The organism is Oceanobacillus sp. B139/18, assembly GCF_055524595.1.
Map to the genome: position 1 here is coordinate 57,672 of NZ_JBVFXI010000009.1, position 57,197 is coordinate 114,868.

At 39.3% G+C, this 57,197-nt stretch carries 57 protein-coding genes, 1 tRNA gene, 3 pseudogenes and 1 riboswitch (1 of these 62 only partly in view); of the genes and pseudogenes, 25 read left to right on the top strand and 36 right to left on the bottom strand.

The features are described 5' to 3' along the window. Positions 1-117: 117 nt before the first annotated feature. From ACZSMY_RS20455 to hepT, 5 genes are all read right to left on the bottom strand, one after another. Positions 118-1,116, bottom strand: coding sequence for an LLM class flavin-dependent oxidoreductase (locus tag ACZSMY_RS20455; protein WP_212928619.1), 999 nt, complete (start codon positions 1,114-1,116; stop codon positions 118-120). 98 nt (positions 1,117-1,214) lie between these two features. Further along, positions 1,215-2,591 carry a DHA2 family efflux MFS transporter permease subunit gene (locus ACZSMY_RS20460; RefSeq protein ID WP_212928618.1) on the bottom strand — a complete coding sequence of 459 codons (1,377 nt, stop codon included), beginning with the start codon at positions 2,589-2,591 and terminating at the stop codon, positions 1,215-1,217. Between the two features lie 38 nt (positions 2,592-2,629). Then, positions 2,630-3,064, bottom strand: coding sequence for a GNAT family N-acetyltransferase (locus ACZSMY_RS20465; protein WP_212928617.1), 435 nt, complete (start codon positions 3,062-3,064; stop codon positions 2,630-2,632). 161 nt (positions 3,065-3,225) lie between these two features. Further along, positions 3,226-4,413 carry a DUF4317 domain-containing protein gene (locus tag ACZSMY_RS20470; protein WP_042532137.1) on the bottom strand — a complete coding sequence of 396 codons (1,188 nt, stop codon included), beginning with the start codon at positions 4,411-4,413 and terminating at the stop codon, positions 3,226-3,228. A gap of 198 nt (positions 4,414-4,611) precedes the next feature. Beyond that, positions 4,612-5,037, bottom strand: coding sequence for a type VII toxin-antitoxin system HepT family RNase toxin (gene hepT, locus ACZSMY_RS20475; RefSeq protein ID WP_042532135.1), 426 nt, complete (start codon positions 5,035-5,037; stop codon positions 4,612-4,614). A gap of 256 nt (positions 5,038-5,293) precedes the next feature. Here hepT and ACZSMY_RS20480 point away from each other — a divergent pair. After that, a tRNA-Ala gene (locus tag ACZSMY_RS20480) sits at positions 5,294-5,364 on the top strand. Positions 5,365-6,139: 775 nt separating this feature from the next. On the opposite strand, the gene ACZSMY_RS20485 is transcribed toward ACZSMY_RS20480, so the two are convergent. Continuing rightward, on the bottom strand, positions 6,140-6,685 hold the full coding sequence (locus ACZSMY_RS20485) for an HAD-IIIA family hydrolase (RefSeq protein ID WP_465148254.1): 546 nt from the start codon (positions 6,683-6,685) through the stop codon (positions 6,140-6,142). Between the two features lie 357 nt (positions 6,686-7,042). Between ACZSMY_RS20485 and ACZSMY_RS20490 the strand changes: the two genes are divergently transcribed. Together ACZSMY_RS20490 and ACZSMY_RS20495 are read left to right on the top strand one after the other, a co-directional pair. Continuing rightward, positions 7,043-7,798: an SDR family NAD(P)-dependent oxidoreductase gene (locus ACZSMY_RS20490; RefSeq protein WP_193063971.1), complete on the top strand. Its 756-nt coding sequence runs from the start codon at positions 7,043-7,045 to the stop codon at positions 7,796-7,798. 264 nt (positions 7,799-8,062) lie between these two features. Beyond that, positions 8,063-8,398: pseudogene (locus ACZSMY_RS20495) on the top strand (transposase); the annotation flags it as partial. A 494-nt stretch (positions 8,399-8,892) separates the two neighbouring features. Here the strand turns inward: ACZSMY_RS20495 and ACZSMY_RS20500 are convergent. Together ACZSMY_RS20500 and ACZSMY_RS20505 are read right to left on the bottom strand one after the other, a co-directional pair. Further along, the gene (locus ACZSMY_RS20500; RefSeq protein ID WP_175297036.1) at positions 8,893-9,069 is read right to left on the bottom strand and encodes a hypothetical protein; all 177 of its coding nucleotides are present in this window, start codon (positions 9,067-9,069) and stop codon (positions 8,893-8,895) included. Positions 9,070-9,482: 413 nt separating this feature from the next. Further along, positions 9,483-10,154: a hypothetical protein gene (locus ACZSMY_RS20505; RefSeq protein ID WP_042532127.1), complete on the bottom strand. Its 672-nt coding sequence runs from the start codon at positions 10,152-10,154 to the stop codon at positions 9,483-9,485. 437 nt (positions 10,155-10,591) lie between these two features. Here ACZSMY_RS20505 and ACZSMY_RS20510 point away from each other — a divergent pair, with 437 nt between their 5' ends. After that, positions 10,592-11,377, top strand: coding sequence for a sulfite exporter TauE/SafE family protein (locus ACZSMY_RS20510; RefSeq protein WP_193063974.1), 786 nt, complete (start codon positions 10,592-10,594; stop codon positions 11,375-11,377). A gap of 222 nt (positions 11,378-11,599) precedes the next feature. Here ACZSMY_RS20510 and ACZSMY_RS20515 read toward each other — a convergent pair. The 5 genes and pseudogenes from ACZSMY_RS20515 to ACZSMY_RS20535 form a co-directional block, all read right to left on the bottom strand. After that, positions 11,600-11,728 (bottom strand): annotated as a pseudogene (locus ACZSMY_RS20515) (peptide-methionine (S)-S-oxide reductase); the annotation flags it as partial. Positions 11,729-11,731: 3 nt separating this feature from the next. Then, a complete protein-coding gene (locus ACZSMY_RS20520; protein ID WP_175297035.1) occupies positions 11,732-11,908 on the bottom strand; it encodes a DUF6440 family protein in 177 nt (58 codons plus the stop codon). Positions 11,909-11,981: 73 nt separating this feature from the next. Continuing rightward, the gene (locus ACZSMY_RS20525) at positions 11,982-12,620 is read right to left on the bottom strand and encodes an HAD family hydrolase (protein WP_042532123.1); all 639 of its coding nucleotides are present in this window, start codon (positions 12,618-12,620) and stop codon (positions 11,982-11,984) included. A gap of 109 nt (positions 12,621-12,729) precedes the next feature. Beyond that, on the bottom strand, positions 12,730-13,200 hold the full coding sequence (locus ACZSMY_RS20530; protein ID WP_212928613.1) for a peptide-methionine (S)-S-oxide reductase: 471 nt from the start codon (positions 13,198-13,200) through the stop codon (positions 12,730-12,732). A 77-nt stretch (positions 13,201-13,277) separates the two neighbouring features. Continuing rightward, entirely contained in the window at positions 13,278-13,868 is a 591-nt protein-coding gene (locus ACZSMY_RS20535; protein WP_256705731.1) for a GNAT family N-acetyltransferase, read from the bottom strand. Between the two features lie 499 nt (positions 13,869-14,367). Here ACZSMY_RS20535 and ACZSMY_RS20540 point away from each other — a divergent pair, with 499 nt between their 5' ends. The 3 genes from ACZSMY_RS20540 to ACZSMY_RS20550 all read left to right on the top strand — a co-directional run bounded on the left by ACZSMY_RS20540 (position 14,368) and on the right by ACZSMY_RS20550 (position 17,295). Continuing rightward, entirely contained in the window at positions 14,368-14,976 is a 609-nt protein-coding gene (locus tag ACZSMY_RS20540) for an NADPH-dependent FMN reductase (protein WP_042532119.1), read from the top strand. Positions 14,977-14,994: 18 nt separating this feature from the next. Further along, positions 14,995-16,182 carry an NAD(P)H-dependent oxidoreductase gene (locus tag ACZSMY_RS20545; protein ID WP_193063977.1) on the top strand — a complete coding sequence of 396 codons (1,188 nt, stop codon included), beginning with the start codon at positions 14,995-14,997 and terminating at the stop codon, positions 16,180-16,182. A gap of 171 nt (positions 16,183-16,353) precedes the next feature. After that, positions 16,354-17,295 (top strand): FAD:protein FMN transferase, encoded by a 942-nt coding sequence (locus ACZSMY_RS20550; RefSeq protein ID WP_465148255.1) that lies wholly within the window; start codon positions 16,354-16,356, stop codon positions 17,293-17,295. 145 nt (positions 17,296-17,440) lie between these two features. On the opposite strand, the gene ACZSMY_RS20555 is transcribed toward ACZSMY_RS20550, so the two are convergent. Continuing rightward, a complete protein-coding gene (locus ACZSMY_RS20555; protein ID WP_465148256.1) occupies positions 17,441-18,172 on the bottom strand; it encodes a TolB family protein in 732 nt (243 codons plus the stop codon). A 68-nt stretch (positions 18,173-18,240) separates the two neighbouring features. Beyond that, positions 18,241-19,413: pseudogene (tnpB, locus tag ACZSMY_RS20560) on the bottom strand (IS200/IS605 family element RNA-guided endonuclease TnpB). A gap of 341 nt (positions 19,414-19,754) precedes the next feature. On the opposite strand from tnpB, the gene ACZSMY_RS20565 reads away from it, so the two are divergent. Continuing rightward, positions 19,755-20,672, top strand: coding sequence for an AEC family transporter (locus tag ACZSMY_RS20565; protein ID WP_193063980.1), 918 nt, complete (start codon positions 19,755-19,757; stop codon positions 20,670-20,672). Positions 20,673-20,821: 149 nt separating this feature from the next. Here ACZSMY_RS20565 and ACZSMY_RS20570 read toward each other — a convergent pair whose 3' ends face one another. The 3 genes from ACZSMY_RS20570 to ACZSMY_RS20580 all read right to left on the bottom strand — a co-directional run bounded on the left by ACZSMY_RS20570 (position 20,822) and on the right by ACZSMY_RS20580 (position 23,658). Further along, a complete protein-coding gene (locus ACZSMY_RS20570) occupies positions 20,822-21,244 on the bottom strand; it encodes an NUDIX hydrolase (protein ID WP_256705728.1) in 423 nt (140 codons plus the stop codon). 15 nt (positions 21,245-21,259) lie between these two features. Continuing rightward, on the bottom strand, positions 21,260-22,171 hold the full coding sequence (locus ACZSMY_RS20575; RefSeq protein WP_465148257.1) for a phosphotransferase family protein: 912 nt from the start codon (positions 22,169-22,171) through the stop codon (positions 21,260-21,262). A 65-nt stretch (positions 22,172-22,236) separates the two neighbouring features. Next, positions 22,237-23,658 (bottom strand): MDR family MFS transporter, encoded by a 1,422-nt coding sequence (locus ACZSMY_RS20580; RefSeq protein ID WP_042532105.1) that lies wholly within the window; start codon positions 23,656-23,658, stop codon positions 22,237-22,239. Between the two features lie 188 nt (positions 23,659-23,846). On the opposite strand from ACZSMY_RS20580, the gene ACZSMY_RS20585 reads away from it, so the two are divergent. From ACZSMY_RS20585 to ACZSMY_RS20595, 3 genes are all read left to right on the top strand, one after another. Next, positions 23,847-24,143, top strand: a complete 297-nt coding sequence (locus ACZSMY_RS20585) for a TIGR04104 family putative zinc finger protein (protein WP_042532103.1) — start codon at positions 23,847-23,849, stop codon at positions 24,141-24,143. Between the two features lie 214 nt (positions 24,144-24,357). Continuing rightward, a complete protein-coding gene (locus tag ACZSMY_RS20590) occupies positions 24,358-24,555 on the top strand; it encodes a DUF2188 domain-containing protein (RefSeq protein ID WP_042532101.1) in 198 nt (65 codons plus the stop codon). Positions 24,556-24,621: 66 nt separating this feature from the next. Then, positions 24,622-25,107, top strand: coding sequence for a YtxH domain-containing protein (locus ACZSMY_RS20595; protein WP_193063983.1), 486 nt, complete (start codon positions 24,622-24,624; stop codon positions 25,105-25,107). Between the two features lie 154 nt (positions 25,108-25,261). Here the strand turns inward: ACZSMY_RS20595 and ACZSMY_RS20600 are convergent, their stop codons facing one another. After that, a complete protein-coding gene (locus tag ACZSMY_RS20600) occupies positions 25,262-26,398 on the bottom strand; it encodes a 5-methyltetrahydropteroyltriglutamate--homocysteine S-methyltransferase (RefSeq protein WP_289584789.1) in 1,137 nt (378 codons plus the stop codon). 276 nt (positions 26,399-26,674) lie between these two features. Between ACZSMY_RS20600 and ACZSMY_RS20605 the strand changes: the two genes are divergently transcribed. Then, on the top strand, positions 26,675-26,758 hold the full coding sequence (locus ACZSMY_RS20605; RefSeq protein ID WP_226894940.1) for a putative holin-like toxin: 84 nt from the start codon (positions 26,675-26,677) through the stop codon (positions 26,756-26,758). A 242-nt stretch (positions 26,759-27,000) separates the two neighbouring features. On the opposite strand, the gene ACZSMY_RS20610 is transcribed toward ACZSMY_RS20605, so the two are convergent. The 4 genes from ACZSMY_RS20610 to ACZSMY_RS20625 all read right to left on the bottom strand — a co-directional run bounded on the left by ACZSMY_RS20610 (position 27,001) and on the right by ACZSMY_RS20625 (position 30,394). Then, complete coding sequence (locus tag ACZSMY_RS20610) at positions 27,001-28,140, bottom strand: 5-methyltetrahydropteroyltriglutamate--homocysteine S-methyltransferase (protein ID WP_413465451.1); 1,140 nt, start codon at positions 28,138-28,140, stop codon at positions 27,001-27,003. A 109-nt stretch (positions 28,141-28,249) separates the two neighbouring features. Then, a complete protein-coding gene (locus tag ACZSMY_RS20615) occupies positions 28,250-29,170 on the bottom strand; it encodes a LysR family transcriptional regulator (RefSeq protein ID WP_193063986.1) in 921 nt (306 codons plus the stop codon). A gap of 99 nt (positions 29,171-29,269) precedes the next feature. After that, on the bottom strand, positions 29,270-29,698 hold the full coding sequence (locus ACZSMY_RS20620) for a DUF2569 family protein (protein WP_465148258.1): 429 nt from the start codon (positions 29,696-29,698) through the stop codon (positions 29,270-29,272). Positions 29,699-29,869: 171 nt separating this feature from the next. Next, positions 29,870-30,394, bottom strand: coding sequence for a GNAT family N-acetyltransferase (locus ACZSMY_RS20625; protein ID WP_256705724.1), 525 nt, complete (start codon positions 30,392-30,394; stop codon positions 29,870-29,872). A gap of 454 nt (positions 30,395-30,848) precedes the next feature. Here ACZSMY_RS20625 and ACZSMY_RS20630 point away from each other — a divergent pair, with 454 nt between their 5' ends. Next, positions 30,849-32,720: a beta-glucoside-specific PTS transporter subunit IIABC gene (locus tag ACZSMY_RS20630; RefSeq protein WP_042532087.1), complete on the top strand. Its 1,872-nt coding sequence runs from the start codon at positions 30,849-30,851 to the stop codon at positions 32,718-32,720. Positions 32,721-32,882: 162 nt separating this feature from the next. On the opposite strand, the gene ACZSMY_RS20635 is transcribed toward ACZSMY_RS20630, so the two are convergent. The 3 genes from ACZSMY_RS20635 to ACZSMY_RS20645 all read right to left on the bottom strand — a co-directional run bounded on the left by ACZSMY_RS20635 (position 32,883) and on the right by ACZSMY_RS20645 (position 35,599). Then, the gene (locus ACZSMY_RS20635) at positions 32,883-33,590 is read right to left on the bottom strand and encodes an ABC transporter permease (RefSeq protein ID WP_042532085.1); all 708 of its coding nucleotides are present in this window, start codon (positions 33,588-33,590) and stop codon (positions 32,883-32,885) included. Further along, positions 33,587-34,435, bottom strand: coding sequence for an ABC transporter ATP-binding protein (locus tag ACZSMY_RS20640; RefSeq protein ID WP_042532083.1), 849 nt, complete (start codon positions 34,433-34,435; stop codon positions 33,587-33,589). Before ACZSMY_RS20640 ends, ACZSMY_RS20635 begins: the two co-directional genes overlap by 4 nt. A gap of 111 nt (positions 34,436-34,546) precedes the next feature. Further along, positions 34,547-35,599 carry a LytTR family transcriptional regulator DNA-binding domain-containing protein gene (locus ACZSMY_RS20645; RefSeq protein WP_042532081.1) on the bottom strand — a complete coding sequence of 351 codons (1,053 nt, stop codon included), beginning with the start codon at positions 35,597-35,599 and terminating at the stop codon, positions 34,547-34,549. A 113-nt stretch (positions 35,600-35,712) separates the two neighbouring features. Further along, positions 35,713-35,826: riboswitch (TPP riboswitch) on the top strand. 134 nt (positions 35,827-35,960) lie between these two features. Here ACZSMY_RS20645 and thiW point away from each other — a divergent pair. The 5 genes from thiW (at position 35,961) to ACZSMY_RS20670 (ending at position 39,582) form a co-directional block, all read left to right on the top strand. Continuing rightward, the gene (thiW, locus tag ACZSMY_RS20650; RefSeq protein ID WP_276325313.1) at positions 35,961-36,425 is read left to right on the top strand and encodes an energy coupling factor transporter S component ThiW; all 465 of its coding nucleotides are present in this window, start codon (positions 35,961-35,963) and stop codon (positions 36,423-36,425) included. A 33-nt stretch (positions 36,426-36,458) separates the two neighbouring features. Continuing rightward, positions 36,459-37,280, top strand: a complete 822-nt coding sequence (gene thiD / locus ACZSMY_RS20655) for a bifunctional hydroxymethylpyrimidine kinase/phosphomethylpyrimidine kinase (RefSeq protein ID WP_368901512.1) — start codon at positions 36,459-36,461, stop codon at positions 37,278-37,280. Then, entirely contained in the window at positions 37,270-38,055 is a 786-nt protein-coding gene (gene thiM / locus ACZSMY_RS20660; RefSeq protein ID WP_042532076.1) for a hydroxyethylthiazole kinase, read from the top strand. The genes thiD and thiM overlap by 11 nt, the downstream gene beginning before the upstream one ends. Further along, positions 38,045-38,665 carry a thiamine phosphate synthase gene (gene thiE, locus ACZSMY_RS20665; RefSeq protein WP_379542346.1) on the top strand — a complete coding sequence of 207 codons (621 nt, stop codon included), beginning with the start codon at positions 38,045-38,047 and terminating at the stop codon, positions 38,663-38,665. The genes thiM and thiE overlap by 11 nt, the downstream gene beginning before the upstream one ends. A 119-nt stretch (positions 38,666-38,784) precedes the next feature. Then, entirely contained in the window at positions 38,785-39,582 is a 798-nt protein-coding gene (locus tag ACZSMY_RS20670; protein ID WP_341172581.1) for a hypothetical protein, read from the top strand. A 78-nt stretch (positions 39,583-39,660) separates the two neighbouring features. Here the strand turns inward: ACZSMY_RS20670 and ACZSMY_RS20675 are convergent, their stop codons facing one another. Both ACZSMY_RS20675 and ACZSMY_RS20680 read right to left on the bottom strand, forming a co-directional pair. Next, entirely contained in the window at positions 39,661-41,217 is a 1,557-nt protein-coding gene (locus ACZSMY_RS20675; protein ID WP_042532072.1) for a BCCT family transporter, read from the bottom strand. A gap of 322 nt (positions 41,218-41,539) precedes the next feature. After that, positions 41,540-42,361, bottom strand: a complete 822-nt coding sequence (locus tag ACZSMY_RS20680; protein ID WP_042532071.1) for a squalene/phytoene synthase family protein — start codon at positions 42,359-42,361, stop codon at positions 41,540-41,542. A 270-nt stretch (positions 42,362-42,631) separates the two neighbouring features. Between ACZSMY_RS20680 and ACZSMY_RS20685 the strand changes: the two genes are divergently transcribed. Then, entirely contained in the window at positions 42,632-43,801 is a 1,170-nt protein-coding gene (locus tag ACZSMY_RS20685; protein ID WP_212928607.1) for an MFS transporter, read from the top strand. A 122-nt stretch (positions 43,802-43,923) separates the two neighbouring features. On the opposite strand, the gene ACZSMY_RS20690 is transcribed toward ACZSMY_RS20685, so the two are convergent. Then, positions 43,924-44,121 (bottom strand): hypothetical protein, encoded by a 198-nt coding sequence (locus tag ACZSMY_RS20690; protein ID WP_465148259.1) that lies wholly within the window; start codon positions 44,119-44,121, stop codon positions 43,924-43,926. Positions 44,122-44,360: 239 nt separating this feature from the next. Here ACZSMY_RS20690 and ACZSMY_RS20695 point away from each other — a divergent pair, with 239 nt between their 5' ends. From ACZSMY_RS20695 to thrB, 3 genes are read left to right on the top strand one after another with little or no spacing between them, the layout of a single operon-like run. Beyond that, a complete protein-coding gene (locus tag ACZSMY_RS20695; protein ID WP_368901514.1) occupies positions 44,361-45,656 on the top strand; it encodes a homoserine dehydrogenase in 1,296 nt (431 codons plus the stop codon). A 1-nt stretch (position 45,657) separates the two neighbouring features. Next, positions 45,658-46,719, top strand: coding sequence for a threonine synthase (thrC, locus tag ACZSMY_RS20700; RefSeq protein ID WP_042532064.1), 1,062 nt, complete (start codon positions 45,658-45,660; stop codon positions 46,717-46,719). Next, complete coding sequence (gene thrB / locus ACZSMY_RS20705; protein WP_379542416.1) at positions 46,716-47,591, top strand: homoserine kinase; 876 nt, start codon at positions 46,716-46,718, stop codon at positions 47,589-47,591. The genes thrC and thrB overlap by 4 nt, the downstream gene beginning before the upstream one ends. A 46-nt stretch (positions 47,592-47,637) precedes the next feature. Here thrB and ACZSMY_RS20710 read toward each other — a convergent pair whose 3' ends face one another. The 3 genes from ACZSMY_RS20710 to argF form a co-directional block, all read right to left on the bottom strand. Continuing rightward, positions 47,638-48,021 (bottom strand): hypothetical protein, encoded by a 384-nt coding sequence (locus ACZSMY_RS20710; protein WP_052484982.1) that lies wholly within the window; start codon positions 48,019-48,021, stop codon positions 47,638-47,640. A gap of 51 nt (positions 48,022-48,072) precedes the next feature. Then, positions 48,073-49,584, bottom strand: coding sequence for a BCCT family transporter (locus ACZSMY_RS20715; RefSeq protein ID WP_379542418.1), 1,512 nt, complete (start codon positions 49,582-49,584; stop codon positions 48,073-48,075). Between the two features lie 458 nt (positions 49,585-50,042). Beyond that, a complete protein-coding gene (argF, locus tag ACZSMY_RS20720; protein WP_212928606.1) occupies positions 50,043-51,002 on the bottom strand; it encodes an ornithine carbamoyltransferase in 960 nt (319 codons plus the stop codon). Positions 51,003-51,364: 362 nt separating this feature from the next. Here argF and ACZSMY_RS20725 point away from each other — a divergent pair, with 362 nt between their 5' ends. After that, complete coding sequence (locus ACZSMY_RS20725; protein WP_465148260.1) at positions 51,365-52,300, top strand: hypothetical protein; 936 nt, start codon at positions 51,365-51,367, stop codon at positions 52,298-52,300. A 733-nt stretch (positions 52,301-53,033) separates the two neighbouring features. Next, a complete protein-coding gene (locus ACZSMY_RS20730) occupies positions 53,034-53,942 on the top strand; it encodes a glycine betaine ABC transporter substrate-binding protein (protein WP_379542421.1) in 909 nt (302 codons plus the stop codon). Between the two features lie 97 nt (positions 53,943-54,039). Here ACZSMY_RS20730 and ACZSMY_RS20735 read toward each other — a convergent pair whose 3' ends face one another. The 4 genes from ACZSMY_RS20735 to ACZSMY_RS20750 are packed head-to-tail and all read right to left on the bottom strand — an operon-like array spanning position 54,040 to position 56,636. Further along, on the bottom strand, positions 54,040-55,224 hold the full coding sequence (locus ACZSMY_RS20735) for a class I SAM-dependent rRNA methyltransferase (protein ID WP_341172576.1): 1,185 nt from the start codon (positions 55,222-55,224) through the stop codon (positions 54,040-54,042). A gap of 10 nt (positions 55,225-55,234) precedes the next feature. Beyond that, positions 55,235-55,813, bottom strand: coding sequence for a GNAT family N-acetyltransferase (locus ACZSMY_RS20740; protein ID WP_042532052.1), 579 nt, complete (start codon positions 55,811-55,813; stop codon positions 55,235-55,237). 28 nt (positions 55,814-55,841) lie between these two features. Then, positions 55,842-56,114, bottom strand: a complete 273-nt coding sequence (locus ACZSMY_RS20745; protein ID WP_193064000.1) for a DUF3219 family protein — start codon at positions 56,112-56,114, stop codon at positions 55,842-55,844. Positions 56,115-56,126: 12 nt separating this feature from the next. After that, positions 56,127-56,636, bottom strand: coding sequence for a GNAT family N-acetyltransferase (locus ACZSMY_RS20750; RefSeq protein WP_042532047.1), 510 nt, complete (start codon positions 56,634-56,636; stop codon positions 56,127-56,129). Positions 56,637-56,772: 136 nt separating this feature from the next. Between ACZSMY_RS20750 and ACZSMY_RS20755 the strand changes: the two genes are divergently transcribed. Beyond that, positions 56,773-57,197, top strand: the 5' portion of a protein-coding gene (locus ACZSMY_RS20755) for a YaiI/YqxD family protein (RefSeq protein ID WP_042532045.1). 22 nt of this gene lie beyond the right edge of the window; only the first 425 of its 447 coding nucleotides appear in the window; the start codon lies at positions 56,773-56,775; its stop codon lies beyond the right edge, outside the window.

Here is a 57,197-nt window from a genome sequence, read left to right on the forward strand (position 1 = left end):
AGATTATTTTCTTTCTTACTATAATCAAATTCCTATCAACTGTAAACTGGCAGCAATTTCAATTAGATCACAGACATAACAAATCCTTGTTCCACTTCCTATTATTTCATTACTAGTTTAAAGCATTGCTTCTGCCAACAGACGATAGGATTTTTTCTTTGCTTCAAAATCAAATGTATTATTAATGACCATAAACTCGTCCGTCTGGTATTTCTCCTGCAGTTCCAATAACTGTTGTTTCACTGTTTCCGGTGTACCGATAATACATCTTTCCCTGTTCTTTTGGATTATCTCTCTATCTTCTGCACTCAGTTTATCCATATCACGGTGAACAGCCTCGCTAGACGTTACTTTCGTTCCTAATCCTTTACTGACATTTAATAACCATTTATCCTGTGTCAGCGCATGCTCCTCCGCCTCTTCTTCTGTTTCTGCACAGACTATAAAAATACATACGATAGATTGCGGATTTTCCATACTGACAGATGGTGTAAAATTTTCCCGATACGTTTGGAGCGCCTTCACACCTTTTTCCGGATTGATAAAATGGCCAAAAATAAATCCTGTTCCCAGTTCTGCTGCATAGTTTGCACTTCGCGCGGATAACCCGAGTATCCAAAGCGGCGGTACCTGATTCACACGCGGAGTGGCCTTTACTAAACGAAAATCATGGTCCCGCGGGAGGGAATTATGCAAAAACCCCTGTAAATCAGCAGCCTGTCTCGGAAATTCAGCTAAACTCCGATTTTGATTATCTGTCAGCGCAGCCCTGGTCTGTGGAGAACCTCCCGGCGAATTTCCAATGCCAAGATCAATTCTATCAGGAAAAAACGCCGCTAATGTTTTGCCAATCTCAGCGACTTTATACGCACTGTACTGCGGCAGCAAAATACCGCCTGAGCCGACACGAATACGGCTTGTAACAGAAGCGATTCTCGTCATCACAATTTCTGGAGCAGAAATCGACAGCCCATTCGTATTATGATGCTCTGCCACCCAATAGCGGTGATACCCAAGCTCCTCCGTCCATTTTGCCAGCTCCAGCGTATGCTGTAATGCCGCTTCTGACGTTTCCCCCATGGAAATTGGAGATTGATCTAGTACACTTAATTTCATGTTAAACACGTTCCTTTTTCCAGTTTAAAAACTTCTACAAATAATTAAAAAGCAGAAATGTCTTCCATTCAACATTTCTGCTTTTTACCGCTGCTCCGCTATTCTATTTTCTCCTTTATCCGCATGGACAGCAGCACACCAAGCAATGCCGTCACAGCCATCATCATAAATGCATACGTCGTCCCCCAATAGGTTCCTGTCCGCTCCGGTGCATCCATGACAGCAGTCGTTACACTAATAACGGTTGTCAGAATCACCACGCCAAAAGCCATTCCCAATTGACGCACGGTATTAACAATCGCTGAATTATGAGCCATTTCCTTTTCATCCAATACATTGACACTGACAGAAACTAGCGGCATCAGCGACAAACCAAATCCGGTCATAAAAAAGCAGAAATAAATCATAATCAAAAATGGAGAGCTGTCGATGCTTAGCATTGTCATCAGTACTAAGGACACAAGCGTAAAAGCAAAACCGATAACAGCTAAAATCCTTCCGCCATACCGATCATATAAATTTCCCGAAATAACAGAGACAATACAAAGCAGAATCGTGCCTGGCACTAATAAAAATCCAGATAGAAAGGCGCTCGTTTCTAAGACGTTCTGCGCAAACATCGGCAAAATCGTCTCTGCCGATAATAAGAGCATCATATCCATAAATATAAGCACCACAGCCAACAGAAATGTGCGGTTCTGAAACAAACGCACATTCAGCACAGGCACGTCATCTGCTAATTGCCGCTGGATAAAAAGATATAAAAAAACAGCACTGATACAAAATGGCAAAATAACGAGATACAGGTCCATGCCGGCAACACTAATATTACTGATACTAATAATAAACAAAGAAAAAGCCCCTGCCGAAAGAATCACAGAGAGAATATCCAGCCTTGCTGCCTGTTTTTTCAATACATCCTTCATATAGAAAACCGCTAACAGCAAAAGTATCAGCACCAATGGCAGCATAAACCAATGAAGGATGCGCCAATGGAAAACATCAATAATCATCCCGGTCAAAGACGGCGCACTTGCCGGAGCGACATTAATGACGCCGCCCAGCAGTCCAAGTGCGAACCCTCTTCTTTCTTTCGGAAATACGGTAATTAAAATCGTTTGAATCACGGGCAATATGACGCCAGTTCCAACCGCCTGAATCGCTCTGGCAAGAATCAATTGGATAAAGCTTTGCGAAAAAGCGCCAACAATAAGACCGGCAGCCATGCAAAGCAATGCAAATACTAAAAGCGCTTTGGTTGAAAATCGGTTAGATAAATAGCCCGTCAACGGGATAAATACTATGGTTGTTAATAAATAAATCGTCGTCAGCCACTGTACTTCCGTGGCATTAATCTGAAATTCCCGCATAATCGCCGGGTAAGACGTAATCAATAGGAACTGGCAGAATGTTAATAAAAATCCTGTTGCCAGCGTAACAATAATAACCCCTTTGTTTTCTAATTTAGGCTGCATGGCTCCTCCTTATCCGTTGTGACGTTATATGTAATGCTTTAATTAAACTGCTTCACCATCAAATAATGCGGAATACCATCTTCTAAAAATTCATCTGACACCGTTTCATATCCCAATTTGTGATAAAATCCTTCCGCATGCGTCTGACCATGCAGCTTTGCGCGGGTTAATCCTTTTTGTAAAACAATCTCTTCTAAAGACTGCACAATTACCTTGCCAAGCCCATACTTACGATAAGGCTTTAAAATACAAATTCGTTCCAGCTTCCCGACTTCTTCTACCGCTCTCACTCTTCCTGTTCCTACAGGCTTGTTATCGTAATATACTAAAATATGATTGCAGTCCGCATCCAGCGAATCAAATGCATCAAACTCCTCGTCTTCGGACACTTCCTGCTCCTTTACGAAGATTTCTTTTCTAATCTCAAAAACCTTCTGTAAATCCTGTTCTTCTGTTACGATTTTATAAGTCACCTGAGTTTCCCCTCTCTGCCTCTGTTTGCATCCTGTTAAAAAATATGATTGCTACTATTGTAAAATAACTGACTATTGTTGTAAATGCAACAAATATAATAAGCTTGCTAAGTCTCTTAAAAAGCCTCCCAGCCTTATTTCGACTAAGAGACTTTACTATATTATTCCTCGTCTTCCACTCTATTAAAGATAGCTTCCGGAATCATTTCAAACCCTTCAATCACTGTGTTTTCTTCCACTTCAATCATTAAACAAAGCTTACCGTCAAGCGTTGTCTGGCGAAGATAGCGCAGATCCTGCGGACATACTTTAAGGTCAGCCACTTTTGTTTTGATTTTAATGGATTTAGACGTATACTTCGGAACTACACTGGTTGCTTTCAGCTCATACTTTTCATCATCAATAACCTTTTTAAAAGCAGACTCTACTTTATCCGGATCAATATCCTGTACACCGCTGCTTGTCAGCACCTTCTCTACATCCTTATAATCTAACATTGGCGCATCCGGCTCTTCATTTTCTTCCACCACACGCTGAATCTCATCATATACATTCGCCAATGTCGTCGTATTGATCTGCTCTCCTGCTACATCCTTAACAATTTCCTCAAACACGATTTTATCGTCCTCTGCGGTCATTGCTTCCTCCGCGTTCAGCACTTCCTCAATAAAATGATAATCGAGCTCATACGGTTTCGAAGCGGAATAAAGAACATGGTTCACATCCGCAGCCCCGCCGGTAAAAGCAGGGAATAAGAACCCGCCGATAGGCTGTTTTAAATTAATCACTGGATCCACCACAAAATGATATTTAAATTCCTTCTCCACATAATCAAAAAGCAGTTCTTTTTTCGGGTCCATTGTTTTGTTGATGCTGCATAAGATAAATGGACTGGAATACACTCTGTCCCTGCTGCTTTCCTCCGATTCTTCATTACTCCGCTTCGTAGGCTTTGCATACTCTCCATGGATAAACGTAATAACAATATCCATTTCATACTGTTTATCCTTCAGCATTTTTGCTACCAGCTCGAGCATCTGCTCCTTCCATTCCCCAGTATCATTTGAGAGCATTCCCTTATGAAGAATAAGCTGGCTGCTGTCTTCCACATCACGCTGGAATTTCAATTCAAACAATTTTTGATCCAGCTGCCCCGTCAGCACCTTCTTAAAATTCGCCATAAACAAATCTTTCTGTTCATCCTCCAGCATTTCAAACGGCGTACTTTCATAATGATAGATTTCACTCGATTCTTTCATGATATATACATTGAAAATATCCTGTATCTTTAATAAATCATTATTTACTTTGAATTGTTTTTTTATATCGGCAATATCTTTTTTATTCAAATTGGATTCTCCTCTGTTTCTTAATCGGCTTATCACTTTTTGCTGCCAGCTTTCAACAGCGTCTATCTATTTTATCACAAATCAATAGGAGGTTGTTCTTCTATTCATTCAAGATTTTAAGGAGTAAAGATTACAAATAAATAAGCCTTCTGATAACAGAAAGCTTATTCTTCTCGACCACTTTATTTACTTGTATTTTTAATAGTTACTTTTATGTAGATAGTTTAGAATTTCTTTTTTATAAGCAGTAAATTCATCTAAGTGATTCTCTATAACTGATTTCATCCTATCAAGATTCAACGATGATGGATAATGACGAACTGCACTATTTTTAAATTCTATTATTTCTCTTAACCGGATTACAGTCCTTTGACTAATTATATCTTCTTCCAGTAATCTATCAAAAGCATCCTCACTCGATTGCGGCAATCCTAATCTCTCATCAGAAACAATATGCATTGCCAGCTGGAGAGCTGCTTCACATGCCCTTTGGATATTCAGAATAATAGCGTCCTGCTTTGTGAAATCTTTTAAATTCTCTGTATTATCATTATAAACCTCTTTCACGCGGATAAGGCATCTTTCCATAATAGCTATCTTATTAAAAATAACGTCATTCGCCATACATAGAACCTCCTCTTTAAATTCTCCAATACGGATTGGTGTGCTTTATGTTATTTTTTCAGAAACAATGGACAAATTTGTCCCGTTAAAAAACAGGATGCAAATAGAACAAAAAAACTTGATGCAAGTCTGCGAAAAGTATATAATACTATTTGTTGATATATTTTCCACCTATTTTATATTTAACAATGGCAGTATAATTCAGATGTAAATACTTCAATCGTATTTAACCTCTCATACTTCATTAAAATATTTCGGGGCCTTGGTATAATGGGATTACGTTTGACTGGCAGTCAAATAATACGGGTTCGATTCCCGTAGGCTCCATCATTGGTTATACCAAAACACGCTTACTTATTCTAATTCAGAATGAGAAGCGTGTTTTTTACTGCACTACTTTATTCATACGTTTAATTTTATCAGCAATTTGTATGGGAAAATATTAAAAGTTTTATTCTCTAACTTTAAAAGTCAAAAACAAGATAGTACTTCTTTATTCTTACATGGTATCCCATTTGTTTTACAAATCAAATCCGATTCAGTACTATTAATTATCCACTTTAAAATAAACTCTCCAAATAAAGCACAATCTGTGGTAAAAAGTAGATTAAAAAAACAATTAAACCTATTATCGTTATTAAAAAAAGCCATATTTTTCTTACCCTCAACTGCACAAAAGCAGATACTATGACAAGTACATTAAAAATGGCGATAGCTGAAAACCAAATTCCATAGGATTTATCTGGTTCTGGGCTAGCAGGATTATATTTACCGCCTAAACCAATAATATATAAATTGAAATTAATAGCTACTATGTCACCCATAGATTTTGGTGAAGAGCCTTAAAAATTAATAATTTGATTTCATCCATTGCATAGAAATGAATCGTACTTAGATTTATACTATATATAAATACATAAATAAGGTTATAGAAAAATATCAACAGAAGTATAGTCCCGCTGTTGAGAAATGATAACTTTATGTGCAGTAGATACAATTTTAACTTTTAGGAAGCTCTTTTTTGTAGATTCCTTTTTGTGAAAAGGTTGCACATTTACTGCTTATCATTGTTAAACAATCATGCCCTTTTATGAAATAAACTTCATAATCTATTGCTTAAAATAAAATTACGATACAACCAACTTATAGCGTCTTTAAAATCATTAGCTATGTAATCAATGTTTACATCATTTAATTTATCGAAATGCTCATTTAGGGAAGACTTTCCAGCCCCAGTTTTAACAAGGATTTTAATACTTCCCACCTTTGCTGCGGCAACTATATTACTCCATCGGTCTCCTACAACGACACAGTTTTCAAGCGTCAATTCGTGTTTTTGCTGTGCTTCCATTAACATACCTGTATTCGGCTTTCTGCAGGAACACCCTTCGTCATGTCTATGCGGGCATATATATACATCATTGAAACCGAAACCTTTTAATTCCTGTACGAAATCCTGTCTTTTGGCTAAACCATTTGAAATTCCGGGTTGATTGGTAAATGAGAAAATTTTTATATTGTCTTGTTTTAATCTCTTGATTCCCTTCTCTACATATGGAAAAAGTTCAAATTCGCCTGGATAATGAACCGTGTCATCCCCGCCAATTGTTCCATCACGATCTAAAAAGATTGCTTCTATCCGTCTCATGCTCATTTCCCCTAAATTTAATATTTTATAACCAGTTATACTCCCGTTTAAGAATCCTTTACAATTAATTCTGTACATTCAGTTTACACTGAACTACTTATTTATGTAAGCCTAGCATCTGGTGATTAGCGGGTGTTATTTGCTAGTGAATAAGAGAATCAAATAATTTGAAATATAAAGCAATTGGAGAGCAGTTAAGTAATCCTCATTAGTTTGACATCTCAGGAATACAAGGGTTTTATGTTCCATATCAAATTTGTTATAGGCTAGTATTGTATACACAAACATGGAGTTTTTCGATGTTTCTTGATAATCTATAAGTATAAATAATTCTGCATTCTGAAAGGAAGGGATATAATGTTTGATTTAACTCGTAGAATCGCTATGGTTACTGGTGGAGCAAATGGGATTGGTAAAGGAATTGTGAAGACGTTAGCAAAAGCTGGAGCAACCGTTATGATCTGTGACATCGATGAAGAAGCAGGGAAGAAAGTGGCTGCAGAAGTGAGTGGTGAATTTCATAAATTAGACGTGACGGACAAAAATAATGCGGAACGGGTTGTTCAGGATATTTTAAAAAAACATGAAAGAATCGATATTCTGGCTGCAAATACAGGGATCTACCCGGATGTATCCATTGCAGACATGACAGAAGAAGATTGGGATAAAATTCAAAGCATTAACTTGAAAGGAATGTTCTTCACTGCCAAACCGGTATTAGAAGCGATGAAGAAGCAAAATTACGGCCGGGTCATCCTGACATCATCAATCACGGGTGATATTACCGGATATCCGGGCGGTTCGATCTATGGGGCAACCAAAGCAGGGATTCTTGGATTTATGCGTAATGCGGCTTTGGAGTATGCACCATATGGCGTTACGGTTAATGCGGTTCAACCTGGAATGATTGCTACTGAAACCTTGAAAAAGGAACTGGGTGTGTTAAGTGAAAAAGGCGCGGAAGCTGTCCCAATGAAACGATTAGGAGACCCAGAAGACATCGGAACAACAGTTTCTTTCTTTGCATCAGAAGAAGCAAAATATATTACCGGTCAGTCACTTGTTATAGATGGCGGACAGATTTTGCCTGAAACACCAGATGTTATTTTATGATAGAAAGACGTCGCGGGATTCGGAAATGATACAATCTTCCTGCAAAAGATGCTTTCTTCCATACGTCATTTACAGAACATGGCGTTGACAGGATTTTTATGAAGGTTCGAAAACAATCAACGATTCAAAAAAACTAAATAGCTTGTTATCTCATACCTCCCAAGTAATTGTGACAGTTATAAGCTGCATCAAATAAATGAAAAAGAACCCGTTTCTATTAAGGTTAAAAGCGCCAGCAAATAACCAATAGAAAGGGTTCTAATAATGGCTGCTTTACCGCAAATCACACTTGATTTTAATCATAAAATAAAACTATCTCTTGATGGAGGCGAATTATCCTCTGATACTGGTGAAATGATTTTCCGTGAATTGGATGAAAAAATCGGATTCTCTGCGGCCTTGGCAGAATAATATTTACAGCTTACCAATGAACGGCGCTGCTACATGTATGCGAATGAAGATTTACTTCGTCAGAAAATCTATCAAATCATCGTTGGATATGCAGAAGAGGATGCAGCAGATGTCCTGATGCACCATCCGGTATTTACGCAAATCATGGGAAAAGATGCACTTGCTTCTCAGCCAAGCTTGTCTCGTTTTTGAATTGCTTTGACTTGCATTCAAATACCTCTTTACTATAGCTTCAGTTGGAGTGATTGTAAAAAGAAACTTTTTATTCCTTGGAAGACCAAGGGATAGATCTGTCCAAAAACGGTTGTTTTTTCTTGTAAATACTATTTACCTCCAGCTTCCTACGATATTTTAGCTTTTTTCGCTTAAAATAGAAATCATAAACTACAAATTTTCGTTTGTATCTCTAATCTACAGGTATGAATAATTCGGGGTTATAATGTAAGTGACCTTTTTTTCTCTTTTTTAATCTTCTTTATCACAGAGAATCGTCCGTAAAAGAAACTTTATTTAGGCGGAAGTTCAGGTGAGCTAACTCCCTGAATCACTTAGGGCTAATGCAGTGGGAGTATGAAGGAAACAGATTAAGTTAGCGACGTTCTAGGGTTGTGGGACTGTGGTTATTCGTCCGATTGTAAAGAGTTGTACATCGAAAAACTCCCACTGAGTAAAGTTTCGTTTTATCATTTTTGGTATTTTTTCGTTGATTTTATTTCTTTCTCAGTCGGGGAAGAGCCTTTTATAACATCATAATATCTATCAGCTCCTAAACCGCCTTCGTCAATCATTTCGGAGATTTCTTGAGTCCGCATTTCTTTTCTTTTGTCTATCTTTTTCTTTGCTTTGTCATAATTGGTCATCTTTCATCCCTCCCTTTACTTAAAATCTACATGCTATCTTTAGGGCTGTCAAGGTAATAGTATCGAAAAATCAAAAAAATCAGTTATTTAATTTTATCTGCCTGTATTATACTCATAACAAGTTGAAAAAAGATAGAAAAGCCTGTCTCCTTCGTATTTCAAATAAAGAATTAGGCTTAAGTTCTTCAACAATAACCTCCGATAATTGAAAGACCATTAAATTAACCTTACTGGATGAGATACAATTTTTGTTCACCAAGGAGTTTTGGGAAGCATAAATAAATAGACACAGGAAGTATTATAAGCTAAAAAATTCAAGCGTGCGCATCAAGTATACAATCCATTCTCTCAACAAAAAGGCCGAAGCTAACATGCTTCGGCCTTTTTGTTGAGAGGAGATAATGAAGCAACAGTCACTCCATTTCATTATCTTCTCCAGTGGGAAGTAACCTGTATTCCCAATGGGTTCTACATTCATGTAATTTATACTTTCCTTCTATTTCATCTTTTGACATATATCCGCATTGCTGATTCGTATTAAAAACATCCTGCACTTCATCATCTGAGGCTCTGTAGTGGCTCAAATCTGAATAAACCATAATCCATGCCTGATCAACACTTTCTTCATATCCGGATTTCAAATCATATATAAGTACACCTTGAGTCCCTTCATCCTTCACCACTCTGATTTCACTTTCATTATCCTGTCCATTTTCTCCCGCAGTCTCCATAAACGCTTCAAGGATATCTTTATTTTTCAACTCATTATTTTTGTATACAACATCATCTTCATTGGGAACATATTCTTCCAAAGGCTCTTCCTGGCTCTGTTCCTCCGCTGATTCATCTTGGCTTTTTCCTTTCCAATCTGAAAAAGAATCGGTTTCTGTTTCTGGGTCGATAGGAGATGAATCTTGTGTACTTTCTTGTCCAGGTAAATTGTCATTTTCGTTTTGCATCACATCATTATCTGATGACAGGCGATTGGACTCCGCATCCGAATCCTCTGTTACATTTCCACAAGCAGTCAATATAACAAATACAAATGCTAACATGCCCATTAAAAATTTAGTATTATTTTTCATTTAAAAACTTCCTTTCTCCGATAATACAGCTTTACAAAAGAGTGAATTGGCGCATGTTAATTGATAGTTTAATAACGTGTCAGCAAGGATGAACATTGCTCTCTAATACTAAATATTAACACAGGCATTCCAATTATGAAAAATCGGGAGGGATGAGTGCAGAAGGATTCCTTGCCCCTTTATCAGGCATGAATTGCTGATTTGCATAGAGTACAAGTGGTTAGTTTGTTATTTTCTACGTATTCATCATCCTTTCTCTTGCGCTATCGAACACGGACAAAAATACAAAAGCACAAATAGCCGGTGAAGTTTGAACTGGTCAGACAACACAATGCCTTATGGTAACACCATTCAATTTGTGATTTAATAGAATCTAAGAAATAATCCAAATGAATATAAGTAAAGAGAGATGATTGTTAGTGGGATTTTCATTTTTAATGTTTTCATTAATCGGTATTTTAATTGGTGTGCTATCAAGCATGTTTGGTTTTGGAGGCGGAATCGTCGTAGTACCAATCTTATTTGCATTTTTACCCGATTCCATTCCAAGCGAGTATTTAATGCATACTGCGATTGGTACATCATTAGCGGTTATGATTATAAATTCATTTAATTCAACATATAACCATGCCAAAAAAGGCAATGTGACATGGTCTGTCTTTAAACGATTAGCAGGATATATTGCAATAGGTTCTTTAATAGGCGGCGTGCTTGCAGTCTACATTGAGAGCGATTTTCTCAGGTATGCATTTATCGGCCTATTAATTTATGTCTTGATTTCGAACATGCTAAAAAAATCGTTCACAAGAGAAATCGAAGAACAAGCATTTCGTCTGCCTAAGCAGCGTTCCGCTTCTTTTATCGGGATAGGCATTGGATTTCTTTCCACTCTATTAGGTATTGGCGGAAGCACAATGACCATTCCTTATCTCAGAAATAGAGGGATGCGCATGATACATGCTGTAGCTTTGGCTACTCCATTAGGTCTGCCGATTGCTATCGTAGGAGCTTTCGCTTATTTAGTTACAGGATTGAAGATAGATGCGATGCCTTCATCAACGATAGGATTCATATACATACCTGCGCTTATTGGATTTACCCTCGGCGGATTTATTGGAGTGCCTATCGGCAGATCCTGGGCTCAAAAATTATCTGATAAACTCTTTTCCAAAATCTATTTAGTTCTTCTGTTTATTGTAGTTATCATGATGATTATAAGTTGATTGTTTGCCAATCGTGATAAATGGAATAACCAAAAAGCGAATAGTATTCAAACACCTCTTAGATTATTTTTTGTTTGGCAGCTCAGAGAGAAACCATTTCCAGTTTTGCCAAATCTATTTAAAAAGCACGCTTGCTTATTCTAATTACGAATGGAGAAGCGTGCCTTTTGTTCCTCAGAAAATAGTAAGGAAAAAATTCAAAGTTTAACCCTTATATTTATTTCATATTTCTTTTGGAATATGACAATAGTTATTTGGGCGCCTGCTTAATCTCTCTTGAAGTTCCTCAGCGCTTCTTACGTAATTTGTATGCGGCAAGACTTCAACCACCATACGATTATAATCATTTCTATTCTAATTAAAATCCTTGTCCACTAAGGGGTTACCTTCCTGATCCACCATAACAGTCAGCCCTGCTCCATAGCCTTCTTGATGCAGCATATACAAAACACCATTCTCATTATCACGAATAATCTTCGTATTCTTCATTTTCCCTTGAGAATAAACTTCTTCAAAACGATTGTTTGTCATTTTCAGCACTCCTCCTTCTAAAAATAAATAACCACATTGTTAAATAGAAACTAATTAACAATCATTCCTTTCTTCATTTTTTTAACCATTCCAGAAATTCATTCACGTTGTTTAGCAGCAGGTCTGGTTGAACACGAAATTCTAACGTTTGATAATTTGGCAGCCATTGTACTCCGATTGTATTTACGTCTGCTTGTTTACCGGCCTGAATATCCGCATCGCTATCCCCTAAAAATACAGCCTCCGTGTTTTTTATGTGCAGCTTTACCAATGCCTTGTTTAATCCCTCTGGATGAGGCTTGGGCATCGTAACATCATCACCTGTTATGATTACATCAAACAAATCATTCATTTGAAGACAATCTAAAGATATAATCAGACTTCTTCTTGCTTTCCCTGTTACAATCCCTAATTGATATCCTTCTTTTTTTAAAAACCGGAGCAAATCATTTATTTCCTCATTTTCAACAACAAGCTCTCGATGCTTTTCATTATATTTTTCATAATATAATTCAATTGCTTTATCCTGATTAGAGTCCAGCAGATTTTCTTTGATGATTCCTGTTTCAGAAGGACCGAACATCGCCTTTACTTCATCGGAGGTGACCTCCTTATTGTCAAATTCCTTAAACACAGCTTGAAACGCATAGAAACAAACCGGTAATGTATCAGCAAGCGTCCCGTCAAAATCAAAAATAATTGCTTTCATCATTCCACACCCTTTATCATCCTATTTGTATTCTAAGTTCTCTAAAAAACGCCTCGTCCCTATTTAGCGTACCATCCAACGGAGACCGAAAACCATATTTAAGTCCTTTCCCTTATTTATATTTACTTAACATTTCTTCTGGAATATGGCAATAATCATTCGGACATCTATCCAGCCTGTCTTGATGCTCCGCTGCACTTCTCACATAGTTGGTAAGAGGCAAGACTTCAACCACGATTCGGTCATAATCATTTCTATTCTCAAGAAACGTTTTCGCCTCTTTTAAATGCTCCGGATTTTCACTATATACTCCTGTTCTATATTTCTCGCCAATATCCTGCCCCTGTTTATTTAAACTGTATGGATCAATGATTTCAAAAAAATATCCCATTAATTCTCTAATTGTTACAACCTCCGGATCAAAGCCTGTTTTTACACACTCGGCATACCCATCATAGTCCCCCTCAAGTGTGTAACTTGTTCCATTCGCTCTTCCCGCTTCTGTAAACGTAACTCCAGGTAATGTTTTTATAAAAGCTTGTACTCCCCATAGGCATCCGCCTGCAATATATACTACTTCCATTTTGATTCTCCTTTTGTTTAAACACCAAGAATTTCACACCTATCGAATCAGGCAATTTTTCCTGACAAGATATCGTGTTATCCCTCTCTGCATAATGCCGAAACATCTTCCCAGCCATAAGCTACATCCTCTACCAGCATTCCTCCGACTTCATTTTTCCTGCGAAGATACGCCTTGGCTCCCATACGTTCGTAGAAACCAAGCCCGGATCTATTTTGTTCCATCACCCATACCATCATCGAATTCATGCCTTGTTCTGTGAAATGCTTAGCAATGGCTGAAACCAGCTGCTTTCCTGTCCCTAATCCTCTACTCTCTTGCAATAAATAAAGCGCGTATAGCTCTCCGTCAAATTTGTCGCTATCCAAACCTTTTCCTGCTGCAAAGCCTATTGTTTTTCCATCTTCATTAACTGCTATATAAATAAAAGGATTATTTTCACTACTTAAAAATGACATCCATTTTTGCTCTGCTTTCCTGTATGTTAAACTTTCCAAATAATTACCCGGTACGAAACCTTTATATGTAGTTTTCCAGCCATCAACGTAAACTTTAGCTATGGACTTTATATCTTCTTTACTTGCTTTTCTAATCTGCAACAAATTCACTCCTTGTATTACATCGCCTTTATGTAGAACTAATTTAATCGTTAAATTAAGAACAATCATTCACACACACAAATATATATCATTTATTTCTATAAAAAGTATGCTTGCAAACTATTGAACTAATTTTAGCAATCAGAACCTCTTTTCACAAGTTGATAAATATTGATAATTATAATGCTTTTATTATAAAGTGAAGCTTTATTCATGTTCCCTCCCCTTGTATCCTGCTCCTGTTGATTTTAATTTTATGAAATGCCCCCCATAGTGTTTCAAAATAAAAAGGAAGGGTATATCAAAACTATAATGTTTTCTATCTACATATAAGCGTAAAAGTGACCGGATTAAAGAAAGCGTTCTCAATAAATTATAATACGAGTCATTACAACCATTCTAAATATTATTTTATACATTATCTTAGCACTATCTATTACACTTTTAAAATAAATCTTATAATTTAAAACATTTCCTCACGTCCCCTTGTATTTCTTGCTCAAACATATTATAATTAAATTGTGATATACTTCACATTCTTTTTTCTAAATAAGAAAGGAGCAATAAAATGAAAAAATTTCTAAGTATTCTAGGAACAAATTCGGATTATTCTACGAATCGTATTTTACTGCAATTTATTCAAAAACATTTTGCAGATCAAGCTGACATTGAAATTTTCGAAATTAAACATTTACCTGCTTTTAATAAGCCGGAAGACAAGACAGCACCTCAGGAAGTACAAAAACTTGCGGATAAAATCAGAGAAGCAGATGGCGTGATTATCAGTTCACCGGAATATAACCATTCCGTACCAGCCATTTTAAAAAGCACGTTAGAATGGTTATCTTATACAAATCAAGCATTAATTGATAAGCCTGTTATGCTGACTGGAGCTTCCTATGGAAGATTAGGATCTTCCCGTGCACAAAGTCATTTGCGGCAAATGCTGGATGCACCTGAATTGAAAGCACGCATTATGCCAAGTTCTGAATTTTTGATCGGTTATTCGTTACAGGCTTTTGATGATAATGGCACGTTAAAAGACCAACAAAAAATAGAAGAACTTGAACAAATTTTTAATGATTTTATACATTTTGTGGATATCACCAATCAATTAGTCAACGCAAATGAAACGCACCAGAAACAAGCAGCAAACTTCTCGTGGGAGACCAATTAATTACTAGGGGGTATATTGATGAAACTTGTTGGAATCGTAGGATCAAATGCTGAATTTTCTTATAATCGCATATTATTAAACTTTATCGCAAAAAATTTCAAGAAATTAGTTGATGTGGAAGTACTGGATATTAAAGATGTCCCAATGTTTAACCAATCAGATGATCAAACCAATAGTGAAGTGATTCAAAATTTAAATAATAAAATTATGCAGGCAGATGGCGTGATTATTGCTACACCGGAATATAACCACTCTATTCCATCCGCATTACAGAGTGTCTTAGAATGGTTATCGTTTAAAATACATCCGCTTGATGAAAAACCGGTGATGATTGTGGGAGCTTCTTATGATGTCCAGGGATCTTCACGGTCTCAGTTACATTTGCGGCAAATATTAGATGCACCTGGAGTAAATGCTATCGTTATGCCAGGTAATGAATTTCTATTAGGGGAAGTCTATGATGCATTTGATGAAGACGAAAACCTGAAAGATGCGCAGACAGCTCAATTCTTAGAAACGTGTATCAAGAAATTTATCCGTTTTATCAATGTGGTCAAGGTTATCCATGCACCTGAAGGAATGCAGGATGTATCCGATACAGAGGATTTATATGCTACCGGAGCAATTGATACGACAGTGGAAGGCATCGATATGTCCGCCGATGACTGGCTTGAACAGGCTGCTGAAGCAACACAGGCCGTGGAAGGCAATACGTATGTTAAATTAAATCGCGGGCTTTTAACAGTCAATCAGCTCAATCATTTCTTGAATTCCATGCCTGCCGAATTGACTTATGCAGATAGCAATAACCAATTCTTATACTATAACCACAACATGGAAAAAGAAGATATGCTGGCAGGACGCAGACCGGAACAAGTGGGAAGTCCATTAGCAGAATGTCACCCGGAAAGAGTATTTAGCGGCGTTTCCTGGGTCATTCAGCAATTACGTACCGGAAAACAGGATGTCGTAAGGACGCAGGTTCCTACTCATGGACCAGATAAATTTGTTGTCCACAGCTATCAGGCGGTACGTGATGATGAGGATAATTATATTGGCATCAACGAATATGTCCAAGATATACAGCCAATCATTGATTGGTATTTAGAGCAAACTGGCCAGCAATTAACCGGAGGCGGTGTCGATGCGGTATCCGGAGCGACTTCAAAAGTAGATACCGTAGCTGGAGCAACGGTTAAAAGCTAAAGATTGTTCATGGAAAAGAGGTCAACACGGCCTCTTTTTCAAGTGCTGTCTCAAACCTTTATTTGATTTATAGACGATGCTGCAGAATGATTCTTCATGAAAACCGAAGCTATTTTCTGACAGGTATCCTTTCGTCTATTCAACGTATCTTAATGCAAAAGGGTGACAAGTATGACAATGCAAACACGTGAAATACATAGGATGGGGACAATTATCCAATTATCTGTTCAGCATGACTATGCAGATTTTATTTTGGATGAATTGATTCTTCGATTAACAGAATACGAGAAACGTTTTAGTGCGCACGATGCAAGCTCAGAGCTGATGGAAGTGAACCAAAATGCAGGGATAAGACCGGTAAAGGTTAATCCGAGCTTGTACCAATTGATCAAAATCGGAAAGAAACACAGCACTCCGGCAGACAGTGCGTTAAACATTACCATCGGCCCCCTTGTTCAAGCTTGGCGCATTGGATTTGAAGATGCGAATGTTCCCTCGCCGAAAACCATTGCATCCTTGCTCAGCAAAACAAACGCTGAAAACATTATTCTTAATGAGGAAGAACAAACCGTATTTTTAAAACACACGGGGATGTTTATTGATTTAGGCGCCCTGGCAAAAGGATTTATTGCCGACCTTCTGATTCAGGATTTGGAATCGATGGACGTATCGGAAGCCCTGATTAATTTAGGTGGAAATGTCATCACTCATGGAAATTCCCCAAATCAAGCGGATGGCTACTGGCGCATCGGCATTCAACACCCGCTCCTGCCGCGCGGGAAGTATATCGCTGTGTTAAACGCTCTAAATCAATCTGTGGTTACCTCTGGCATTTACGAAAGAAATTTCACGAAGGTTAACCGGACATACCACCATATTTTGGACCCTCGCACCGGCTATCCGATTGAATCAGAAATTGCCGGATTAACCATTGTATCCAAAAAATCAGTCGATGGCGAAATATGGACAAGCCGTTTATTCGGAAAGTCTCCCCGCCAAATTATTGATGCGCTGGATGCGTTAGAGGATATAGAAGGCATTGTTGTTACAATGGATGGGGAGATGTGTTATACCGAATCTCTTAAGCCGTATATTAGTGAAGCTGTTTCCTAATATTTTTGATCGAGTAAGGAACCTGTTAAGTTCTCTCGACCAGATACATCAGCTCAACCTTCATGCAAATACGAAACCACGCTAGCTTATTCCAATTTTAAAATAAGCTAGCGTGGCTTTTATCTGCCAAAAGATTGCAACCCATCTATTTTACAAAACGCTTATAAATAAATATAAACAATAAGATAATAATAGAACAGCCGAAGATTCCTGCGGCCAGCATCCCAAGCCCCATGCCATACCAAGCATTAGCTGCTGCGGCTACCACAAAACTCGCAGCAAATGTCAGGATGCCAAGCGAAAAACTAATGATAGAAGGCAGATAGGCTTTACCAGCATAATGCAGAAGGTAAACACTCAGCAGACTCATCAGTAATATATACAGAATGGCAACCGTTAAGCTGTTTACCGCACGATCCAGCATTTGTATTAATCGATTATCTTCTTCTGATTGAGGTGCATCCAGTTCAACTGCTTCGATATCATGTGTTGCTGTATCTATTGTCATCAATCGATATTCAGCTGGTTCCGCTGACCAGTTTGTATTCTCCAGAAAAGCGATTTTATTGTCGTCATGAAAAAATACTGGTGAGGTTACCGCTGTTTTCAAATATGTTAATCTCTCTACTTCCTGTGTTTCTAAATCCATTAAAAATAATTCATACTTGAAAAGAGAAATTTCTTGCGATTCCTCAGATACCTCCGTAAATGCCAGCTGTTCTCCGTCTGGCGACAACTGTGGTTCATTAAATGATCGTGCGTTCGCTGTATCTTTAGGAACAACAGACGGAGTCTCATTTACTGCGCTGTCTTCCAAGGAGTAGGAATAGACTTGTTCCTTCTCTCCGTCAAACTCACTAAATTGAACTACCCCCACTTACCAACCTTCAAGGTTGCTTAAAGTGGGAGATCCCTAAGAACACCAACCCATTGGTCAGTTATGGATTAGGCTATCCCCGCAGTCCCTGCGGTTATTCGTAATGCTTCCTTACGAAGATTCCTGCTTGCGTTAATATCTCTTTGATGATGGCATTGACAGCTATCACATGTCCATGCACGCAAATCGAGATTTTTAACGTCTGGGTTTTGGTGTCCGCAATTGGAACACAGCTGGCTGGATGGATAGTTTTTCGCAACTACAACAACCTGCTTTCCATACCAGGCCGCTTTATATTCCAGCATCGTTTGGAACGCTGACCAGGATACATCGCTAATTGATTTTGCAAGATTGCGATTTTTTAACATGTTTTACACAGATAAATCTTCTATTCCGATGATATCGTGGTTATTGACTATCTCGGTGGAGATTTTATCTAACATGTCTTTTCTTTTATTCGCAATTTTTTCGTGAAGCCGGGCTACTTTTCGTTTTTGTTTCTGCCAATTCGCCGAGCCTACCTGTCTTCTGGACAGAATCACTTGCGCTTTTGCCAATTTCTCTTCTAATGTCCGGAAAAATCTTGGATTTTCATACACCGTCCCATCGGAAAGGGTTGCGAAATCGGTTAATCCGACATCGATGCCTACAGAGGAACCTGTTTTTTCATAGTGCTTAACATCCGTTTCCGCCACAATCGAAACAAAGTATTTTCCTGATGGGTTGCGCCGAATCGTTGCATTGATAATACGTCCTTCCACTTCCCGACTTTTGGCAAAACGAACCAATCCGAGCTTAGGCAGTTTGATATGTTTATCCAATACAGCAATGTTTCCATTGACATGTTTGGTTGTATACGACTGAACAGGATTCTTTTTTGATTTAAAACGAGGTGCCTTATTCTGCTTCTTATAATAACGTGTATAGGAATCGTTCACGTTTTCAACGGCTTTTTGAAGGGCGATGCTATCAACTTCTTTGAGGAAGGGATACGTTTTCTTCAATTCTGGAACCGCTTTGATTGCCTTATTTTTATTGAAAAATTCGCCCTTCCAATTATTTTGAAAAAGCTGTCCGTTTTGTACCATTTCATTCACCGTATGCCAATAGTGGTTTTTTTCTTTTTGTTTTCCTGTAAAATAGTTGTAAACAAAGCGGGAGCAGCCGATTGTCTTATGGATGAAAGTGATTTGGTTTTTATTCGGATAGATACGAAAACGAAATGCTTTTGTTATTTTCATAGCTTCTTACCTCCTCCTGTCTATTATATCAGAAGAAGACTCAATTAGGAACATTTGTTCTGTTTAGTTTTCAAACAATTTATACACCAAAAAGCATTCGCTTGTCGGCAGACGATTCTTCTCCCCCTTACCGCTTAGATTATACCCTCCGCGTGCTTGAAGAAGGAGTTTGACGGACAGTTTTCCGTGATAAAACCAATTAATCTTCTGTTCATATAAGTATTACTTATTTAATTGGATAACTTTTTGATATTTTCCTTATCTTTCCTTTTATGATACGATAAGATCATATTTAGAAAATAACAAAATCCAATGACGAAATATTAAGAATGAGGTTTGAAATGTTTATTTTTATTTTATTAGACGTGATATTTCCCATATTGATATTGACCCTGGTTGGTGCCCTTTTACAGAGAAAGTTTCAATTTAATCTGAAACAGATATCTACACTGATTACATATTGTTTAATGCCAGCTGCTGTATTTGTGAATATATATCATATCAATATAGAAATGGATATATTTTTCCAAATAATCTATTACATTATCCTTTATAGTTTGATTCTGATTATTGTAAGTCACATCATTGCCAAACTATTAAAATTAGATAGAGAAGAAAGCGCAGCTCTAAAAAATAGTATTTCGTTAATGAACTCTGGCAACTACGGTTTGCCAGTAAGCCAATTAGTTTTCAGCAGCAATCCTTTAGGGTTTTCGATTCAGGTTTTTATTCTTATTTTCCAGAATCTTTTAACATACTCTTATGGAATTTATAATTTATTATCAGCAACCAAATCAATCGGAGGGATTATTCAATCCTTTCTAAGATTGCCAGTATTCCACGCACTGCTATTAGGGATGCTGTTCCAAGGATTTTCCATTCCCATTCCTAATTCGATTATGATACCGCTTGATCAGCTTGCCGATGGTTTTGTGGCTATTGCCCTTTTATTACTGGGAGCACAATTATCTAATATTAAGCTGCATTTTTTCCATCGGGTCATTACATGGTCTTTGATTGGAAGACTGGTGATGGGGCCATCGTTAGCACTGGCTGTTATATACCTGCTGAATATTGATGGAGTCGTTGCACAATCCTTATTTATCGCAAGCTCTTTTCCGACTTCCAGGAATACATCAACGATTGCGATGGAGTATCAAATCAAGCCGGAATTGCACGCACAAATTGTTTTATTTTCAACACTTTTTAGTATTATTACGGTAACTGTCGTGATTTATTTGTCTTATGTTTTGTTTTAAATTATATGTAAACAGCATTGATATTGGATAATTTGAGAAGCCGTAATGGAAGCAGTTACGGCTTTTTAGTTTCTATATAAGGTTTTATTATTATCTAAACAATAATAAAGAAAGAGCATAGCAACATTGAATCGCCATACTCCATCTTATTACTTCTCCACACCCTGAAACGTATAAGGAACAGCCTTTTCCAACAGGCTTCGAATCCCCGTTTTATGATAAGGCATCCATTTATCTGCTTCATCTATACTCATCCATGCGGTATCCGCAATTGTTTCTGTATCTTGTATTAGAATTTCTCCACCAACAACCCTAGCCATAAACGTAAAAAAGATGGTATGGTGATTGAACCTTTCCATAAATGCTTCATTTACAGCAAGAATGTCTCCCGCTTCAATCGTTAAACCTGTTTCTTCACTCGCTTCACGGATAACTGCTTCAGTTAATGTTTCTCCAGCTTCCACTGCCCCGCCAGGCATCGACCAATTATCATGCTTTATATTCTGCACCATTAAAATCTTCTCTTCTGTCTCGTCTAAAATCAACGCATAGACCACATCTACTCTTTCCATCTTCATTATCCTCCTCTATTCCATCGCTTTTTCTAACAGTGAAACTGCGTATTCATCCATTCTCTCTATCATTACTTCCTCCGTAATATCCGTTTTCCCAAAGACTTCCCAGCCAGGATAAACTTCCGGCTGTCCTTCTAACACATCCATTAAGGAAACAATATCCCAATAAACATCATAGGAGAAATGACTCCCCATCTTCTCTTGATAAACTGCCAAAAAAGTATCTGCAGCTGCTACACCATAAAGCATGGCGAGGTTCCAGCGGCAATGTCCCACATCCACTCCAGTATGACCTAAGCAGCCATTGGCCCAATCCACCACACCGTTCACCTCAGCATCCTTCCAAAGTACATTGGCCGGGTGAAGATCGCGATGAATAAACACCGGTGTATAGCTCGGTTCTGGACGCAACACAACCTTTTTTAAAGCCTCCCATACTTCAAGCTTCCTTGACCAGATCGGAATTTCAATTTCATCTGCTTTTTGATAACGCTTATGCTTCCAGGGAAAATGATTTATTGTATTGTGGTGTATCTGAGCTAATGCTTCTGCAAGCTGATTCAACCATGCAGCTTGATTCGCCGGCAATATATCTACCTTGCCTTCCATTTTGCTCATTAAGAGAAGCGGTTTGCCAATTATTTCTCCTTCTGGATCAGCTGCAATATATTGCGGTGTTTCAATAGATAAAGATGCTGCTGCTTTTAGGCTGTCTGCTTCTTGTTTGATTTCTTTTGCTGTAAACTGGCTCTTTTCGTATTGCCGTAATACCAGTTCTTTCATTTCACCAGTCGGCAATTTAAGGTTTATTGCATACATCGCAGCTGTGGTGCTTCCTTTCAATGAATAAATATGCTGAATAGCTGTTTCCTTTGGAAAGTGAGAAACAATCCAGTTCTTTAATCTTTCAGGAAGTTGAACCATGGAATCTCTCCTTTTCTATTAAAAAATCCCCGCTACTTCCAAAAGCAAACGAGGATTTTTATTAATCATGATACATTATTTTCTCTGTCCATCTTCGCCTGTTCAACAGGAGATGGATCGAATTTGATAAAGAAATAAGCAATTAACGTACATAAAGACAGCACAGCAATCACGCCAAAGGCTACATTCACCCCGAAAATATCCGGACGGACAATGTTTTCACTGCCTTCTGTCATCGTAGCTGCAGATGTCATAATCGTTACAAGGATCGCAGTACCCACAGAAGCTGCCACCATACGCATCGTACCGTCTAATGCAGCACCGTGCGGAATAAGCTCTCTTGGCAGCTGGTTTAATGCCGCTGTCTGAATCGGCATCATAATCAGTGCAAATCCAAACATACGTACAGCGTACATTACAATTACAAAGGTAAAGGTCGTTTCAACATGAAGGAACATAAATGGAACGGTCGCTAACGTCACAATAATAAGTCCCGGCAGCACGATCCATTTCCCGCCAACCCGGTCAAAAATCCTGCCGATAATCGGTCCCATAATACCTGTAATCAAAGCACCCGGGAGCATCGACAGCCCAGCTTCAAATGCAGTGAAGTCCCGCATATTTTGCATATACAGCGGAATCAAGGTCTCTGATCCAATCAGTCCCATAAACGTAATTGAACCAATAAAGACACTGAATGGGAAGATAGCATACTTAAACACTCTAAATTCAAGCATTGGATATTTCAGTTTTAACTGGCGCAAAATAAATAGAATCAGAGAAAGAATACCGATAGCTAAAGTTACCAGTGTAATCGGTGCTGCCCAGCCAAAGTTTCCGGCATTGGTTACCCCATAAAGAATTCCGCCAAATCCAAAGGACGATAGAATTACAGAAAAGACATCAAACTTGGTCTTCTTCACTTCCGTTACATTACGTAAGGCAAAGAAAGCAATAATAATATCAATAATAGCGATTGGTAAAATAATATAAAACAGTACACGCCAGGAATAATGCTCTGTCACCCACCCTGAAATAACAGGTCCAATTGCCGGTGCAAAGGAAATCACCAAACCAATCAATCCCATCACGGATCCCCTTTTATTAATCGGGAAAATCAATAAAAACACAGTTGTCATTAATGGCAGCATCACACCGGCGCCAATGGATTGAATGACTCTGGACATAATTAAAAATTCAAAATTCGGCGCTAGTCCTCCAATTAATGTTCCCACAGCAAACACACTCATTGCCGTCAAAAAGAGCTGCCTCGTTGTAAAACGTTCAATTAAAAAAGCACTGACGGGGATCATGATCCCATTTACCAGCATAAATACCGTAGTCAGCCACTGTGCACTGTTCGGTGTCACACCCATTTCATTGATAATTGGCGGTATCGCTGTAATCATCAATGTCTGATTTAAAATAGAAATAAAAGACCCTGCCAGCAAAAGCGCCACAACGGTCGGTCGATGTATTTGATTCATCTATCTGTATCCCTTCTTGCAGTTAAATTTGTATTTTGATTCTCGAAATAATAAACAGCTTACTATAGATTAAAGGAAAAGCGAAAAAGATGCTAGCTTTTTTTCTTATCCTTTTTGTTAAGAAATGAAAAGTCATTTTTCCATATGTTACAATTTATATATATTACCTGCTGAGAGGAGTAATGTTAATGCCAACGTGCCAGCACTGTCACCGAAAATGGACGTGGAAACAAACCATGAAAGTAACCACTACCTTAGATACCGCATATAGTTGCCCTTATTGTGAGGAAAAGCAATATGCCACTAACAAATCAAGAATACAGTTTTCCTTTTTAATGATTATTCCTTTAGCTGCCCTTCTTCTAAACTTTTTTAATGTACCTTTTTGGTTTATTTTCAGCTGGCTGATTTTAGGAAGCATTATTGTTCTTAGCCTTTTCCCTGCTGTATTAAAACTGACAAGTACAGAGGAATTTTTCTTTTGACTTTATACACATTACGACATTTCAAGCTGAAGAAAATGAAATCACTATTAGAATCGACCAGACGTCTGCCCATCCATGCTTCCATATCAATATTTCAATTCCACCATAGTATCCTTCACAGGAAGAAATGATGAAATTTCTCCGTATAGCATGTTTTACTTACTCCAACTGAGGGTAAACCTCCCATAAGATCGTAATAAAGGAGTTGGGCAAGATGAAAACATTTAGTGTCGTACCGGATGCAAATGAAACAAGCTGGTATGTAAAACTGGAAGATGTCGCACCTGAAGAAGTATATGGTTCAAAAGATGATGCGCTTTCTGCTGCAGAGCAAATGGCGAAAGAGAATACACCAAGCAAGGTGGAAATCAGAGACAAGGACGACAACATCCAAGAAGAAAAACGATTCTAGGATTTTTTATGTTTTGACCGTAAAGCAACAAGTTTATTAAATCGATAAAGAAAGGAGAGGTAGACAATGGAAAAAAACAACAAGTTTGGATTACTAGTAGGAGCTGGAGCAATAGCTGGTATCTCCTTCATCCTGCTGAACCCGAAAACAAAAAGTAAAGTAAAAGATACTTCCATGAATGCGAAAGATTCTGTTGTGTCATATACTCAAAAAATTAAAGATGATCCAAATGGTACAAAACAATATTTAATAGAAAATGCGAAACAAACACTATCAAGTGCACAGCAAGCACTGGAGAAAGTACAAAACGTTTGGGCTAATGAAGGCCAGGAAATAAAAGAAACAGCTAAAAATATTGTTGAAGATACAAAAGAGCTTGGCGACCACGCAAAAGATGTACAAGAAGGGATAAAAGATGCCAAATCCAACATTGATGAAGCAAAAAACACTGCAGTGAAAACAGGAAAAAAGATGAAGAAAGATAGTAAATCGAATAGTTCCTCAAACAATACTGATCATCATGTATTAGACGAACCCATTAACAAAATGTAGAAAAGGAAGCGCTCGGAGCAGCGCTTCCTTTTCTACATTTACGTTAGATGGATGCTTTTATTAAAAATTGGTTAATCAGAAAAAATGTGTAGATGAGGAAACATTACTTTGTTTGAAGATAGGCTGGATTCCCTCAGCCTGCCTCCAAACATATTTATTTTCCCCAAACTTCCTCAGCAACTTCCCTTACTAAACGTAATTTAGCCCATTGCTGCTCTTCCGTCAGAATATTTCCTTCTTCTGTTGAAGCAAAACCGCATTGTGGACTGACACATAAACGCTCAATCGGCACATATTTCGAAGCTTCTTCAATACGCTCCTTGATTTGTGCTTTATCCTCCAGCTCTGGAAGCTTGGAAGAGAATAATCCCAATACGACAAGCTTATCGTCACTAACATTAACGAGAGATTCAAATCCGCCGGCACGTTCGGTATCAAACTCTAAATAATATGCTTTTACTTTTTCTTGCGCAAATAGAATTTTAGCAATGGTGTCATAAGCACCTGATGAAGCCCATGTAGAATGATAGTTTCCGCGACACACATGTGTTGTAATGATTAGATCCTCCGGATGGTTTTCAATCGCTTTATTATTTAAACTCACATAAAGTGTTCCGATATCTTCTACATTTGCTCCATCATGACGGCTTGCCCAATAATTTTCATCAACAAGCATTCCCCATGTGCAGTCATCTACTTGTAAGTTTCTGCACCCTGCTTCATATAAATCTTGGATAATGGTACGGTATGCAGCTGCAATATCTTCTGCCAATTCATTCTGATTCGGATAAAGCTGATTGGTTATTTCTACATTTTCCGGGCGTTGCAGCTCTGCTAAAAATTGTGCCGGAGCAGGAATGGTCTGTCTTGCCACGACTTCCTCATCGGCAAATTGCTGTATAAATTGGAAATGCTCAACAAACGGATGATTTTCTCCGCTGATTTTCCCAGTTAAACGGGCTGTTTCCGCACGTGTTTCTTCGCCTTGAAATTGGTAGCCCTTTTTAATATCCTGCTTCTCTACCCCCTGCAGTCCCCACATAAAGTCAAGATGCCACCAGGAACGGCGAAATTCTCCGTCTGTAATTGCTTTTAAGCCGACTTCTTTCTGCTTCTGAATTAAATCCTTGATTGCTTCATCTTCTACAGCTTTTAGATCCTGTGCCGAGATGCTTCCCTTTGCAAAAGCTTCACGGGCTTCCTTTAGTTTTTCCGGTCTTAGGAAGCTCCCCACATTATCAAATCGGAATGGTGTTTTTGCACGTACGCCATGTTTACTCGCTACTGTCATTACGAATCTCTCCTTCGTTTCATTGGTTGAAATTAGTCTATCACAGAAAGCTTACTATCAGATAACACCTAAAATCTATCGTTTGTTATAGTTTTTTCCTATATCAAAGTGCTAATAGAAAGTATTCCACAGTAGTTTGATAGCAGCAGCAAATACGAACCTACATTCTATAAATAACACCTATTAAATTAATTCTATGTTATAATAATAAAACAATAGTATACGGTTTCTTCGAGGGTGGTCAGCTCATTCCCTATCGAAAGGGGGTGGTGCTGTATGACAGTTTTTGAAAGTTTAATGCTAGCAATAGCTTTTGCTTCCTTAATTATTGCGGTGCTGTCATTTAATCACAAAAAATAATCCACCCTTGAGTTTAGCGACCAAGGTGGATTATTTCCCTTAACATGCTGACCCTTAAAAGGGAGCCTTGCTATTGACTTACCGTTCGTGTGACACCACGGACGGTACTTCTATTATATTTACTTCTATACTTATTATACCCTATTTTTTTGATTTTTAAAAGTTCTTTCAAATAACTCGTGAACACTGCATCTCCGAACAGAGACAGACTGGAAACTCCAGCCTGTGCACTAGTTCTTCTTTTATTTCCCCCAAACTTCCTCAGCAACTTCCCTTATTAAACGTAATTTATCCCATTGCTGCTCTTCCGTCAGAATATTTCCTTCTTCTGTTGAAGCAAAACCGCATTGCGGACTGACACATAAACGCTCAAGCGGCACATATTTCGAAGCTTCTTCAATGCGTTTCTTGATTTGGGCTTTATCCTCCAGCTCCGGAAACTTAGAAGAGAATAATCCCAATACGATAAGCTTATCGTCACTAACGTTAACGAGAGACTCAAATCCGCCGGCACGTTCGGTATCAAATTCTAAGTAATATGCTTTTACTTTTTCTCTGCCAAATAAATGTTTGGCAATGGCATCATAGGCCCCGGATGAAAACCATTTAGAATGGTAATTTCCTCGGCATACGTGGGTGGTAATGATTAAATCTTCTGGTTGATTTTCAATGACTTTATTATTTAAGACTACGTATAATGAACCGATTTCTTCTATATTCGAATCATCTTCACAGCTGGTCCAGTGGTTTTTACCGACAAGCCTTCCCCACGTACAATCATCCAGCTGCAGATTCCGGCAGCCCGCTGCATATAAATCCTCAATAACCTTTCGATAAGCTGCAGCTATATCCTCCACGAATTCATTCAGGTCTGGATAGATACTTTTCGTCGTTTCTGCATTATCCGGACGCTGGGATTCAGATAAAAATTGCGCTGGAGCGGGAATCGTTTGTCTTGCCACGACTTCCTCATCAGCAAATTGCTGTATAAATTGGAAATGCTCAACAAACGGATGGTTTTCTCCGCTAATTTTACCAGTTAAACGAGCTGTTTCCGCACGCGTTTCTTCACCTTTAAATTGATATCCTTGATTAAGCTCTTGCTTCTTCACTCCTTGAAGCCCCCACATAAAATCAAGATGCCACCAGGAACGGCGAAACTCTCCATCTGTAATTGCTTTTAAGCCGACTTCTTTCTGCTTTTGAATTAAATCCTTGATTGCTTCATCTTCCACAGCTTTTAGATCCTGTGCCGAGATCCTTCCCTTTGCAAAAGCTTCACGGGCTTCCTTTAGTTTTTCCGGTCTCAGGAAGCTTCCCACATTATCAAATCGGAATGGTGTTTCTGCACGTACGCCATGTTTACTCGCTACTGTCATCACTGATCTCTCCCTTGTTTCATTTGGTTGTAGATTAGTCTATCACAGAAACCCCGATATCAGATAACACCTAAAATCTATCGTTCAATATAGCTTTTAACTATATCAAGGATTACGGCAAACTTTGCCTTTCTTCTTCAATACTGGACTGTAAATAAGCAATATAGGTTTGCGCCATTGGACTGAGCTCAATATCTTTATGAACGATATAGCCAACACGAATGACTTCATCAACCTTCAACGGAACCGCAATAATATTATCTCCATTCAGCCTCTGACTGATAACTCCCGTCGATATCGTATAACCATTCAGGCCAATCAGCAGATTAAACATCGTTGCCCGGTCACGGACATGAATATTTTTCGGTCGGGTCAGCGTGCTTAAAATCTCCTCTGAAAAATAAAATGAATTATAATCCCCTTGCTCATAAAGCAAATAAGGATACGGCTCCAAATCCTCCAGCGTCACATACGCTTTCTTTGCCAATGGATTATCCCCGCTGATAAACACATGAGGAGTTGCCTCAAATAAACGGTGAAAAGCTAAATTTCCTTCTCTTAAAAATTTACGGATAATTTGCTCGTTAAAATCGTTGATATACATGATCCCGATTTCACTGTTTAAATTTTTAACATCCTCGATAATTTCATACGTTCTTGTCTCCCGAAATGTAAAATCATATTCGTCCCGGTCATAATCTTTTAATAAGCGTACAAAGGCACTGACTGCAAAAGCATAGTGCTGCGCAGATACAGCAAAATGATGCTGCGGCGCTGCATTGTTAGAATAACGGTTTTCCAGCAATTCCGCCTGTTCTAAAACCTGTCTGGCATAGCCTAAAAACTCAGACCCTTCTTTGGTCACGTGGATTCCTTTGTTTGTACGCGAGAATATTTTGACGCCGATTTCCTTTTCCAATTCCTTTAACGCATTGGATAAGCTCGGCTGACTGATAAATAAAGCTTGGGCTGCTTTGGAAATCGAACGGCTTCTGGCTACTTCAATCACATATTTTAATTGCTGTAAGGTCATTTCTTTCTCCTTCCTCTGGTTTAATTTTTCCGATTACTAAACCATAACATTCTAGCAGCAAAGCGGACATTCTATGCACGCTTTGCTGCTAAAATCACATCATTGGGTAAACGTTGCCTTGACTCGTTTAGATCTGATAAAATAGCCAATCCAAATAAGGTTAATTAAGATAGCGCCCCCGGGCATTTCTCCTTCTACAAATATAGCAGGTATGTTCGATAAAATATTGATACTATAAGCTGTTATCATTAGCTTTGGTAATATTTGTTTCCTTTTGATCCATATATAAATGATAAATAGATAAAAGAAAAACAGAATGATGCTTGTTATGTATACAACTAAACTGTAAGTCCCTAAAGAAGCAGGATTGACAGCGATGACAAGTAATACTACCGAAATGATACTGAACAAAATCATAATTGCCGGAATAATAAGCCATCCTGCAACGATTGCATAACGAGAATCAGTTTGAAATGCTGACTGATGTTCTTCCTTTTTTTCCCCTGCTACGTCCCCTTCTTTGCTCAATTAAAATAAATATAGCAAATTCAGGATATTCCTTCAACTGTGTATTAGACTGCTCAACTCTTTTTAGATTTTCTTATCCATCCTTCCTTTGGTATGTGTTTTCTATAAAACGAAACTTCACTCAGGGAGAGTTTTACGGATGGTTCTTCTCGATAAAAATATCGATTTATATCACGTTAAAAATAATTGGTACGCATACCTCTCTCCATTCTCAAAAGGAAGCTGGATGATTCCCTTGAACTTAAACCCCGCAGACAGAATAACATGCTGCATTGCCCGATTTTTTGGATGTGTATCGATCCGGATTTCCTTGATACCCTTTTCTTCACACATAAACAGCAGCAGCTTCATAAACATTTTCCCGTAGCCCTTCCCATTAATGTCAGGGTTAATAGCGAATTTATGAATGGTTGCATAGTTATCCTCCTGTGATGTATCCCAATCCCCATATCTTATGGAGGAATAAGCCGGCTCTTCTTCATTCGTTATGATTGCTGTACCGATAATCTGCTTATTTATCGTAAAAAGATAATTATTTCCTTTTTCTACCTCTTTCCTTATGTCTTCCTCTTTCGGTGTATCTTCATCAGACCACTGTGGTGATCCGGATGCAGCCAGTTTATTTCTGGCACGATTAATTATTTGCATCATACCTTCAACATCCTCGAGCGTTCCATTTCTCATTTCTATATTCATGACAGGCACCTGCTTTTATTATTTTTACATTCTCTTCGACAGCTTTCTAAGCACTGAGAAGACAAAATGTATCTTTTATTTTAAATTATACATCTTTTTATTTATTCTCTAACAATAATTGCTTCCTTTTATATAAAAATTCCCAAAACGTACTGCCGCACCCTAAATATACCTGCACAATTCCCCAATTCAAACAGTTGACTTCTTTTTCCTTCTTTGATATATTGTCAATGTTATAAAAATTAAAACCGCATACATGATTTAAAGGAATGTAACCTTTAGAGGGCATAACCTGACAAGATAAAGCACGATTCGTGTACTTTATTTTGTCAGGTTTTTTTATTGGATATAACTTACCTTTCACATAGAAGCAGGGGAAGACGTCCAAACTATATAAGATTTACGCAGCTTTTTAACGAACGTTACATTCTAAAATATACAAGGAGGAATACAAATGGGTTACGAAAAACTGGCAAAAGACATCGTGGAAAACGTCGGCGGCGATAAGAATATTAAAAATGTCGTCCACTGTGCCACACGATTAAGATTTCAACTCAGAGATAACAAGAAAGCAAACAAGCAGGTACTTGAGGAAATGGACGGAATACTCAGCGTTGTCCAGAGTGGCGGACAATACCAAGTCGTTATCGGTCCGCATGTATCCGAGGTATATAAAGAAGTTGCAAAAAATACCAATGTGGAAAACAAGCAGGATGATAATAATGACAGCGGCGAAAAAGCGAATTGGGTAGCACAGGTTTTTGATGTGATATCAGGAACATTTTCTCCTTTATTAGGAGCACTTGCCGGCGCAGGTATGTTGAAGGCGCTGTTAATCGTACTAACGATGACTGGAGTGCTCAGTGAAGAAAGCAGCACCTATTTGATTTTATCAGCTGCCGGTAACGCTATATTTTATTTCCTGCCAGTATTTATAGGTTATACATTATCTAATCGATTGGGAGCAAATCCGTTTGTAGGTGCGTCAATCGGAGCGGCCTTATTAGAACCAAACCTAACCGGTCTAATTGATACGAACGCATCCTTTTTAGGAATACCCGCTATTGTAGTAGACTATTCTTCTACGGTATTCCCTATCTTTATTGCCATTTTAATTTATGCTTTACTCGATAAAGGCCTAAGAAAGATTATTCATAAAGATTTACAAATGTTTTTGGTCCCTATGCTATCGCTGCTGATTGCTTTCCCGTTAGCTGTGCTGATTTTCGGACCATTTGGAACATATGTAGGAGATGGTATTGGAGCAGGCATCGAATTTCTTATTGAAAGAAGCGGATTATTAACGGGTGCTGTGTTAGGCGGAGGCTGGTCCTTCTTGACATTGTTTGGTTTACACTGGGGAATTGTTCCAATCTCCATTCAAAACCTTGCAACTGGCGGCGATCCGCTGACACCGATGTTTGCAACTGCAGTGTTCGCGCAAATTGGTGTAGCACTCGGAATCCTAATCCGGGCAAAGGATAGAAAATTAAAAGCATTAGCTGGTTCTACGATGTTACCAGGTGCCCTTGGCGGCGTCACAGAGCCAATTCTTTACGGACTTATCCTGCGTTATCGCAAGACGATTATCTATCTGCTTGCCGGCGGTATCATTGGCGGTGCAGTTAATGGTATGCTAGGATCTGAAGCACTTGCATTTGCTTTCCCTAGTTTCTTATCTATACCTGCATTCTCTCCTATCGGAACCTACCTAATAGGAGTATTAATAGCATTTGCAATTGGCTTGATATTAACATTAGTTTTCGGTTTTGAAGTAACGGACAAAAAAGCCGCTGGCAACGAAAAAGAACAGAATACACCTGCAAAGGCAGCAGAATCAGAGCCAGCACAGAAAAAAGAACAATTAATCGAACAAGAAGCCATCAGAAGTCCATTAACAGGTATCGTCAAGCCTTTAAGCGACGTAAACGATCCAGCCTTCTCCTCTGAAGCAATGGGAAAAGGAGCTGCTATCGAGCCGACAGTCGGTGAAGTTGTGGCACCAGTGAGTGGCGAGATTTCCGCTATTTTCCCAACCCATCATGCTGTTGGAATCACATCGGAACATCAGGCTGAAATCTTGATTCATGTTGGTTTAGACACGGTACAGCTAGAAGGAAAACACTTTGAAGCGCTGGTAAAGCAAGGAGACACTGTGAAACAAGGGGATCCACTGATCCGGTTTGATATTGAAAAAATCAAAGAAGCAGGATTTGATGTAACAACCCCAGTTATTGTCACGAATACAGATAAGTTCACAGACCTTATTGTAACGGATGATGTAGAAGTAAAAGCGAATGATGATTTTATTCGGGCAATTGTATAAGTAAGTAGCTGCTATGCCTCCAAACTCCTGCCTTCCTTTAAGGTCCGGAGTTTGGAGGCTTTTTTCAATCATAAAAAGAAAAAGCCATTAATGAAGCTCCTCTCGCTCTTCAAATGACTTTATTCTTAATAAAACGTATTTACTTCATCTTTCATAACCCGGTTAATCCATCATTCGCTTCTTAAATGTAACGGCAGCCAACACTACCATCGCCGCAGCCCATGCTCCAATAATGGCAAATGGCTTCCACAGCTCTCCAAACCCAGCTCCTGCATCTTCCAACTCTACAATTTCCTGCAGCTGGAGTCCTGGTGTATATTCTAATATTTGTAAGAAAGCATATTGCTCCGCAAACATAATAAACATATTTCCCATCCCAAATATAAACATTACAGGCAGGATATATACAGATGCTTCTAACACACTTCTAGTAATTAAGCCCATCCATGTACCTAATGCAATAAAGAAAATCAAGGACAGAACAATTCCAGCCATTAAACCGATTCTGCCGGAGAAAGAAAAATCCATAATAAACATACTGATACCCGTTACAATCACGGTAATCAAAATCGTTACTGCACTTTTTCCCGACAATATTTCGGTCAATGTTGCCGGGGAAAGCATCAGACCGCGTAACGTGTTTTTCTCTTTTTCTTCTGCTATCATCGCACACTGCAGGAAAGTACCAACTAAAGCAAGCGACATGCTGATGACAAACAAATGCATCTCTATCGTTACATTATCCATTCGACCATATATGACGGCAAAGATAAGCGGCATCAATGCAGTAGACGAAACATACATATTTCGATATAAATCTTTTAAATCCTTTTGAAAAATGGCCATAAATCGTTTTACAGAAAATGTCATACCAGTTCCCTCCCTGTTACTTCAACAAAGATATCTCCTAATGTTGGTTCTTTTGTATAAATCCGCTCCACCATTTCCCGGGAAATATATTGTTGAATTTCCTCAGCACTAGATGATTGAAGTGGAAGCTCCAATTCTCGCCCATCTTTCAGTTCGAGTCCAATTACCTCTTCCCGATACTGTTTTTTTAGCTGTTTTGGTTCGTCTAAAAGCTGGACAACCCCTTTATTTAAAAAGGCTACCTGGCTGCATAGATGATCTGCTTCCTCCATATCATGCGTGGTCAGAAAAATAGTCGTTCCCTGTCGATTCAGTTCTTTTAAACCGTTATGAATATGTTTTGAATTCGCAGGATCCAATGCCGATGTCGGCTCATCTAAAAATAACAACTCAGGCTTATGCAAAAGTGTTCTTGCCAATAATACGCGCTGTGTCATTCCTTTAGACAGCTTAGCAACCTGTGTTTTTTTCTCCGAACCTAAATTAACTGCTTCCAGCGCCTCATCGATCCGCTGTAAAGATGTACCATATAAATCTGCATAAAGCTTTAAGTTATCATAAATAGTCAGCCGTGCGTATAAACCGCTATTATCCGTCACAACCCCAAAGCGTTTTCGATATTCCGGTGTATTTAATTTGGAAACAGGTTCTCCAAAGACCTTCGCTGTCCCTGCTGTCGGCCTCATTTGTCCAGTTAAAATTTTTATAGTTGTTGTTTTCCCAGAGCCGCTCGGACCTAAAAACCCAAATGTTTCACCCTTTTTCACTTGAAAAGAAACATTGTTTAATGCTTGCTTTTTACCAAAAATCTTCTCTAAAGATATCACTTCAATCATATTCTCCATCCCTGAAACCTCCTGTATCAGTTAAGTTGCCTGTGACTACAGAATAGCTTCTTTTCAACAATGGTGCAGTATATTTTCGACGAATGGAGTATATATCACATTGAATTATGCTTATTCTACCCCCAATAATTCTTTCAGCTCGTTCAACTTTGATTTCGATAATGGAACCTCAGAGCTTTTTTTATCTACAAGAGATAAGCTGTAGCTGTTTCTCGTCCATGTAATTACTTCTCTTATTTTTTGAAGATTCACAATATAAGAACGGTGACAGCGAAAGAATCCTTGATGAGACAAGCGCTGTTCCAATTCTTTTAAGGTAAAACCTGTAGGAAACCCCTCTCCGCGAGTATACAGATAGGATTGTCCTTCCTGACTTTCGATGTAATCAATCTCCTGCGGATCAAATAAAATAATCTTATCCTCTACTTTTGCGGAGATTTTATTTAACTGGAAAGTTTGCTTTATTTGAACCGCTTCTTCTGCTGTTTCTTTAACATTTGTTTCTGTGGAGGTTAAACGTTCTTTCTCCTCTGTTTCCACGTCCATTTGCTGTATCCCTTGCTCATTTAGACGATAGACCGTATCCGAAATGGTCACAGCACTCTCCGTACTTGTCGTTAAAATCAATACCGCTTTTTGCTGTTTCTGCAGCAATTCGACAAATTGATGGAGGACCCGTTTCGTTTCTAAATCTACATTGACCTCAGGCTCTTCGAAGATAACCACTTCCGCCTCCTGCATTAATATTCTGCCAAACTGAACACGACGCTTTTCAGAACGATTGAGCTGATGCATCTTCCATTTCGCTTTTTCCTCCAGTTGGATTTGCAATAGTACTTCCTTTATGGAAGTCTTGCTTTGATATAAAGAGCCGATAAATTTCAAATATTCCTGTACCTTCAATCTTTCATAAATGCCCTCTTCATACCAGCAAATCCCTAAAGAAGAAACGTATTTCTGCTTATCCTCCTGTAATGTCTGTTGCTTGATTTGAATCGATCCATTCCGCACATTTTCTTTTCCGATAATCATCTGCAGCAACACCGCACGTATATTAACAGTGGATTGAATTGCCTTTATTTCTCCAGGTTTTACTTCTATATCTATTTTCGGAAATAAGGTCTGGTCTCCCTGACGATATTCCATTCCGTTTATGCTTAACATGTTTCATTCCTCTTTCTATTGATAACATCCTTTATATGAGCTTGCAGTCTAATGATTATTTCATGACAAACCGTTGAATCTTTGATACAGTAGACTCAAAGATAATAATGAAAAGCAACTACTAGGGGAGCCCAACATCGCGGGCTGAGAGGGAAGCATGCTTACTTTCCGACTCTTACAAACCTGATCTGGCTAATACCAGCGTAGGGAAGTAGTCAATCAACATATGATTACTCTCAGTATACCAAATCAGGCTTCTCGATAAAGCCTGATTTTTTATTTTTACAAAGTAGTTACCTTTTCATTTCCCTTAAATTAGAAGGAGATGATTGGATTGAAAAATCGCACACGCCTGTTAACAATGATGGCTGTACTTGTTGCTATCGGAACGATTGGATCACAATTGCTCTGGTTTCCTGCCGGAGTTGCCAGAGCCTATCCTGTTCAACACGCTATCAATGTTATTGCCGGGATTATGCTCGGGCCGGGTCCGGCAGTTATTGTCGCATTGATGATTAGCCTGCTCCGAAACCTTTTAGGACTGGGAACCTTGGTTGCTTTTCCTGGAGCAATGATTGGAGCTTTTGCTGCTGGGGTATTGTATAAGAAAACGCAGAAATATCCAATGGCAGCTCTTGGAGAAATTATTGGCACCGGAATTATCGGCTCTTTCTTTGCAGTTCCGATAGCCAATCTGCTTATGGGAAGCTCTGCGGGAGCATTTGCCTTTATCCCGGCATTTGTTGTAAGCAGTGTCTCTGGTGCATTGATTGGCTGGCTGTTAGTCAGCCGTCTCCCGGCACAGCAGTTTTCTTTAACAAAATAATTTACTTTATTCTATCCAAGGAGGATTTTTATTATGAGTCAGGTTCGTTGTGCATTAACCATTGCCGGTACAGACCCTAGCGGTGGCGCCGGTATTCAAGCAGATTTAAAAACATTTCAGGAGTTAAAAACCTATGGCATGTCCGTGATCACTTCCGTTGTAGCTCAAAATACGACAGGGGTCCGCTCTGTAGAGCATATGCCGCTTTCCATGATTGAGGACCAGCTGGATGCAGTGTTAGAAGATATGCCCATCCATGCTGTGAAAACAGGAATGATTGCAAGTAAGCAGATGATGGAATTAATCGTAAAAAAATTGGAGAAGGTTGATGCACCTTATGTCATGGACCCAGTGATGGTGGCTACCAGCGGGGACTCATTGATTGATGAAGAGGGCCGCAGCTTTTTACGGCAATACCTTCTTCCATTAACAACGGTTGCAACACCGAATATTCCGGAGGCAGAATTCCTGACTGGACGATCCATTACAACTGAAGATGATATGAAAGGCGCAGCCGAATACCTTGTTCATGAATATGGTGTAGATGCAGCCTTAATAAAAGGCGGCCATTTAAAAGGACAAGCAATCGATTTTCTTTATGACGGGAAAAAAATGCATAGCTATGCTGCAGAACGCATTGATACGAAGAATACGCACGGAACAGGCTGTACCTATGCCGCTGCGATTGCTGCTTATTTGGGGAAAGGCTGTCCGCTTCCGGAAGCAGTAAAAAAAGCAAAAGCATTTGTGACTGCTTCCATTTCGAAATCCTTTGACCTTGGAAAAGGGAACGGCCCGACAAATCATTGGGCTATCCGGGAAACCACAGAAAGGAAGATTACGCATGAATCCTGATATTATTCAGCAAGCCAGAAACAACACACCGCTTATTCATCATTTAACCAACCAGGTCGTCATGAACTTTAATGCAAATGGACTGCTGGCTTTTGGGGGCAGTCCTGTCATGGCAAAGGAAATACGGGAAGCTACAGATATGGCCAAGGCCTCCGATGCACTTGTCTTGAACATCGGCACCATTTTAGAAAGCGAAGCCGATGCAATGATTACTGCAGGCAAAGCCGCTAATGAAAAAGGAATTCCTGTTGTTCTGGATCCCGTTGGCGTGGCTGCGAGCTCTTTTCGAAAAGACATGGTCGAAAAGATTCTACAAGAGGTACGTCCAACAGTTATCAAAGGAAATGCAGGTGAGATTGCTTCCTTGGTCGATGCAAACATCCAATCACGCGGAGTAGATTCTGTCGGCGAAGGAAATGTAGATGAAATTGCAGAGCAAGCAGGCAGAAAATATGATACTGCAATTGTGATAACTGGAAAAACAGACGTTATCCATGCTGATCAAAAACTAATTTATAATCAAACAGGGCATCCGCTTCTTTCTAATATTACTGGTTCCGGGTGCTTATTAGGGTCTATTGCTGCCGCGTGCCTGACGACTTCTTACACCGTCTCAGAGCAGCTCAGCTCCGCACTAAGCTTTTACGGACTGGCGGCTGAACATGCAGCAAAACTGCCGCATGTACATGGTCCGGGAACTTTTTTACCAAGCTTTATTGATGCCTTATCCTTTACACCGAAGCAGTTAAATGGAGGATTGGAAGATGATTTTTAATCGAGAGCTATTAAGAAAATATTTTATTATGGGAAGTCAAAACTGTCATAGAGACCCTAACGCTGTTTTAGAAGAAGCGCTTGCTGCCGGTATTACCGCATTTCAATTTCGTGAAAAAGGGACTGGATCATTGAGCGGAGAGAAAAAGCTTCAGCTTGGCAGGGAGCTTAGAGAACGTTGCCGCGCACATGATGTTCCATTCTTTATTAATGACGATATTGAGCTTGCGGAGGAATTGGAGGTGGATGGGATACATGTCGGACAGGATGATATGCCTGTCAAAGAAGTTCGCACCAGGTTTTCAGATAAAATCATTGGCTTATCCATCTCCACACAGGAGGAACTGGATCGGAGTCCGCTTGAGCTGGTGGATTATATTGGTGTCGGTCCTATTTTTACAACGTCTACAAAAGAGGATTCAAAACAAACGGTCGGACTGGAGTGGATTCATACCATCCGCGCTCAATTTCCAGATATACCAATCGTGGCAATTGGAGGCATTCAGACAGAAAATGCCCCTTCTGTCATAGAAGCAGGTGCTGACGGTGTTTCCTTTATTACTGCTGTTACAGAGGCCGATGATATTAAGGAAGCTGCAGATAAGTTATAACGGGCACCCTCCATTTTTATTATCTGCTAATGGCGCCCATTCTGCCTATAATGAAGCGCAAATAACGCAGATACCTCATATGCTATTAGGGAACATCAGCCTAATAGAGGAGGAAAATTATGAATCATTTTCAACCACAGCATCCAAACGGGCAGGAAAACAGACAAAATAACCTGCCCGGACAGATGTTAAATAATTATTTTCAGCCAGCGCCGCAGCATGACTATTCCAATGGAGCTTTTACCGGCAGACCGGACGGAAAATCTGGCGGAGAGGGCGGCTATCAGGCAGAACCGTATTCTGCTAATTCTATGCCGCCTCAATACGATCATCAGCAGCCTGCTAATCCTATGGCGGCTCCATATGAACAGCAGCAGCCTGCGAACCATATGGTGCCTCCATATGAGCAGGAGCATCATTCATCGCCGGAGCGAATCGGCGGCTTTTTTCCTGGTGCACCAAATGGAAATGGAGCAAATTTCCCTGAGGGGATGATGGAACAAATGATAGATATGTTCCCTGAACCTCCAAATAACAATGGGAATGGAGGGGCCTTTCCTAATTGGCCGCCAGCTCCATCCTTCCCAAATTTCCCTGAGAACGGAGGAAATGAAGGACCTCAAGGGCAGCAGCCTGCACCGGCAGGAATGGGCGGGATGAACAGCCAGCCTCCGATGGGTCCGCCGCCTAATTTTGTGCCGCAAAAACAACAGGTGCAGACATTCGCAGTCGACCCTGGCGGTATCAGACATTGCATGTTCCGCTTCACCTATATTTGGCCAAATCATGGCAGAGGATTTTGGGCCTTCCCGACGTTCTTAGGAAGAAACTCGATTGCCGGATTTCGCTGGAACGGGTTCCGCTGGGTTTACTTTGGGATGGACTTAAATAGCATTGAATCCTTCCAATGTATGTAAGGATGATAACATCCGTATATAATGAAAAAAATGGACAGCAGAAGAGCATTGCCTTCGCTGTCCATTTTTTTCATTTCTTTATTTATATTTTTTATCTTCTTTTTTACGCATTTCACGCTGCCAGATCAGCCCTTGCTCCAGCGCCATTTTCTTTGCAATTTTCGGCGCGTTCCAAAGAGGCGGCAGTATCAGTAACGATACCGGTACAGCAGATATAACAATCGAGTTTTGAATCGATGTAATACTGTCTTCCCCAATGGAAAGAATAGCTGCTGTAAATGCTCCAAAAAGCACAGCCCAGCATACCCGTAACCAGCGCTTCGGATTATCATGGCCCGATAGTGTAGCTGCAACGGTATAAGACATGGTATCGGCTGTTGTAGCAACAAATACAATCGATACCAGCAAGAATGCAACGCCCATTACGGTGCCAAGCGGAAGCTGATCGGTAATTGCCATCACAGCTGCCGGCATACCGCCCTCTGCTAATGCAGTAGAAACAGAACCTTCATCCTGCATTTCAAAGAAAATACCTGTTCCGCCAACAATGGAGAACCAGAAATTCGTTACAAGCGGGGCTGCCACTGATACTGCAATAACCAGCTCCCGAATCGTTCTTCCTCTGGAAATCCGGCTGATAAAGACAATAAGCATTGGCGCATAGCCAATAAACCATGCCCAGAAAAAGAGTGTCCAGCCTGACAGCCATTCGCCGTCTCCTCGGTAGAACATCATCTCGAACATATTTTGAATATGCACACCCGTTCCGCCGACAAATCCATCAATTATAAATGCAGTAGGTCCAATAATAAGAACAATAACGCCAAGAAGAATGGTAAATTGGACATTCCAGTTACTTAAATGATAAATTCCTCTATCTACTCCAGTCGCTGCCGAAATTGCTGCTACCGCAACCAGAGCGACCACTACTACAATGCTCATTGTCAATGTGTTCGGAACATCAAATAAATGATTTAAACCATAAGAAATCTGCAGCCCCAAGAACCCGAGCGGGCCCAATGTTCCTGCTGCTGTTGCAATAATAGATACGACATCTGCAGCCGTACCGATAACACTTTTTTCAAAAATCTTCTCTCCAAAAATAGGATATAATAATCCACGCGGCTTTAATGGATAGCCTTTTTGATAATGGACATACATCATAACGATAACAGCTAAGGTACCAAGAATTGCCCATGCAAGGAATCCCCAATGCATAAATGCTTGAGCAAATGCCCCTTCAATAAAGTTAAATTGTCCTCCGCCAAAAAGCGGCGGGGTATCCATATAATGATACATTGGCTCGGCAGCTGCCCAGAAGACACCGCCTGCAGCCAGCAAGGTAACTAATATCATACTAACCCAGCCAAAATAGCTGTATTTAGGTTTATCCTGTTTTCCTAATCTTACTTTTCCATACTTTGATATCGCCAATCCTAAACCGATAGCGAAATTAAGGAATAAGAGTATTTGCCAATAAGCTCCAAACCAATCAGCAGACAAATTAAATAGGGTATTTACTGCATTATCCACCATATCACTGTTGATCAGCGACAGGATAATAAATACTACTAAAAATCCTCCACTGATATAAAAAACTGGCCAATCTAAACCTTTTCCTTTTCCTGACTTCACATTTTACCTCCTGTTTTGTGTAAGCGCCTATCCTTACATTTATATATCATGGATAGACCTGGGGATAAAAGCAGCTTTTCCGTAAAATCCTTGACACGCTTTTATCCTCTCACGTGTTTTATTAGCACATATCTTTCTATTATAGTTACGTGCTTCCTACAACACAACCCGCATTTTAAAGACCTATTCAGCGAATTACTTTGAATATAGAAGTATTTCCCTTATTAAACATTATTAAACCCTTCTCAGTCCCCAAAATAAAAAAATCTCGCGGAATATAGCGAGATTTTCTTCTGATAATTTTTATTTATTTTTTCAAGTCTTACGAATTAATAATTTTATCAACGGTTTCTTCCACTTCATCTCTGGACATTTTTTCTTTCCCGGTTTTCAGAGCATTTAATGTTTTATGCGCAAGTGCCAGTGGAATACGGCAGAAAAGCAGGATATTTTTCGTAGTAATTTGCGTCATATATTGATCTGCTTTTTGCAAATTCGCTTCAGCGTAAGCAAACATTTCTTTTTTGGACCAGTCATCCGGAAAGAATCCGACTCCTCGTTCTGCGTCCTCGTCCACATTCCGTAATATATTCACAGCCTGTAATCCACGACCGTAGCCAATAGCCAAGTCACGATCTGTTTCGGTCCCATCATACCAATTCCATATATCAGACAGCATTACGCCGACAAGACCGGCTACATAATATGTATATTCATCTAAATCTTCTTTTGTCTGTACATTCCATTCTTTCCTTGTCCACTTGGCCATCCCCTCTGCCATTTCACTGGTTGAATCTTTTACTTTCTGCTCGATATCATCGGGGCAAAAATCAATCCAGTCCGGCAGGCGCAATGTCACCTCTGGAAGTTCCTTTTCATGAGGAGCTACCAACTGCTCATAAGCTCCACGCGGAAACACAGGTTCCTTCAACAAACGGCTTGTCTCCATTAATAAGTGCTGCTTTACTTCTGCATCCATTTCCTCGTGATCTTCTATCTCATCCACAGCGCGCATGCAGAGGTAAGCTGAACCAACTGTTTTCCGCAACGTTTTGTTCAACAGTTTAATGGGGATATAAAATGTTCTGCTCGTCTGTTTTAAAACCTTCATTGCATCTTTTTCTAATGTTGCTTTGCTGCTCACCCAAAACTCCTCCTTATTTCATGCGGTTAATACCAGTATAACAAACAAGTTTCTTTTTTTCCTTAAAAGTGTTGAATTCTCATTAATTTTCACATAAAATTCTTGTGCTATCTGTTCCTTTTAAGCTAAGATAATAAATAGTGTTTTGTAAAACGAAAATTCATTCCGTGGGAGTTTTTGCTTTTCTTCGCAATAAGTATAGATGCTGAAAGCGTTTGTTTAGACAATCATAACTAATCCAAGATAATTATAGATAAGGCGTGTTGTTTTATGAATAAAGGTGTGTATTTGTTAATGACCATTTCATTCGTTGTCGGAATGGTTGAATTAATTATTGGCGGCATTCTCGATTTAGTCGCAACAGACTTAGACGTATCCTTAGGAAAGGCAGGACTTTTGATTACGATTTTCTCTCTGGTTTTTGCTGTTTCCTCTCCTATTTTACTTTATTTAACAGCTTCTGTGGAACGGAAAAAGCTGACGATTATTTCTTTATTCATCTTTTTGCTGGGAAATATACTAGCTGTTTTTAGTTTGAACTATACGATGATTTTTATTAGCAGAATTATTTCCGCAGCAAGTGCTTCCTTATTAATTGTACTTTGTACAATGATGGCGTCCTCGATTGTGAAGCCTGCTTACCGCGGTCGGGCTATCGGCACCGTAAGTATGGGAGTAAGCGGATCTCTGGTTTTCGGAATTCCATTTGGTTTAATACTCGGTGAATCATTTGGCTGGCGGGCGCCGTTTGTACTTATTGCTCTCTTAACAGTTGCTTCTATTATATGTGTTTATTTGTTTATGCAGCGTGTTCCTTCTTCGGAAAAACCCTTGCCGATAACAACACAGCTAAAAATGATTCGCAACCCAAAAATTCTTTTTATCCTGCTGACTACGTTCTTTGTGTTAGCTGGGCATACTGCGTTATACGGCTACTTGAATCCATTTGTAAAGGATTTTATGGAATTGGACGGCATCTGGTTAAGCGCCATTTATCTGATTTTTGGTATTTCTGCTGTCAGCGGCGGTGGTACAGGCGGCACATTATCCGATTTATTTGGACCAAAACGAACCATTCTTGCTGCCATTGGTTTATTTGTAGCTACGATTATAATTATCCCTGCTTCATCATTCCACGTGGTATTATTCCTTGTCGTGCTTATTCTATGGGGAATGCTCAGCTGGGCAGTCTCTCCACCGGTTCAAAGCTATTTGATTGAGACCTCTCCACAAAATTCGAGCATCCTGGTCAGCCTAAATAACTCTGCTTTACATCTGGGTATTGCAGTCGGATCCTTTGTTGGAAGCATCGTCATTGAACAGGCCAGTGTAGATAAGAATGCCTATGTCGGCGGAGCAATCGTTTTATTAGGTCTGTTTACTGCTTTGATTGCCCTAAAGGGATATAAACGTCCGCAGGTTACAGCTGAATCTGAATAGTTTCTTCCTTTGTAAAGCTTTGCTGTTATATATGAACCCCTCTGAAAGCTTCTTTTTTTCAGTTTTCAGAGGGGTTCCTTTCTGCCCACACGCTATATTTTTAACGGAAAACAACAGCTGCCTCAGGAATACGTTTGTTTATCTTTCTCACATGAGCTCTTTTCCTTCTTTATAATAGTTCGTCTGTATATCACAATAGGAAACACTCCTAAAATAAACCCAGCCAGCGCAAAAATCTCTGTTTTCCCGATACTATAGCCAATACTTACACCCAGGCTTAAGAAAATAATAAATAATGCTCCGAGATGATAAATTCGCACAGTTCTCTTCCCCTTTTTATCTATTTATATGAAAAAATAGCAAAAATGGCACAGCCGCTGGATTCATTCCGTTAAAACCATTCTAAAATGTGACGATTTTTTAAATCGCTGATTATTCCGCTTTAAGAAAACGGTTACATATATAAACGCTTATCTTTTCTAAAAATTCGCTATTGCCTTACTCTCTTTTTCATGTTTAAATAAATTCAATATACAATAGGAAGCGTAGAGGTGGTAAGATGGAAGAGAAGGTTTCAGTAGGTTTATTAGGTCTTGGTGTCGTTGGATCAGGAGTTATTCACTTGATTGAAGATCATCAGGAAAAATTAGCCCATCAATTAGGCTGTAAAGTCGAAGTGGATAAAGTACTTGTGCGTAATATCGAAAAGGCTCGGAATATTGATGTGGATCAAAGCCTTTTAACAACCAACCCCGATGATGTTCTGGAAAACCCGAATATCGATCTTGTTATTGAAGTAATGGGCGGTATTGATCATACAAAGGAACATATTTTAAAGGCCTTTTCCAATAAAAAACATGTTGTTTCAGCTAACAAAGACTTAGTGGCTGTTCATGGTCCTGAGTTACAGGCGGCTGCAGTAAAAAATAATTGTGATTTTTATTATGAAGCCAGTGTTGCCGGTGGCATTCCTATCCTTCGCGGAATTAACGAGGGTTTATCCTCTGATCATATTCAAAAAATTATGGGGATTGTCAATGGAACAACAAACTATATCCTGACAAAAATGGACGAAGAAGGCGTAAGCTATGAGGATGCACTTGCAGATGCACAGCAGCTCGGTTTTGCTGAAGCAGATCCGACATCTGATGTAGAAGGCTTAGATGCAGCCCGAAAAATGGCTATCCTTGGCCGGCTGGCATTCTCTACACCTGTTGATTTGCAGGACGTGGAGGTAGAAGGTATCCATGGCATTGAATTAAAAGATCTTCGTTATGCTGCACAGTTGGGATATACTATGAAGCTTATCGGATTTGCAAACTTTTTCGACCATGAATTAGAAGTAAGTGTCGAACCTACCCTGCTGGCGAAAAATCATCCGCTGGCAAGCGTTAAAAATGAATATAATGCAGTATACGTGTATGGTGAAGCAGTTGGGGAGACCATGTTCTATGGCCCGGGCGCCGGCAGCCTCCCGACAGCGACTGCTATTCTATCCGATGTTATCGCAGCTATCAAAGCGATGCGTTTAGGCGTGTCAGGAAAGCAGTTAAATGACATGCAGTTTCCAAAAACATTACGTCCAAAAGAGAAACAGCATGGTCAATATTATGTGCGCCTATGCGTGGAGGACAAAACGGGGGTATTCTCAGAAATCTCATCGATTTTCCATGAACAGGATATCAGCTTCCAGCGTATTTTACAGACACCTGTGGATGAAAAAGATTCTGCAGAGATTGTGCTGGTTACACATGATACACCATACTCTCATTTTGAAGAAGTACTGAATCAATTAAAATCATTTGATGCAGTAAACGAGATAAAAAGCTATTACAAAGTAGAAGGAGATGCGTAAGATGGCTTGGAAAGGGTTAATTGAAGAATATCGTGACTTACTTCCTGTCACAGATAAAACACCCGCTTTATCATTATCAGAAGGAAATACACCACTTTATCATTTTCCAAATCTGTCAAAGGAATTGGGAATTGAATTATACGGGAAGTTTGAAGGCTTAAACCCGACCGGCTCATTCAAAGACCGCGGCATGGTCATGGCTGTTGCCAAAGCCATAGAAGAAGGCAGTAACTCTGTTATTTGTGCTTCTACCGGAAATACCTCTGCATCGGCAGCAGCTTATGCCGCTCGTGCAGGTCTGCGGGCGATTATCGTTATCCCTAAAGGAAAGATTGCGCTTGGAAAGCTGGCTCAGGCTGTCATGTATGGAGCAGAAATCGTAGAAATTGAAGGCAATTTTGACCAAGCGCTGCAGCTGGTTCGTAAAATCAGCGAAAAATCGCCTATTACTCTAGTAAACTCTGTGAATCCATATCGTTTGGAAGGACAAAAAACAGCAGCCTTTGAAGTTTGTGAGCAGCTTGGAGAAGCTCCTGACATCTTAGCAATCCCGGTCGGCAACGCTGGAAATATCAGTGCCTACTGGAAAGGTTTTAAAGAATTTAATGCATCCAAAGGTACAGCCCTTCCAAAAATGTTTGGTTTTGAAGCTGAAGGTGCAGCAGCTATTGTCAGAGATGAAGTAGTTGAAGATCCGGAAACGGTAGCAACAGCCATTCGAATTGGTAACCCGGCGAGCTGGGATTTAGCAGTTCAGGCAAGAGAAGAATCAGGCGGAATGATTGGTTCTGTCACAGATGATGAAATTGTATCTGCATTTAAGCTTCTTCCGCGTAAAGAAGGTGTATTTGCAGAACCGGGCTCAGCGGCTTCCATTGCTGGCGTTATCCAACAGGTAAAAGCAGGTAAAATTCCACAGGGAAGCAAGGTTGTAGCTGTATTGACAGGCAATGGCTTAAAAGATCCGCAAACAGCTATTGACCAGCTGACCATCGACCCTGTATCCCTGCCAAATGACGAAACGGCTATCCTTGAATATTTAGAGAAGATGATTACGTCATGATGCCGTTTCGCATCTCTGTACCGGCAAGCAGTGCTAATCTTGGCCCTGGTTTTGATTCCATGGGCCTTGCATTAGGTCTGTATATTCATTTGGACGTAGAAGCTTCTGATCATCATGCATTTTTCGCACACGGCTCTGAAAAAAACCAAGAAAATCATTTTATTTGGAACATTACAGAGCAGGTAGCTGCACGATACGGGACTGCCTTGCCTCCCTGCAAGGTGCAGGAGGTCAGTGAAATACCGCTGGCCAGAGGTTTGGGCAGCAGTGCTTCTGCGATTGTTGCAGGAATTGAACTGGCTAATCAGCTGGGAAACCTGCAGTTAACAAATGAACAGAAATTAGCATTTGGGACAGAAATCGAAGGGCATCCTGATAATATTGCCCCGGCTTTATTTGGAGGATTAACGATTTCTACTATGCTCGATGATGATATTCCTTCTGTCCGGCTTCATGATATTGAATTAGATTTAATTGCGTATATACCAGAAGTAGAGCTGAAAACAGAAGTTGCCAGAGATTGTCTGCCAGATACATATGAACGTAACTATGCAGCAAGAGCTAGTGCAATGAGCAACCTGGTTGTTGCTGCACTCTATTCCAAGGATTATCCATTGTTTGGGAAAATGCTCGAGAACGATTTATTTCACGAGCCTTTTCGTAAAACACTCATACCTAATTTTGATGCTATTCGTGAAAAAGCGAAAGAGCTTGGAGCATTTGGTACAGCTTTAAGCGGCGCCGGACCAACCATGCTTTCTTTTGTAGCAAAAGGAAATGGGGAAACAGTGAAAGAAACGATGGCAAAACAACTTGAAGGGTATCAAGTAAAGGTTTTAGAGATTGATACAAAAGGGGTTTCGATTTCTTAAAATAGTAAAAATGTGCAAGCGCGGATGGGAGACGCTTGCACATTTTTTATATGGTTTCATTATAGATCAGACCATTATCATTTTGAATATCAATGATTTTTAAGCGGTTATCGTCTTTGACAAAGATGGTTTTATAGTATTTCTCTCCATCGATTTCATAAAACATTACACGCGTTCCTTTATTATCTGTTTCGACAACCACATCATAGTCTCCCTCATCAATCTGTCCGCCAATGACTTCCTGCTCTTCATATTCATAGGAGGTGTCTGTATTATTATCAGCGGAAGTGCCGGTATCTGATTCATTCTCTTCTGTCGTCTCTTGATTCTCATCAGCATTATTATTTACTTCCTGCTCTGTATCAGCTTGACAAGCACTGACAATAAATAGTATACACAGCAGACCAATGATTTGTAATGTTCTTGTCATTTTATCTCCTCCTCCTCTTTTTTATTTCCTTTATCCAGTCATCTAAAACCCCTAGCCTTCTTTCTTTTTCGTTTGCTTTTTCCAGTAAACTTGTTCCTGGTGGGCCGATTTAAAAAATGAAACACCCATGAGGATAACTACGATGGAGAACGGAAGCGCCGCAATAATCAGCATATTTTGCAGACCTTGCGTACCGCCGAAGTAAACAATAATTGCTGCAACAGCTGATTGCATCATTCCCCACATAATTTTAACAGAATTGCGCGGATTAATAGTTCCTCCCGTACTTAACATTCCCAGTACAAACGTAGCCGAGTCAGCAGATGTAATAAAGAAGACGGCTACTACAATTATGGTAATGATAGACATCATCATTCCAAATGGATATTCATTTAAAACTCCAAACGTGGAGGTTTCCAATGCAAATTCCGATATTTTAGCAATTCCATTCTGTTCCAAGTTTAAAGCGGAAGCACCAAAAACAGTAAAGAAAATAAAACAGACAATAGCTGGAACAAATAACACGCCCAGCATAAATTCCTTAATCGTTCTCCCTTTAGAAATGCGGGCAATAAAGATGCCCACAAATGGCGACCAAGAAATCCACCATGCCCAATAAAAGATCGTCCAATCATCAATCCAGCCTCTCTGTTCTGCATTCTGAGGAGCCATTCGCAGACTCATCTCAAAAAAGTCTGATACATAGCTTCCTAATGTATGTGTGAACATATTAAGAATGTATAAGGTAGGTCCAATGATAAATAGCAGGAGTAATAATACAAATGCCAGACCCATATTAAAATTACTTAAGTATTTTATTCCTCTGCCAATCCCGGACCAGGCTGAAACAATAAACAGGACAGTTGCTATGACTAAAATGAGCAGCTGCACTGGAAAAGTTCCAGGTGTACCAAATAAATAGGATAGCCCGCCATTAATTTGCGCAGATCCAAACCCTAAGGTCGCAGCAACACCAACGACAGTAGCAAATACAGCCAGGGTATCTATGATTTTTCCCGGAAGACCTTGCATTGATTTCTTGCCGAACAGCGGGACTAATGTAGCGCTAATGAGCCCCGGGGTGTCTTTATGGAATTTAAAGTATGCTAATACCAGAGCCACCATGCCATATACAGCCCAGGCATGCATCCCCCAATGAAAGAAAGCATATTTCAAGCTGTCGTTAAGCGCTTGCTCTGAGCCCAGCTCTGCTCCAGGAGAACTGATAAAAGCATGGGAAATTGGTTCGGAAGTTGTCCAAAATACTAATCCCATCCCCATTCCCGCACTAAACAGCATAGTAAACCATGATAATAAACTAAACTCAGGTTTATCATGTTCTTTCCCTAATTTAATATTTCCATATCGTGAAAAAATAAGATACACACATAATACCAGCGTTAACATGACTAATAATAAGTAATACCAACCAAATTTTTCAGAGATAAACGTAGTAATCTCTAATGTAACCACTTCTAAATTAACAGGAGCAAAGGAGCCCCAAAGAACTACAATAATACATAAAGCTAAAGCGTACCAAAACACGCTTGTTACACTTTTCATGCCTACACCTCTTCTATTTATTTGTTTTTATGTACAAGTATTCTAACTATTCCCCGGGTCGCTATACTATCAAACCTTTGTATATCTCCTTCTTATTAAATCTTTTATTATAAGAAGCCCTCCCGGGAGACGGTTTGAAAACAGCAATTAATAGAGAATTACCGTGTTCCAAGCTATGCTGAAATTCCAATGTAATTAGTGAATAATACCTGTTTTAAAAACAACTTCCCTTAGTGTAGATAAGGTAGATTTTTCTTCGAATCCATACCCAAAGACTGTGCAGATGCAAGTAGTTTAAAAAGCGGTTTTACAGCGAAGATAAGCGGCCATTAATCGTATCATCCTTGTAATCGAAGGGAGGAAAAATTTCTAAAAGAGGATATTCAAAAAGTATTTAGAAATAAAAAAACAGGAAAGTCTGTCTTACTGACTTTCCCGCTTCATTATTTCTTCTATATTTATCCCATTAACGCTGTCATCAAAGCTTTTTGTGCATGCAGGCGGTTTTCGGACTGCAGGAAGACAACAGAATGCTTCCCGTCAATCACTCCTGCAGATACCTCTTCTCCCCGATGAGCTGGCAGGCAATGCATAAAGGTGACATCTGCTTTTGCATTGGCAAGAAGTGCTTCATTTACCTGAAACTGCTGAAAGTCCTGCTCACGCTTTGTTTGCTCCGCTTCCTGCCCCATGCTTGCCCATACATCTGTATAAACGACATCTGCATTTTTCACAGCCTCGGCTGGATCATTACTCCATTCAATCGTTGCACTGTGTTCAGAAGCAAATTGTTTCGCTTTTTCCGTAACCTGCTCCTCCGGCTTATAATCATCTGGTGTTACTGTAACAATATGCATGCCCATTTTTGCAGCACCAATCATTAAAGAATGCGCCATATTATTACCATCACCGATATAAACCAGTTTCTGTCCCTGCAGCACACCTTTCACCTCTTTGATGGTCTGTAAATCTGCTAATACCTGACATGGGTGATAAAGGTCTGTCAATCCATTGATGACAGGGATACTTGCATACTTCGCCAGCTCCGCCACATCATCCTGATTATAGGTACGGATCATAATTCCATCCAAATAGCCTGAAAGCACCTGTGCTGTATCTGCAATCGTTTCTCCCCTGCCAATCTGTATATCCTTGGAGCTTAAGAAAATACCTAAACCGCCCAGCTGATAGATACCTGTTTCAAAGGATACACGCGTTCTTGTCGAAGCCTTTTCAAAAATCATTCCTAACGTTTTCCCCTTCAAGGGTTCAAAAATAATCCCTTCTTTACTTTGCTTCTTTTGATAATCTGCTAATTCGATCAAATAGTCGATTTCATCTTTTGTATAATCAGCAAGTGTCAGAAAGTCTCTTCCTTTTAACTCCTGCTGCTGAAATTGGATTTGATTTGTTGTCATTCACGTACACCTCTTCAATAAGTTGTTATGAATTATTATGCAATAAAAAGAATATTTATTCAATAGTTTTTGAGATTTTTTTTATTCCATCATATCTTGCTTAATTACTTTTAATATCTTGTATACTCTTTACTAACTTTTTAATCTATATACAAGTAAGAGAGCTCCCTTAAGATATAAGGTAATTTCACTGTTCAGCCTTAATTTTAAAAATTTTTAAATTAAATAGGTATTTTTGCTTCACCATTTCTCTATCCAACCGAAATAAAGGATAGATATACTCTTTTCTATATATTATTGGAGGAAGAAAGTTTGGTGGATGTTTCTCAATCATAATTTTTATACTAAGAAGAGGTGAAAATATGCAAATTGATGGTTATTATACGGGAGTCGGCACCCCATATGTATCAAAAGAAACTTCTTTAGCAAATGTCAAGAAAACCAATGCACATTTAAAAATGTCAGATTCCTTACTACTCTCTGATGAAGTAAAAACCTTAAGAGAGCAAATGGATAAAGGTCACGAAATCATGGTAAACTCCATTGTAAATCCAAATGCTGATCCTTCTGACCTTTTTTCTTATCGTCCGTATCATCAATATTTGGTGTTTAGTCAATATTTAAATGAAACAGGTTTCTATGAGGATCACGACAAAGATACTATTCAGAATATGGAAAATATATTGATGCAAGTAACGGAAGCCCTTGATAGTTTAGGACACTATCATGTTAATGGAAGAATGGGCAGTGGAGGTCGCGGCGGTGGAGAATTAATGTTAAGTTCAGCTGAAGCACAGCTGGAATTTGCTTCTTCCGTATCTGCACTTCACGTATTCAGCGATAAATTTCTAACAGATAATTCTAAGGTGAAAGAAGGTTTTGACCAGCTTATCGACCAATATACTACACATAATAAAGATGCTGTTACGAATCATCGCTCTGTTCATGAAAAATTTTTTGAAGCTCGTGCAAAAATGACTAATTTGCCACCTGTTTCATTAGATGCAGAACAAAGAAAAAATCTAACTATCACGAATAAGCTTGGCGTCACAGAATATACATCTGAAGAAATTATGGATATGGTAGACAAATATACTAAACAGTTTAATGAACTGAAAGATGCTTCTGAAGTTGATTTGCTTATGTTTCAATTACAAGAACAATTGGTGAATTATGTGACAAAAGGATTCTCATCAAAAGATTCAAATTTACAAACAGCAAAAGATTCTATTAAAGAGCAAACAACTAAAACAATTAGTCATATTTCTGATTATTGGAAGATATTATTATCGTCCTAAAGATATCTATTGTAAAAGCAGCAAGTAATGAATTCATTGCTTGCTGCTTTTATTTACATTTGATGAGATACATTGTTCTCATCACAATTAAAACTACTCACCCTTTACCTGAATCATAACCACTACCAAATAATTCCTCTGCTTAAAATGCTTATTTATTCAATAGTTTTTGAGATTTTTATTAGCATTTTTCTGAAATAATTATAAAGGGAAACTTCATCCATAAAATCAGATTGTATTCTTTTTCTTACCTACGCTTTAATATTGAATAATATTGTCTCTAAAGCATGCAAAGCCATATGACGGTACTTTGCTTATATTTATACTTTGTGTTAGGTTGTATAGAAGCGAGTAAAATAATTTTACTTAACAGAATATTTCAGAAACGGTACGATATTTTTCAAAGTCCTTAAAGATGTTCTATGCCATGGGCAATCTTAAAACTTACATTACTCGCGGGACGGTGGTGATGAAATGAAAGAATCAGATTCATCAGGGTCTAAGCGAATGTGAATGATACGATTATCGGATTTTGAATATATACTTAAAAATGACTTAAGATATTTCAGCAGCCATTTTTCAACATTTTGCTGCTCATATCATTAAGTGCTTACTTACCGATATCAACGACTCTGAGAATTTTGAAGATACCTGATAGTGGATGATTATATGGACTTTGATTCGATTAAAAACGTAGTACCAAACGAACAATTTCAGAAAGGTGTTGTCATTTGTGAACGCATTAAAAACATTGTCAGCAGTAGGTATAGCTTCTATTTTTCTGCTTGCTGCATGTGGTAATGATTCAACAGAGGAAGATTCAGCAGAGGCTGGAGGAGACATTAATTATAGTGAAGAAGTGGACTACACAATTACAGGTATTGAACCTGGTGCAGGTGTTACAGAAACCGCAAATAATACGCTTGATACTTACGATAATCTTGATGGCTGGGAGCTTGAAGAAAGTTCAACAGTAGGAATGCTTGCACAATTGGCTGATGCAATAAGTAATGAAGATCCAATTATTGTTACTGGCTGGATACCACACCATAAATTTCTCCAATACGATTTAAAAATGCTCGAAGACCCGGAAGGTACGATGGGAAAGAGCGAATCTGCCCATACAATCACACGCTTAGGCTTAGAAGAAGACATGCCGGACGCTTATAAACTGCTCGATGCATTTAACTGGGAGTTAGATGACGTAGAACAAGTAATGTATGAAGCAGAAGATTCAGATGTTGAAACTGCTGCTTCTAACTGGGTGGAAGATAATCCGGATAAAGTGGATGAGTGGACTGAAAATATCGAAGAAGCAGATGGAGAAAAAATCGAGATTGGTTCTATGCCTTGGGAAGCAGAGCAAGCATCTGCAGCAGTTATGGAACAAGTACTCACCGAGTATGGCTATGATGTTACCGTAACAGAAGTCGACCCTGCCATTTTATTTGAAAGCATTGCCGGCGACAGTGTTGATGCAACCGTTGCTCCGGCATTACCAATAACACAAGGGCATTTGTATGATCGCTACGAAGGTGAATTTGTTGACTTAGGTCCAAACTTGGATGGTCTTCAAAATGGTTTTGTTGTTCCTGAATATATGGATATTGATTCGATTGAAGATTTAGAACCAAAGGAGTAGCCTTCTATCAAATACTTTAAAAGGACTGTTGTATCATCGATTACTTGACGATACAACAGCCTCTTTTTTTGTTTTTGCATAACTACAGTGTTATGCATCAATCTTTTACTTGAATCACGATCACTTTCAGATAATCTCCCTGCTTAAAATGCTTATTCACCGCAAAATCACCCGGCAATGAGAATTCTTCCAGAATCGTATATTTCTTTTGTTTAGCCTGAAACCCGCGCTGGATCATCTCTTTGAATTTCTTCATTCCAAAAGAAGCAGTATTGGTGGATGCAATAATCACACCGTCCTTTTCCAGCAAGTCAATGGAATTCTCTATCAGCTCCGGATAGTCCTTTGCTGTCCGGAAGGTTCTTTTCTTAGAACGCGCAAAGCTTGGCGGATCCAAAACAACGACATCGAATTGCAGCTTCTTCCGCTTCGCATATTTGAAATAATCAAATACATCCATCACGATAATATCCTGCTGTTCAAAATCAACCTCATTTACACTGAACTGTTCAATGGTTTTACTTTTACTCCGTTTTGCTAAGTCTACGCTGGTGGTTTTTGCTGCTCCTCCAAGTGCAGCGGCTACGGAGAAAGCGCCGGTATAGGAAAAGGTGTTTAATACATGCTTTCCTTTTGCGTATTTATCGCGTAATGCTTTACGGACATCGCGCTGGTCTAAGAAAATGCCCACCATCGCTCCATCATTCAGGTAAACCGCATAGTTCATGCCATTTTCCTTTACGATAAGCGGGAATTCGCCTCTTGTCCCTTTTACAAAATCGTCACCCTCTACATACTGTCCTTTCGTGTCAAAGCGTTTCTTTTCGTAGATTCCCTGATAGTCACCCAGTTCATCAAAGACTTGTATAACCCAGTCTTTGAACGCATAAATCCCTTCACTGTACCATTGGATAACATAGTAGCCTTCAAAATAGTCAATAATCAAGCCGCCGATTCCGTCTCCTTCTCCGTTAAACACACGAAAGGCAGTTGTTTCTTCTGCCTGATAATAGGAGCGGCGCTTATTTATCGCTGTGAGCAGCTTTTGTTTAAAGAAGCCTTGGTCAATGGTGTCTTCTTGTTTAAACGTTAACACCCAGCCCATTCCTTTATTTTGGCGACCTGTATAAGCCTGTGCCAAAAATTCTCCCTGCTGTGTATGAAGGGCAATGATTTCTCCTTCATGAAGCTTATCCGCTCCATGAATAGCTTCTTCTAAAATCAATGGATTTTGCTGTTTGATATGTTTTACATGCGTTTGTTTTACCGTTACCCGCTTCATTGCTTCACCCTTATTTCTTAACTATATTCGGGTCTTCAATCACTGCAAAAATGCAGGTATCTCTCAGTTCCCCGTTTTCTTCTATAACATCATTTCTCAAAATTCCTTCCAGTTCAAAGCCGGATCGTTCAGCAACTGTTTTACTTCTGCTATTTTTAGGATCACATCGGATTTCTACCCGATTTGCAGCGAGCTCCCGAAAAGCAAAGGAAGTCAGTCCTTTTACCAGCTCTGTGACATAGCCTTTTCCACTATGCTTTGTATCAACCCAATATCCAATCTCAAATTTTCTTACATCCCAATTAATGCGATGCAGACCGCTGGAAATCATAAATTCTCCAGTTTCTTTATCAAAAGCATGGAAACGTAAATCTTCTCGCGAAAGAAAGTTCAAATAAGCTTCCTTTGTTGTTTTTTGCACATCCTGCTCCGTCTGCTCCTGACGTGCAAATGGAAGCCAGGGCTTCAATTCATTGATAGAAGCCTGCATTGCAGTATAAATAGGCTTCCAATCTTCAGGCTTTGGCGCCCGGATAATTAAACGCTCTGTTTCAAATTGGTCTGGAAAGGATAATAAGATTGGTTCCATTGTATTGTTCTCCCCCACATCATAAAAATTATTTTTCACGCAGCTTCAAATAAAATTCACTTGTATTACCTTTTTCATATAAATTTGTCATAGAAGTAGAATATTCGTTGATAGTCGCGGAAAAAGCTATGGATTTCTCCGGGATTTCCACCTCAAAATCATTTTTATAAAGCAAGGATGTCACGTCATGATAGGTTTCACTAATTACATCAAATGAAAATGCAACCTGCTTTTTGTCAGCTGTTTCATCCAATTCAACCTGTTTCCCCTTAAACGATTGCCCATTAATTTTGATTTCCATGTAATCTCCTCCCTATTTACATCCTACGCGTTGGCTTCGACGTTCCACAAGTACAACATCGCGCCATCTGCCGTCTTCCATTTGTCCGATTTTTTCACGAAACCCGACCTTGCGAAAGCCCATCTTTTCATGCAGCTTCAGGCTTCCTGTATTTTCCGGAAAGATTTCGGATTGCAGTGTCCACATTCCTGCTTCTTCACTTGCTTCAATCAATGCTTGCAGCAGCTTTGTTCCAATGCCTTTTCCCATAGCATCTTTATGCAGGTAAATACTTACCTCGGCAACGCCCTGGTATGCTTCTCTTGCAGAAATAGGCAGCAGCGATGCCCAGCCAAGAATTTTCTCTCCCTCGCGGAAAACCAGCCGGCACTGCGGTAAATGATCTCGGTCCCAATCATCCCAGGATTTCCAGTCAGGTTCATTCATTTCAAACGTTGCATTCTGTGTTTCCATTCCATGATAGTATATTTCCAATACCTGTTCCCAGTCTTCCGGCTTCATTTGTTCAATGAAAAAACTCATACATCCAAGCTCCTTTTTCACGATAGATAGTGATTCATATATTACAGGCTTTTGATATGAATTTCTAGTGGATAAGACAAGTTACATAATTATTTGCTACAATAATTAGAAACGTTGAAAAAAGGAAGTGAATCAAATGAAAGTCTATGTCGATGCAGATGCCTGCCCTGTCAAAAACATTATTATAGAGGAAGCTGGTCACAAGAAGGTTCCTGTTGTGCTGGTAACGAGTATCTCACATTTTTCTTTACAGGAGTATCCAGAAGGGGTGGAAACCATTTATGTAGACACAGGTGCAGATGCTGCGGATTACCGGATTATGCAGCTGGCGAAAAAGAATGATATTGTCGTTACACAGGATTATGGACTGGCTTCGCTTGCACTTGCGAAGGGCTGTTATGTACTGCATCATAAAGGGTTCGCCTATACCAATGATAATATCGATCAGCTGCTGCAGTCCCGTTACTTGAGTGCGAAAGAGAGACGGAGCGGGAAGCACACTAAGGGCCCTAAAGCATTGACCGGAGAAGACCGGCAAAAGTTTCTTGAGCTTTTTCAAAA

Bases quoted from the DNA above. Each gene is read 5' to 3' on its own strand.
- ACZSMY_RS20595 (WP_193063983.1), top strand. From the start codon at position 24,622: ATGGAAAAAAACAACAAGTTTGGATTACTAGTAGGAGCTGGAGCAATA.
- ACZSMY_RS20695 (WP_368901514.1), top strand. From the start codon at position 44,361: ATGGAAGAGAAGGTTTCAGTAGGTTTATTAGGTCTTGGTGTCGTTGGA.
- ACZSMY_RS20540 (WP_042532119.1), top strand. From the start codon at position 14,368: ATGAAAAAATTTCTAAGTATTCTAGGAACAAATTCGGATTATTCTACG.
- ACZSMY_RS20505 (WP_042532127.1), bottom strand. From the start codon at position 10,154: ATGAAAAATAATACTAAATTTTTAATGGGCATGTTAGCATTTGTATTT.
- ACZSMY_RS20725 (WP_465148260.1), top strand. From the start codon at position 51,365: ATGCAAATTGATGGTTATTATACGGGAGTCGGCACCCCATATGTATCA.
- thiE (WP_379542346.1), top strand. From the start codon at position 38,045: ATGATTTTTAATCGAGAGCTATTAAGAAAATATTTTATTATGGGAAGT.
- ACZSMY_RS20585 (WP_042532103.1), top strand. From the start codon at position 23,847: ATGCCAACGTGCCAGCACTGTCACCGAAAATGGACGTGGAAACAAACC.
- ACZSMY_RS20490 (WP_193063971.1), top strand. From the start codon at position 7,043: ATGTTTGATTTAACTCGTAGAATCGCTATGGTTACTGGTGGAGCAAAT.
- ACZSMY_RS20645 (WP_042532081.1), bottom strand. From the start codon at position 35,599: ATGTTAAGCATAAACGGAATGGAATATCGTCAGGGAGACCAGACCTTA.
- hepT (WP_042532135.1), bottom strand. From the start codon at position 5,037: ATGGCGAATGACGTTATTTTTAATAAGATAGCTATTATGGAAAGATGC.
- ACZSMY_RS20640 (WP_042532083.1), bottom strand. From the start codon at position 34,435: ATGGAGAATATGATTGAAGTGATATCTTTAGAGAAGATTTTTGGTAAA.
- ACZSMY_RS20460 (WP_212928618.1), bottom strand. From the start codon at position 2,591: ATGCAGCCTAAATTAGAAAACAAAGGGGTTATTATTGTTACGCTGGCA.
- ACZSMY_RS20530 (WP_212928613.1), bottom strand. From the start codon at position 13,200: ATGGAAGTAGTATATATTGCAGGCGGATGCCTATGGGGAGTACAAGCT.
- thiM (WP_042532076.1), top strand. From the start codon at position 37,270: ATGAATCCTGATATTATTCAGCAAGCCAGAAACAACACACCGCTTATT.
- ACZSMY_RS20520 (WP_175297035.1), bottom strand. From the start codon at position 11,908: ATGACAAACAATCGTTTTGAAGAAGTTTATTCTCAAGGGAAAATGAAG.
- ACZSMY_RS20575 (WP_465148257.1), bottom strand. From the start codon at position 22,171: ATGGTTCAACTTCCTGAAAGATTAAAGAACTGGATTGTTTCTCACTTT.
- thrB (WP_379542416.1), top strand. From the start codon at position 46,716: ATGATGCCGTTTCGCATCTCTGTACCGGCAAGCAGTGCTAATCTTGGC.
- ACZSMY_RS20740 (WP_042532052.1), bottom strand. From the start codon at position 55,813: ATGGAACCAATCTTATTATCCTTTCCAGACCAATTTGAAACAGAGCGT.
- ACZSMY_RS20745 (WP_193064000.1), bottom strand. From the start codon at position 56,114: ATGGAAATCAAAATTAATGGGCAATCGTTTAAGGGGAAACAGGTTGAA.
- ACZSMY_RS20535 (WP_256705731.1), bottom strand. From the start codon at position 13,868: ATGATTGTTCTTAATTTAACGATTAAATTAGTTCTACATAAAGGCGAT.
- argF (WP_212928606.1), bottom strand. From the start codon at position 51,002: ATGACAACAAATCAAATCCAATTTCAGCAGCAGGAGTTAAAAGGAAGA.
- thiW (WP_276325313.1), top strand. From the start codon at position 35,961: ATGATGGCTGTACTTGTTGCTATCGGAACGATTGGATCACAATTGCTC.
- ACZSMY_RS20750 (WP_042532047.1), bottom strand. From the start codon at position 56,636: ATGAGTTTTTTCATTGAACAAATGAAGCCGGAAGACTGGGAACAGGTA.
- ACZSMY_RS20455 (WP_212928619.1), bottom strand. From the start codon at position 1,116: ATGAAATTAAGTGTACTAGATCAATCTCCAATTTCCATGGGGGAAACG.
- ACZSMY_RS20615 (WP_193063986.1), bottom strand. From the start codon at position 29,170: ATGACCTTACAGCAATTAAAATATGTGATTGAAGTAGCCAGAAGCCGT.
- ACZSMY_RS20635 (WP_042532085.1), bottom strand. From the start codon at position 33,590: ATGACATTTTCTGTAAAACGATTTATGGCCATTTTTCAAAAGGATTTA.
- ACZSMY_RS20485 (WP_465148254.1), bottom strand. From the start codon at position 6,685: ATGAGACGGATAGAAGCAATCTTTTTAGATCGTGATGGAACAATTGGC.
- ACZSMY_RS20545 (WP_193063977.1), top strand. From the start codon at position 14,995: ATGAAACTTGTTGGAATCGTAGGATCAAATGCTGAATTTTCTTATAAT.
- ACZSMY_RS20600 (WP_289584789.1), bottom strand. From the start codon at position 26,398: ATGACAGTAGCGAGTAAACATGGCGTACGTGCAAAAACACCATTCCGA.
- ACZSMY_RS20625 (WP_256705724.1), bottom strand. From the start codon at position 30,394: ATGAATATAGAAATGAGAAATGGAACGCTCGAGGATGTTGAAGGTATG.
- ACZSMY_RS20580 (WP_042532105.1), bottom strand. From the start codon at position 23,658: ATGAATCAAATACATCGACCGACCGTTGTGGCGCTTTTGCTGGCAGGG.
- ACZSMY_RS20685 (WP_212928607.1), top strand. From the start codon at position 42,632: ATGAATAAAGGTGTGTATTTGTTAATGACCATTTCATTCGTTGTCGGA.
- ACZSMY_RS20510 (WP_193063974.1), top strand. From the start codon at position 10,592: ATGTTTTCATTAATCGGTATTTTAATTGGTGTGCTATCAAGCATGTTT.
- ACZSMY_RS20525 (WP_042532123.1), bottom strand. From the start codon at position 12,620: ATGATGAAAGCAATTATTTTTGATTTTGACGGGACGCTTGCTGATACA.
- ACZSMY_RS20590 (WP_042532101.1), top strand. From the start codon at position 24,358: ATGAAAACATTTAGTGTCGTACCGGATGCAAATGAAACAAGCTGGTAT.
- ACZSMY_RS20565 (WP_193063980.1), top strand. From the start codon at position 19,755: ATGTTTATTTTTATTTTATTAGACGTGATATTTCCCATATTGATATTG.
- ACZSMY_RS20715 (WP_379542418.1), bottom strand. From the start codon at position 49,584: ATGAAAAGTGTAACAAGCGTGTTTTGGTACGCTTTAGCTTTATGTATT.
- ACZSMY_RS20710 (WP_052484982.1), bottom strand. From the start codon at position 48,021: ATGACAAGAACATTACAAATCATTGGTCTGCTGTGTATACTATTTATT.
- ACZSMY_RS20500 (WP_175297036.1), bottom strand. From the start codon at position 9,069: ATGACCAATTATGACAAAGCAAAGAAAAAGATAGACAAAAGAAAAGAA.
- thrC (WP_042532064.1), top strand. From the start codon at position 45,658: ATGGCTTGGAAAGGGTTAATTGAAGAATATCGTGACTTACTTCCTGTC.
- ACZSMY_RS20735 (WP_341172576.1), bottom strand. From the start codon at position 55,224: ATGAAGCGGGTAACGGTAAAACAAACGCATGTAAAACATATCAAACAG.
- thiD (WP_368901512.1), top strand. From the start codon at position 36,459: ATGAGTCAGGTTCGTTGTGCATTAACCATTGCCGGTACAGACCCTAGC.
- ACZSMY_RS20570 (WP_256705728.1), bottom strand. From the start codon at position 21,244: ATGGAAAGAGTAGATGTGGTCTATGCGTTGATTTTAGACGAGACAGAA.
- ACZSMY_RS20605 (WP_226894940.1), top strand. From the start codon at position 26,675: ATGACAGTTTTTGAAAGTTTAATGCTAGCAATAGCTTTTGCTTCCTTA.
- ACZSMY_RS20630 (WP_042532087.1), top strand. From the start codon at position 30,849: ATGGGTTACGAAAAACTGGCAAAAGACATCGTGGAAAACGTCGGCGGC.
- ACZSMY_RS20670 (WP_341172581.1), top strand. From the start codon at position 38,785: ATGAATCATTTTCAACCACAGCATCCAAACGGGCAGGAAAACAGACAA.
- ACZSMY_RS20550 (WP_465148255.1), top strand. From the start codon at position 16,354: ATGACAATGCAAACACGTGAAATACATAGGATGGGGACAATTATCCAA.